The organism is Candidatus Spechtbacteria bacterium (assembly GCA_016188605.1).
Lineage (GTDB): Bacteria > Patescibacteriota > Minisyncoccia > Spechtbacterales > JACPHP01 > JACPHP01.
The window spans coordinates 1-57,671 of sequence record JACPHP010000003.1 but is presented as its reverse complement, the minus strand read 5'-3'; the positions used below and the strand labels follow the sequence as shown (position 1 = coordinate 57,671).

39 protein-coding genes, 8 tRNA genes and 2 pseudogenes (1 of these 49 running past the window's edge) are annotated in these 57,671 nt (G+C 44.5%); 26 read left to right on the top strand and 23 right to left on the bottom strand.

From position 1 onward, the window contains the following. The 10 genes and pseudogenes from HYV65_00645 to HYV65_00600 form a co-directional block, all read right to left on the bottom strand. Nucleotides 1-41 (bottom strand) — tRNA-Val (locus HYV65_00645) (it extends 33 nt beyond the left edge of the window). A gap of 94 nt (nt 42-135) precedes the next feature. Next, nucleotides 136-222: transfer RNA gene (locus HYV65_00640), tRNA-Leu, on the bottom strand. Nucleotides 223-594: 372 nt separating this feature from the next. Further along, nucleotides 595-864, bottom strand: a pseudogene (locus HYV65_00635) (LAGLIDADG family homing endonuclease). Between the two features lie 75 nt (nt 865-939). After that, on the bottom strand, nt 940-1,431 hold the full coding sequence (gene rplS / locus HYV65_00630; GenBank protein MBI2462736.1) for a 50S ribosomal protein L19: 492 nt from the start codon (nt 1,429-1,431) through the stop codon (nt 940-942). A 124-nt stretch (nt 1,432-1,555) separates the two neighbouring features. Further along, a complete protein-coding gene (locus HYV65_00625; protein ID MBI2462735.1) occupies nt 1,556-2,287 on the bottom strand; it encodes an RluA family pseudouridine synthase in 732 nt (243 codons plus the stop codon). A gap of 295 nt (nt 2,288-2,582) precedes the next feature. Then, nucleotides 2,583-2,654 (bottom strand) — tRNA-Val (locus HYV65_00620). A 361-nt stretch (nt 2,655-3,015) separates the two neighbouring features. Further along, nucleotides 3,016-3,089 (bottom strand) — tRNA-Ile (locus HYV65_00615). Between the two features lie 172 nt (nt 3,090-3,261). Beyond that, entirely contained in the window at nt 3,262-5,082 is a 1,821-nt protein-coding gene (locus HYV65_00610) for an ATP-dependent metallopeptidase FtsH/Yme1/Tma family protein (protein MBI2462734.1), read from the bottom strand. Nucleotides 5,083-5,297: 215 nt separating this feature from the next. Continuing rightward, the gene (locus tag HYV65_00605) at nt 5,298-6,101 is read right to left on the bottom strand and encodes a hypothetical protein (protein MBI2462733.1); all 804 of its coding nucleotides are present in this window, start codon (nt 6,099-6,101) and stop codon (nt 5,298-5,300) included. Nucleotides 6,102-6,376: 275 nt separating this feature from the next. Beyond that, nucleotides 6,377-7,468, bottom strand: a complete 1,092-nt coding sequence (locus tag HYV65_00600; GenBank protein ID MBI2462732.1) for a S1 RNA-binding domain-containing protein — start codon at nt 7,466-7,468, stop codon at nt 6,377-6,379. A 250-nt stretch (nt 7,469-7,718) separates the two neighbouring features. On the opposite strand from HYV65_00600, the gene HYV65_00595 reads away from it, so the two are divergent. The 8 genes from HYV65_00595 (at nt 7,719) to HYV65_00560 (ending at nt 16,541) form a co-directional block, all read left to right on the top strand. Then, nucleotides 7,719-8,354, top strand: coding sequence for an MBL fold metallo-hydrolase (locus HYV65_00595; protein ID MBI2462731.1), 636 nt, complete (start codon nt 7,719-7,721; stop codon nt 8,352-8,354). A gap of 191 nt (nt 8,355-8,545) precedes the next feature. Then, nucleotides 8,546-8,761 (top strand): hypothetical protein, encoded by a 216-nt coding sequence (locus HYV65_00590; GenBank protein ID MBI2462730.1) that lies wholly within the window; start codon nt 8,546-8,548, stop codon nt 8,759-8,761. 71 nt (nt 8,762-8,832) lie between these two features. After that, nucleotides 8,833-12,630, top strand: a complete 3,798-nt coding sequence (locus tag HYV65_00585; protein ID MBI2462729.1) for a DNA gyrase subunit A — start codon at nt 8,833-8,835, stop codon at nt 12,628-12,630. A gap of 157 nt (nt 12,631-12,787) precedes the next feature. Further along, on the top strand, nt 12,788-13,363 hold the full coding sequence (locus HYV65_00580) for a class I SAM-dependent methyltransferase (GenBank protein ID MBI2462728.1): 576 nt from the start codon (nt 12,788-12,790) through the stop codon (nt 13,361-13,363). Nucleotides 13,364-13,509: 146 nt separating this feature from the next. After that, nucleotides 13,510-14,889 carry an extracellular solute-binding protein gene (locus tag HYV65_00575; GenBank protein MBI2462727.1) on the top strand — a complete coding sequence of 460 codons (1,380 nt, stop codon included), beginning with the start codon at nt 13,510-13,512 and terminating at the stop codon, nt 14,887-14,889. A gap of 141 nt (nt 14,890-15,030) precedes the next feature. Then, nucleotides 15,031-15,390: a hypothetical protein gene (locus HYV65_00570; GenBank protein MBI2462726.1), complete on the top strand. Its 360-nt coding sequence runs from the start codon at nt 15,031-15,033 to the stop codon at nt 15,388-15,390. 63 nt (nt 15,391-15,453) lie between these two features. Then, nucleotides 15,454-15,945 carry a hypothetical protein gene (locus HYV65_00565; GenBank protein ID MBI2462725.1) on the top strand — a complete coding sequence of 164 codons (492 nt, stop codon included), beginning with the start codon at nt 15,454-15,456 and terminating at the stop codon, nt 15,943-15,945. Between the two features lie 38 nt (nt 15,946-15,983). Continuing rightward, nucleotides 15,984-16,541 (top strand): hypothetical protein, encoded by a 558-nt coding sequence (locus tag HYV65_00560; GenBank protein ID MBI2462724.1) that lies wholly within the window; start codon nt 15,984-15,986, stop codon nt 16,539-16,541. An 80-nt stretch (nt 16,542-16,621) separates the two neighbouring features. Here the strand turns inward: HYV65_00560 and HYV65_00555 are convergent, their stop codons facing one another. Further along, nucleotides 16,622-17,932: a hypothetical protein gene (locus HYV65_00555; GenBank protein ID MBI2462723.1), complete on the bottom strand. Its 1,311-nt coding sequence runs from the start codon at nt 17,930-17,932 to the stop codon at nt 16,622-16,624. Nucleotides 17,933-18,142: 210 nt separating this feature from the next. Here HYV65_00555 and HYV65_00550 point away from each other — a divergent pair. Continuing rightward, a tRNA-Leu gene (locus HYV65_00550) sits at nt 18,143-18,226 on the top strand. A gap of 258 nt (nt 18,227-18,484) precedes the next feature. Here HYV65_00550 and HYV65_00545 read toward each other — a convergent pair. The 4 genes from HYV65_00545 to HYV65_00530 form a co-directional block, all read right to left on the bottom strand. Beyond that, nucleotides 18,485-20,188, bottom strand: a complete 1,704-nt coding sequence (locus HYV65_00545; GenBank protein MBI2462722.1) for a VanW family protein — start codon at nt 20,186-20,188, stop codon at nt 18,485-18,487. Between the two features lie 134 nt (nt 20,189-20,322). Further along, nucleotides 20,323-21,096 (bottom strand): Hsp20/alpha crystallin family protein, encoded by a 774-nt coding sequence (locus HYV65_00540; protein ID MBI2462721.1) that lies wholly within the window; start codon nt 21,094-21,096, stop codon nt 20,323-20,325. A gap of 29 nt (nt 21,097-21,125) precedes the next feature. Further along, nucleotides 21,126-21,869 carry a PrsW family intramembrane metalloprotease gene (locus HYV65_00535; protein MBI2462720.1) on the bottom strand — a complete coding sequence of 248 codons (744 nt, stop codon included), beginning with the start codon at nt 21,867-21,869 and terminating at the stop codon, nt 21,126-21,128. A gap of 101 nt (nt 21,870-21,970) precedes the next feature. Further along, a complete protein-coding gene (locus HYV65_00530) occupies nt 21,971-24,175 on the bottom strand; it encodes a valine--tRNA ligase (protein ID MBI2462719.1) in 2,205 nt (734 codons plus the stop codon). A gap of 216 nt (nt 24,176-24,391) precedes the next feature. Between HYV65_00530 and HYV65_00525 the strand changes: the two genes are divergently transcribed. Continuing rightward, nucleotides 24,392-25,225 carry a hypothetical protein gene (locus tag HYV65_00525; GenBank protein MBI2462718.1) on the top strand — a complete coding sequence of 278 codons (834 nt, stop codon included), beginning with the start codon at nt 24,392-24,394 and terminating at the stop codon, nt 25,223-25,225. 40 nt (nt 25,226-25,265) lie between these two features. On the opposite strand, the gene tsaD is transcribed toward HYV65_00525, so the two are convergent. Next, a complete protein-coding gene (tsaD, locus tag HYV65_00520; protein MBI2462717.1) occupies nt 25,266-26,495 on the bottom strand; it encodes a tRNA (adenosine(37)-N6)-threonylcarbamoyltransferase complex transferase subunit TsaD in 1,230 nt (409 codons plus the stop codon). 238 nt (nt 26,496-26,733) lie between these two features. On the opposite strand from tsaD, the gene HYV65_00515 reads away from it, so the two are divergent. Beyond that, nucleotides 26,734-26,805, top strand: a tRNA-Glu gene (locus HYV65_00515). A 65-nt stretch (nt 26,806-26,870) separates the two neighbouring features. Continuing rightward, on the top strand, nt 26,871-27,152 hold the full coding sequence (locus HYV65_00510) for a hypothetical protein (GenBank protein ID MBI2462716.1): 282 nt from the start codon (nt 26,871-26,873) through the stop codon (nt 27,150-27,152). A 132-nt stretch (nt 27,153-27,284) separates the two neighbouring features. Here HYV65_00510 and HYV65_00505 read toward each other — a convergent pair whose 3' ends face one another. Beyond that, the gene (locus HYV65_00505) at nt 27,285-29,747 is read right to left on the bottom strand and encodes an AAA family ATPase (GenBank protein MBI2462715.1); all 2,463 of its coding nucleotides are present in this window, start codon (nt 29,745-29,747) and stop codon (nt 27,285-27,287) included. Between the two features lie 158 nt (nt 29,748-29,905). Continuing rightward, on the bottom strand, nt 29,906-32,422 hold the full coding sequence (locus HYV65_00500; protein ID MBI2462714.1) for an AAA family ATPase: 2,517 nt from the start codon (nt 32,420-32,422) through the stop codon (nt 29,906-29,908). A 254-nt stretch (nt 32,423-32,676) separates the two neighbouring features. Between HYV65_00500 and HYV65_00495 the strand changes: the two genes are divergently transcribed. From HYV65_00495 to HYV65_00460, 8 genes are all read left to right on the top strand, one after another. Continuing rightward, complete coding sequence (locus tag HYV65_00495) at nt 32,677-34,578, top strand: hypothetical protein (protein MBI2462713.1); 1,902 nt, start codon at nt 32,677-32,679, stop codon at nt 34,576-34,578. Between the two features lie 116 nt (nt 34,579-34,694). Next, nucleotides 34,695-36,206 carry a DUF444 family protein gene (locus HYV65_00490; GenBank protein ID MBI2462712.1) on the top strand — a complete coding sequence of 504 codons (1,512 nt, stop codon included), beginning with the start codon at nt 34,695-34,697 and terminating at the stop codon, nt 36,204-36,206. Then, a complete protein-coding gene (locus HYV65_00485; GenBank protein ID MBI2462711.1) occupies nt 36,196-37,467 on the top strand; it encodes a SpoVR family protein in 1,272 nt (423 codons plus the stop codon). The genes HYV65_00490 and HYV65_00485 overlap by 11 nt, the downstream gene beginning before the upstream one ends. A gap of 326 nt (nt 37,468-37,793) precedes the next feature. Continuing rightward, nucleotides 37,794-39,863: a serine protein kinase PrkA gene (locus tag HYV65_00480; protein ID MBI2462710.1), complete on the top strand. Its 2,070-nt coding sequence runs from the start codon at nt 37,794-37,796 to the stop codon at nt 39,861-39,863. Nucleotides 39,864-39,964: 101 nt separating this feature from the next. Further along, the gene (locus tag HYV65_00475) at nt 39,965-41,239 is read left to right on the top strand and encodes a DUF444 family protein (protein ID MBI2462709.1); all 1,275 of its coding nucleotides are present in this window, start codon (nt 39,965-39,967) and stop codon (nt 41,237-41,239) included. A gap of 29 nt (nt 41,240-41,268) precedes the next feature. Continuing rightward, nucleotides 41,269-42,990 (top strand): SpoVR family protein, encoded by a 1,722-nt coding sequence (locus tag HYV65_00470; GenBank protein MBI2462708.1) that lies wholly within the window; start codon nt 41,269-41,271, stop codon nt 42,988-42,990. A gap of 14 nt (nt 42,991-43,004) precedes the next feature. Then, nucleotides 43,005-45,173, top strand: coding sequence for a serine protein kinase PrkA (locus tag HYV65_00465; GenBank protein ID MBI2462707.1), 2,169 nt, complete (start codon nt 43,005-43,007; stop codon nt 45,171-45,173). Nucleotides 45,174-45,261: 88 nt separating this feature from the next. Further along, nucleotides 45,262-46,827, top strand: coding sequence for a glycosyltransferase family 2 protein (locus HYV65_00460; protein ID MBI2462706.1), 1,566 nt, complete (start codon nt 45,262-45,264; stop codon nt 46,825-46,827). Nucleotides 46,828-46,876: 49 nt separating this feature from the next. Here HYV65_00460 and recG read toward each other — a convergent pair whose 3' ends face one another. The 3 genes from recG to HYV65_00445 all read right to left on the bottom strand — a co-directional run bounded on the left by recG (nt 46,877) and on the right by HYV65_00445 (nt 49,880). After that, on the bottom strand, nt 46,877-49,030 hold the full coding sequence (recG, locus tag HYV65_00455) for an ATP-dependent DNA helicase RecG (GenBank protein MBI2462705.1): 2,154 nt from the start codon (nt 49,028-49,030) through the stop codon (nt 46,877-46,879). 81 nt (nt 49,031-49,111) lie between these two features. Further along, nucleotides 49,112-49,185, bottom strand: a tRNA-Arg gene (locus HYV65_00450). A 125-nt stretch (nt 49,186-49,310) separates the two neighbouring features. Next, entirely contained in the window at nt 49,311-49,880 is a 570-nt protein-coding gene (locus HYV65_00445; GenBank protein MBI2462704.1) for a hypothetical protein, read from the bottom strand. A gap of 235 nt (nt 49,881-50,115) precedes the next feature. Between HYV65_00445 and HYV65_00440 the strand changes: the two genes are divergently transcribed. Further along, a tRNA-Ser gene (locus HYV65_00440) sits at nt 50,116-50,205 on the top strand. A gap of 882 nt (nt 50,206-51,087) precedes the next feature. Here the strand turns inward: HYV65_00440 and HYV65_00435 are convergent. Next, nucleotides 51,088-51,555 (bottom strand): annotated as a pseudogene (locus tag HYV65_00435) (recombinase family protein). Beyond that, nucleotides 51,543-51,944, bottom strand: coding sequence for a hypothetical protein (locus tag HYV65_00430; protein MBI2462703.1), 402 nt, complete (start codon nt 51,942-51,944; stop codon nt 51,543-51,545). The pseudogene HYV65_00435 and the gene HYV65_00430 overlap by 13 nt, the downstream one beginning before the upstream one ends. A 113-nt stretch (nt 51,945-52,057) precedes the next feature. Between HYV65_00430 and HYV65_00425 the strand changes: the two genes are divergently transcribed. From HYV65_00425 to HYV65_00405, 5 genes are all read left to right on the top strand, one after another. Next, nucleotides 52,058-52,264 (top strand): helix-turn-helix transcriptional regulator, encoded by a 207-nt coding sequence (locus tag HYV65_00425; GenBank protein ID MBI2462702.1) that lies wholly within the window; start codon nt 52,058-52,060, stop codon nt 52,262-52,264. Nucleotides 52,265-52,266: 2 nt separating this feature from the next. Further along, the gene (locus HYV65_00420) at nt 52,267-53,961 is read left to right on the top strand and encodes a site-specific DNA-methyltransferase (protein MBI2462701.1); all 1,695 of its coding nucleotides are present in this window, start codon (nt 52,267-52,269) and stop codon (nt 53,959-53,961) included. A gap of 2 nt (nt 53,962-53,963) precedes the next feature. After that, nucleotides 53,964-56,255, top strand: a complete 2,292-nt coding sequence (locus HYV65_00415) for a DEAD/DEAH box helicase family protein (GenBank protein MBI2462700.1) — start codon at nt 53,964-53,966, stop codon at nt 56,253-56,255. After that, nucleotides 56,252-57,172: a hypothetical protein gene (locus HYV65_00410; protein MBI2462699.1), complete on the top strand. Its 921-nt coding sequence runs from the start codon at nt 56,252-56,254 to the stop codon at nt 57,170-57,172. The genes HYV65_00415 and HYV65_00410 overlap by 4 nt, the downstream gene beginning before the upstream one ends. Before the next feature lie 112 nt (nt 57,173-57,284). After that, nucleotides 57,285-57,671 (top strand): hypothetical protein (locus HYV65_00405; GenBank protein MBI2462698.1); only part of this gene is annotated, 387 nt, incomplete at its 3' end.

The window sequence follows — 57,671 nt, the reverse complement described above, 5'->3', positions numbered from 1 at the left end:
CAATGTCAATGTGACGCTCTAGCCAACTGAGCTAATCGCGCGTTAACCGTAGAATACAGAATAATGAATCAAGAATAATGAATACGGAAAATTAGCCATTCATGATTCTGTATTCATTATTCACAATTCAAAGTTTGGTGCGGACGAGAGGACTTGAACCTCCACGGGATTGCTCCCACAGGCCCCTCGAGCCTGCGTGTCTACCGATTCCACCACGTCCGCATGTCTATTGATGATTAAAATTTTCTCTATTTTCTCTATTTTTCTTCTAAGACAAGGAAGATTTGATCTGTAAAACATTTTATTAAAAAGAATTTCCGCTTCCTTTTTGGCATATTTTAGTTGGAAAATTCTCGCACCTTTATTTATGTGACCATTTACATTTGCATGTTTTTTAATAGTTGTACGAAGCCAATTCGTGTATTCAATACTCGCAGAACAAAAGCTGAAATAAAACATAAAGCTGCTTCGCCATCTTTTGTCCCAATATGAATAAACGCTACCGTCCCCATCAAAGCAACCACGTAGGAAATCAAAGAAAAATGCTGCCGGTATCTTTAAAGAAGAAAGGGTCTTAGATTTGTGCGGAGATAGACCTATAGACTGCAGAAATTCGTAAAAGTTTATATCTCCAAACTGGACATCGTAGTATTTTTTTTCCAATTGAGACCCTCTGCCTTTTCTCCCTATTTTATTTTCTATTTGCAAGCATTTTTTAAATGTAATGATGAGTTCTTTGTCTTTAGAGGTGAAACTAATATGGCGTCCATCTTTTGATAGATTGCCATCTGTTGTAATAAGCCCGATTGCGTATGCGAAATCAGCCGACCATTCTATATGTACTTTTGATTTACGAATGCCCATAATCTCAAACTAAAAGCGTATACCAATATTATAGCACAAATTTACAAAAAACTTTTAAACTAGAATTTATCAGGCTTATTCTATATTTGTAGAAGCATCACCTGCTTTTTCTTGGGCTTTTACTTCTGGTATTTCTACATTTTCTTCAACTTCTGCCGCTACTTCCTCTGGCTCCGCCACTTCTTCTTTCGTCGCTTCCATGGCAAACATCTGCTCAATTGGAGTTGCTTTTCGGCGCTTCACTTTCTTGCCGATAAGGTCTCGTACATAATACAGTTTTGAACGGCGGACGGTTTCGTGCCGTACGATTTCAATTTTTTCAATACGAGGAGAATGTATTGGAAAAGTACGCTCCACGCCAATATTGCCGCGCGCGATTTTGCGGACGGTAAATGTGCCGGTGATGCCGTTGCCGTGTTTACGGGCGATAATTAGTCCTTCAAATACCTGGATACGCTCTTTACCTCCTTCTACGATACGCTCGTGCACACGCACAACATCACCAGATCGCATTGGCGGAACCTGGGCGCGCATGTATGGTTTTAGATATTCTTGTACTTTGTTCATGGTTGGTTAGTAATTAGTAGTGAGTAGTTGGTAGACTTGTCGTCCCACAACCGCGGGGGTAAATCTACTCACTACCACAACTACTTACTACTATCTTATTTAATACCATTGTATTTAAGCATATTTAAGAGATTTTTTCAATGGCTTCTTGCAGTTCTGGCGGTATGTCGGCTGAAAATTCCATTTTGCGGTTTCCGGGCAGGGAAAAGCGCAGGCGGGAGGCGTGTAGGAAGAAGCGGGAAAGACCGGCAGGGCATAGGATATTTTTGCCTCCGTAAAAAAAGTCGCAGGCAATTGGTAGCCCTATGGATGATAGATGGACGCGGATTTGATGAGTGCGGCCGGTCTTAGGAGTTACTGAGAGCAGAGTAAATCCTTCATAGCGCTTAGATACCTGCCAGTCGGTGCGAGCTTCGCGCCATTTTCGCGCCTTGCCGCCTCGCATGTGCCTGGTGGTTTTTTTAACACCCAGAGAGCCGATAGGAAGCTCAATAGTGCCGCGGTCCTGTTTAGGGTTGCCTACTACAAGCGCAAAGTATTGCTTTTCAATCAGGCGGTCCTTGAATTGCTTGGTTAGCCATTCAAATGTTTCTTGGTTGTGTGCTACTACCATTACGCCGGAAGTGTATTTGTCTAAGCGATGCACAATTCCAGGGCGTACCGACATGCGGGGTATCCGATACCCCGCATGAAGAGAATCAACGCCAACATCGGCAATTTCGGGAAATTGTTTTAGCAAAATATCAACGAGCGTTTCTTGGGGGTCGCTCGGCGATTTTTTATGCACCGCAAGACCAGCAGGTTTATTGACGACGATAATATCTTTATCTTGATAAAGTATTTGTAGGGGATTCATAAAACAAACGCGCCAATATACTGGACGCGTCAATCTAATACTTGTGCTTGTACCGCGTAGCCCCTAATATTTAGCTAGGGGATAAAGTGTAATAATTTTTAGGCTGTGCCATTTGTAGCGCAGCTAATGCCAAAGGCAGAATACGTAGATTTGTCTATGCCCTTCTTCGTTGCCTGCTCCGCCGAAGTAGCTTTGGCTACGAAGGTCGGGAAAGCTACGAAGGGCATTCTCCGCTGCGCGAAGAATGGTGGGCGTTGGAGGGATTGAGCCTCCGGCCCCGTTAGATTTTTTAATGTGGACGGTGCAGGGATTGAGCCTGCGACCTTCTCGGTGTAAACGAGACGCTCTACCACTGAGCTAACCGTCCTTACTTGAATTATCTTGCTAATTATCCTCACTTCGCTACGCTGCGCTCGGTGTAAGCAATAAAGGTGCACTGGAAAGTTTAAACGGTTTGCCGCCCCGCTGCGGCGGGGATGCCAAACCTAAACTTTCCGTTGAAAGCAAAGCAGTTTGCTTTCAACCTCTACCACTGAGCTAAACGCCCGCATATTTTGTTTGCGAGGAACGAGCAAGTACAAAATATAGCGTGCCTTGCGGTTTTTCCGCAAGGCCTACCTTATAAGTACTTTGCTAAATATCCTTGCTGTGGGCGCGCCTGGACTCGAACCAGGAAACCGCCAAGGCATATTGAAAACATAAACTCTACTTTGGGGTTTTAGTCCCTGTCCGCCCTCCTGGACTCGAACCAGGAACCGTCGAGGTATAAGCTCGATGCTCTAACCAGTTGAGCTAAGGGCGGAATTATACTATAACTGCGTGCAATTGCACGCAGTTATAGTATATCATAAATCCTAAATCGTAAACCTATTACCGACGGGATTGCCAGCCCGCCAAAGCTACGCTTAAGGCGTTGCTGGCGGGCCACTCCGCCCAGGGCGGCGGATCACAATGACGATATTAGGGATTAAATCCTACGCTCCCGCCACCAACTCCGCAAACTCCTGTTTCTCAATCGTCTCTTGGGTGATAAGTGTTTGTGCTATTTTATCAAGCGTCGCGCTTCGTTTCTTAATAATATTTTGTGCTGTCTTTAAGGCCGCTCTGATAAACGTGGCGACTTCCTCGTCAATCTTCATCGCAATGTCCTGTGACACGTTGTTTTGCGCGGCAAATTCTCTTCCGAGGAATATAGTTTCGTCTTTTTCTTGGAATACTTGCGGGCCGAACTTTTTACTCATGCCGTATTTGGTAACCATGCTTCGCGCAAGCTCTGAAGCTTTTTTAAGGTCATCGGAGGCGCCTGTAGTAATTTCGTTGAAGTGAAATATTTCCGCTGAATAGCCGCCGAGCATTACCGCTAATTCCGCTACAAAATGTTTTCTGCCGTAGAAATGTCTGTCTTCAATGGGAAGTTTAAGCGTGTATCCGCCGGCAGGGCCGCGCGGGATAATAGAAATTTTATGCACCGGGTCTGCTTCGGGAAGCGAAGCTGAAACAAGCGCGTGGCCGGCTTCATGGTACGCGGCAATTTCTTTTTCTAGCTTTGAGTAAACTTGGCTTTTCTTTTCCGGGCCAAGCATAACTTTTTCTATGGAATTTAGAATATCTATTTGTAAAATTGTTTTTTGATTTTTTTGCGCCGCAAGTATTGCCGCTTCATTCATCAAGTTTGCAAGATCGGCTCCGGAAAATCCTGGCGTGCGCTGGGCGACAATGTTTAAATCCACATCTTTGGCAAGCGGTTTTTCTTTGCCGTGAATTATAAGAATCTGTTGGCGCGCGGCGAGGTCGGGATTACTCACGAATACATGGCGGTCAAAGCGGCCTGGGCGCAGCAGCGCCGGGTCAAGCACGTCAGCGCGGTTTGTCGCGGCAATAACAATAACATTAGTGTCGCGCTCAAAACCGTCCATTTCAGAAAGTATCTGGTTTAGAGTTTGCTCTCGTTCATCGTTTCCGCCGCCCATGCCGGCTCCGCGCAAGCGGCCAACCGCGTCAATCTCATCAATGAACACAATCGCCGGCGCTGCTTTTTGCGCGCTTTGGAAAAGATCGCGCACGCGCGAAGCGCCAACGCCGACAAACATTTCTACGAATTCAGAACCTGATGTAGCAAAGAAGGGAACGCCAGCCTCGCCAGAGATTGCGCGGGCAAGCAAGGTTTTGCCTGTTCCCGGAGGGCCAACAAGCAACACGCCCCTCGGAATGCGCGCGCCCATTTTCAAGAATTTCTGTGGCAAGCGCAGGAATTCCACAACTTCTTTAAGCTCGTCTTTGGCTTCTGTCATGTCGGCGACATCTTTGAAAGTAACGTTTTGTTTTTTGCCTTGCGGGCCGAACATGCGGGCGCTGGTTTTCCCAAACATCATGGCTTGGTTAGAGCCGCGCTGTGCCTGGCGCATCATGTACCATAAGAAGAATCCGACGATAAAGAATGGAAGGACGAATGGAATGAGAATACCGAGCCAATAAGCCCAGCCGGATTCATTTTGATATTGGATGTCTACGCCGCGCAGATTGTCGCTTGATACGCCATAATTGATTAACGACTGGGTGAGTGACGCATCGGTTTCTTTCTGTGATTTTTCTTTGGTACTGTCCTTTAGCGTAATTGAAAGTTCATTGCCATTAACAGTGATTGACTGCACCTTGCCTTCATTTATTTCAGTGACGAGATTGCTAAGCGTGATATCTTTTGTTTTCTGAAGAGGTGAGTACCAAAGCGTAAAAATTCCTGTAATAAACAGAAAGACGATGATGACCAGGATGATATTTTTTAAGAGAGAAGACATGAGGGTTAAATTTATAATTTTAGTTTAAGGTATAGAAAAAGTTTGTCATCTCGAGCGTAGCGCGAGAGATCTCTCGTCCTGCCACTGCGGGACTTCGAGATGACAACTAAAAGCCTGTCTAGATTATATCATTAATTTTTGAAATGAAAAAGGGCCTTCTGACTTGGTGTCAGAAGGCCCTTTCCTTCCGCCCGCCTTGGGCTAGGGCGGAAGGTCTAGGCCGGGGTGGTGTCCTCGGCGGTCGGGTCGGCCGGCGCGGTGGCGGTTGCCTCCGTCACGGCGTCGACCGACGGGGCGGCGGTGATGAAGGCCATGGCTGCGACGAAGCGACGCTCCTGTTGCCTCATCGCCTCATAGTTGGTCTGGCTCCCGGGCACGCTGTTGCGCGCCCGGGTGACGATCCGCTGGAACAGGTCCTTGTCCGGGACCCGTTTTCCGCCAGTCAGGCGCTGGACCTCCGCGTCCACCAGAGCGCGGGTCGCGGCGTGGGCATCCTGCGCCGTGGCGAGGTCGGCACGGATCGCAGCCATATCGATCTGACTGCGGACCCAAGCCTCTTCCGTGGCCGGGAACAGGTTGGTCTTTCGCGCCTCCGCCTCGGCTTCGGGGTAGGCCATGAAGGCCTTCCCGCCGAACATCAACGCCTCGATTGCCGAGGCGTTGGCCGCCACGTTCGCTGACCGTGCCGAAAGGTATTCAACGTGGCAGCGGTAACATTGCAAGAAGGACGCATCCTTCTTGCCGCTGCCGCATCGCGGACAGTCCACTACCTCGTCGGTGTGGGCGTTGCCGCCGATGCCGTTGGCCTTGAGGGCCTCGAGCTGATCCGCCGTTGTCGCCGGACTTGTCATTTTGAACCTTTCTTCCTCGCGACCTTGGTCGCGACTATTGCCGTTGCTACGCTGGCCACGGCTTTTCCGTCCATCGCGGAGCGCCCGCTCCGCCGTACGATCTTCTCCACCCTCTTCCTCGTCGTCGCTGAAATCGCGACGACGAGGTCCTTTCTTATCGCCAGCCAAACCGACCCTCCTTCCTCCTTTTGAAAAAACTTTTTCTGGCCGAGTGCCAGATTTTTACTGTTTTTGCAGGTTACACCATATCGAAAATCTTGTCAAGCCCCGTTAGAGATTTATGCCTTTAAATAAATTAAATATTGCATGTGGGTTATTAAAACTAATATCTTTGAACCATTTACCGCAGGTATCTTTAACGGGGTCAAGGGTTTTTAGGGTAATTAACAAGAAGAGAGGTTTCGCCGCGGCGAAACCTCTCTTCTTGTTAAAACTATCAAATGTTAGGCTTTTAGCTTCAGCGCTATGCGATGCTCTTTGGAATCTATGGATAGCACTTCAAAGTCACGCGTTTCTCCCTCGTGAATTGCCTTGCGCATGGCTTCTTCGTCGCCGAATTCAGATACATGCAGGAGTCCTTGGATATTTTCATCTAGGCGTACGAGCGCGCCGTAGCTATGAACTCGCTTAATCTCTCCGCTGACATTGTCACCCTTCTTAAAGCGGCTTTCCATACCTGTCCACGGGTCTTGCTTAAGGGCTTTAAGGGATAGAGATACGCGGCCTTCGGCTGAAATATCAACGATTTTTGCCTGTACTTTATCTCCGACTGACACCACGTCTCGAGGATTTTCAATTAATTGCCAGTCCAGCTCGGAAATGTGAATAAGACCTTCTATTAATGGATCGAATTTAATAAATGCGCCGAAATCAACCACGCCCGTGATTGTGCCTTCCACCACGTCGCCAACCTTGTATTTGGCGAGGGACACTTGAATCGCGTCGTTTTCCGCTGCCTTTTCCGACACGATAAGCTTGTTTTCCTTGGCGATTGAATCTAGTACGCGCACGTGGAAGATCTGACCAATGAATTTTTTGAGCTCTTCAAGGATTTTCTCCTTGTCGCCGCCCTCTACTCTTGGGTAGTGAGCCGGGGTGAGCTGGGAAACTGGCAAAAAGCCAACCATGCCCTCTACTTCTGTCATAAGACCGCCGCGGTTGGCATCAGTGATTCTGACGTCAATAAGCTCGCCGGTTTGCTGTTTTTGCTTCAATACATTCCACGACATCTCCTCGCCAGCTTCCTTTAGAGAGAGCTCGCGATAGCCATCCTCGTTTTCCAGCAAAACAATTTTAGCTGATATCTTTTCTCCCACTTTTACTTTCTTTAGAAGGTCTTGAGCTTGATAATACTCTTTACCAAATATGACGCCCGTGCCATGAGCCCCGAGGTCAATATATAAAGCGCCAGACTCGCGGCCGATAATATTGCCTTCAACCAAGTCGCCTTCTTTAGGCAATTGAAAAAGCGACTTGTCTTGCCGCAAGGCCTCCTTTACTACATTTTTTTGTTGAGTTTGTACTGCTGTATTCATATTATTTGAATATACAGCGGGTTGGCTTCTTTTGCAAGAGGTTGGTTATGAAGGAGGGGAAAGCAGAATGTCAAAGTCCAAATTACAAATGTCAAATGAATGTCAAAGCCCAAAGCCCAAAGTCAAAAGGTTTGGCATTTGGGCATTTGATATTTGGATTTCATTTGTAATTTGACATTTGGACTTTGAAATTTTTGGGCACAAGCATTTGTAGCTTGAGTTACAAGTAATATTTTGTTATCATGCAGTCATGGTAATCAACTGGTACGGTCAAGCGTGTTTTCGTTTGCAAAGCGGCAAAGTCACTATTTTTGTCGATCCTTTTGATAAATCCATAGGTTTGCAGCCGCCTAGGGGTGAGGCCGATATTGTCATGGTTACTCATGATCATCCAGACCATAACAATGTATCTACAATCGGCGGCAAATATTTTCTGGTGGATGGTCCGGGCGAATACGAAGTGAAAGGTGTAAAGATTTTTGGGATCAATTCTTTCCACGATGATAAGCAGGGCGCGGAAAAAGGATTAAATACAATGTATAGTTTTGAAGTGGAAGATCTGCGCATAGCGCATCTCGGTGACTTGGGGCAAAAAAAGTTGACAGACGAACAGATAGAACAACTTGGCGAGGTTGATATTTTAATGATTCCAGTTGGCGGTGTGAATACCATTGATGGTGAGATGGCGGCGGGAATCGTGCACCAAGTGGAGCCAAAGTTGGTTACTCCCATGCACTACAAAATTGCCGGCTCTAAATCGCTTATCAATGATGCCTCGCAGTTTTTGAAGGATCTAGGACATGAAGGTGAGGCTGTAGATAAATTAACAATCAAGAAAAAAGATTTATCGGAGGATAAAATGCAGATTGTGGAGATGAAGATATAAATTAAAATACCAAAGTTCAAATTATCATCGCTACGCGAGATCCCGTCGTGGCTTCGCCACGATCTAGGATAGCTATGACAAAGCGGGACAAATATCAAATGAATGTCAAAATCTAAAGTCCAAAGTTTGGGCATTGGCATTTGAAATTTGAATTTCATTTGTAATTTGACATTTGGACTTTGAAATTCAGCATGTGGCCCTTTAACGCAACATACTCAACACGCATTGCCGTATTCTTTTTTGTAATGGCGATGGTAGGGCTTGGTCTAATTTTTGGACTAGGGCGTTCTATTAAGGCTAGGGTAGGTGATGTTGATATATCAAAAATGCCGCAATTTCATATAGACGACACTGCAAAGAGCGAGATTGATAAGATGATGCAGCCGACAACTATGAATCATGAATAGTGAATCATGAATCATGCTTCGGTCAGTCATTCACAATTCAGCATTCACAATTCAGTATTCAAGTTTTTATCATGCCTGACCCAGAAAATCCAATTGGAAATATTCAAAAAAGAGAAATTACTGACGAAGTTCAGGAGTCGTATTTGGATTACGCCATGTCCGTTATCGTGGCGCGCGCCTTGCCTGATGTCCGCGATGGTTTAAAGCCGGTGCATCGCCGTATTTTATATACCATGCACGAAATGGGCTTGACTTCGGGCGCGCGGTATCGCAAATCAGCGGCGGTGGTTGGAGATGTGCTGGGAAAGTATCATCCTCACGGCGATATGGCGGTGTATGACTCTATGGTGCGCTTGGCGCAGGATTTTAGCATGCGTTACACGCTGGTTGATGGGCAAGGAAACTTTGGGTCCATAGATGGCGATAGCGCGGCTGCTATGCGTTATTGCGTGACAGGCGACACATTAGTAGTTACTTCTAATGGCCTTATTCCCATTAAAGATGTTTCTTCAGATGGAAGGGAAGCCGTTGATATTTCAGTCCTTTCTAAAGACCACACAGTAAATACTGTAAAAAAATGGTTTGATAGTGGAGAGCATCCCATTTTATCTATTACTACACAGAGAGGAACGTCAATTAGAGGTTCCTACAATCATCCTATTCTTACGTGGACGAAAAATGTTCTTACTGGGATACCAGAATTTAGCTGGAAACTTTTGCAAGATATTCGCGTGGGTGACATTGCCGTGATAGACCGTACGGCGGATGTATTATGGCCTGTGAAAAATATTTCACTTGTTCCATATTGGCCGAAACAAATCAACGCGCGCATTCAGAAAAAAAAGTTGCCCAAAGCGCTTGATGAAGATCTTGCTTTTATTCTCGGTTCATTCCTTGCCGAAGGTACATTGAAAGAGAAAGAATTAGAGTTTTGCAATACGGACGATGAATGGATGGCTGAATTTTCAGAGCGTTGGAGGAGGGTTTTTCCTGACTGCCGGTTGCATGCCTTCGAGCGCCGCCCCAATTCATACGGCACGAAGCCATATAAAACTTTTGAAGTGCATTCACAGCATGTAATTGCTTTTTTACGCAATATAGGGCTAGTTACCGCAAAATCTGGCGCTAGAACAATACCCCATATTATTTTCCGTTCGTCAAAAGCAGTTGCGTCTTCTTTTATACGCGCATATTTCGAGGGCGATGGTACTATTACCTTTAGCGCTACAATGACTGAATTAAGCGCGATATCAAAAAGTGAACAATTGCTTAGCCAATTACAAATTTTACTCTTGCGATTTGGCATTGCGGCAACCAAGCGTTTTGACAAATATCGCGCGACACACAAACTTTATTTGCGAGGGCTGAGTAATTATTCTGTTTTTGCAAAAGAAATTGGATTTATTTCGGAGCGCAAAAAAAGTAAACTAACCGTAGCCATCGAGCGACTCTTCAAAGAACAAACCGCGAGCGACACAGTACCGTTTTTATCTGACTATGTTCGTGCTAATTTAAGCAATTCAGTTTTGTACAATGTGCGTGAATTTGCATTGAAACATAATTTCGATCGTTACACGGAAATGGGAAGAAATTATGAGCGCGTTGTGACAGCGGTTGAGCATCGCGTGGAAACGAGCATTGTCAATCTTTTTTCGCAACTTTTGGATAATCATTATCTTTTTGATCCTATAGTAAAAATTGAGGACGGCGGTATAGAGAAGGTTTATTCTATAAAAGTAGAAAGTGATTGCCATTCATTCGTGGCAAATGGTTTTATCAATCACAACACCGAAGCGCGTATGAGCAAGATTGCCGTAGAAATGCTGCGCGATATTGATAAAGACACAGTTGACTGGATGGATAACTACGACGGCACTCGCAAGGAGCCGAAAGTTTTGCCCTCCGCAATTCCCCAGCTCTTGCTTAACGGCACAATGGGTATTGCAGTTGGTATGGCGACGAACATTCCGCCGCATAATCTTAATGAAGTGGTGGACGCGCTTATTCATCTTATCAATCATCCTAAAGCGACGCTGGAGGATATTTTTCAGTTTATTCAGGGTCCTGATTTCCCAACCGGAAGCACTATATATGGAAAGAAGGCGATTATGGAGGCATATGGCCAAGGCAAGGGGCCGATTTTAATGCGCGGCGAGGCGCAGATTTTTGATGAAAACGAACGCGATGACGTAAAAGGTTCTTATATTGAAATTACAGAGCTTCCGTACCAAGTAAACAAGGCAACTCTCATTGAAACAATGGCAAACCTTGTGCAGGACGGCCGCATCGAAGGTATTCGTGATATTCGCGATGAATCAGACCAGCGCGGTATGAGCGTTATTATTGAGCTGAAGCGCGACGCGCATCCGCAAAAAATTCTAAACAGCTTATACAAATTCACTGAACTGCAAAGGACATTCCACCTCAACATGCTGGCGCTTGTTAATGGTATCGAGCCGAGAGTGCTTTCGTTGAAAGAGGTTCTCGAGCATTATCTTGCGCATAAGCATGAAGTTGTGCGCAGGCGCACGGAATTTGATATCGCGCGCGCTAAAGAGAGGGCGCATATCTTGGAGGGCTTGAAAAAAGCGCTTGACCACATTGACGAGGTTATTAAAACTATCCGCGCGTCGCAAGACCGCGCCGACGCGCATAACAATTTGAAAAAGAAATTTGATTTTACCGACATTCAGGCCGGCGCGATTTTGGATATGCGTTTGCAGAACCTGGCTAATCTTGAGCGCAAAAAGATTGAAGAAGAATTGAAGGAGAAAAAGCGCTTTATCGCGGAATGGACGTTGCTTCTCGACGAGCCAAAGCGCATGTGGGTAAAAATCAAAGAAGAGCTTAGTGATCTTAAAACGCTTTACGGCGGGACGCGCAAAACGAAAGTCCATGCCGCGGCTCTTGGAGAATTCAAAGAAGAGGATTTAATTCCAAAAGAGGAAACTATTATCACCATCACTAAAGACGGCTACATTAAGCGCGTACAGCCAACGGTTTATAAGCAGCAGCATCGCGGCGGCAAGGGTATTCTTGGCATTGAACGTAAGGGCGAAGATTTAGTGGAGCATTTCTTGTCCGCGTCAACGCACGACAGGATTTTGTTTTTCACTTCCACGGGTCGCGTATTCCAAACGCTGGCATATGAAATACCGCGATCCACGCGCATTGCGCGAGGCAAAGCGCTAGTTAACTTTTTGGATTTGACTGCCAACGAAACCGTAACTGCCGTTATCCCACTTGACCGTAATCCTAAAGAAGCAAAATTTTTGGTTATGGTTACGCGTGGTGGTATAATCAAAAAGACAGAGATCGAAGATTTCCAGAATGTTCGTCGCAACGGACTCATTGCCTTGCATTTGAAGGGTAATGATATCTTGCAGTGGGTGGCAATCTCCACAGGCAAAGACGATATTATGCTGGTAACAAAACAGGGTCAGAGTATTCGTTTTAAAGAATCTGATATTCGTTCGATGGGTCGCGCCGCGGGGGGAGTACATGGTTTGCACGTAAAGCAAAACGACGAAATAATAGGCATGGGCATGATTGGCGCGAGCGATAAGAAGCAAGACATTCTTGTTATCATGGAGAATGGATACGGCAAGCGAACTGCTATTGGTTCATTTAAGGTTCAGCATAGAGGCGGGTTTGGCATTAAAGCGGCAAATATTACTGCAAAAACAGGCGCGCTTGTTAGCGCGCAAATACTTAAGGAAGAAGAGGACGAATTAATAGTTGTTTCCGAGCGCGGCAATGTCATTCGTGTTGGTCTGAAGAATATTCCACATCTCGGTCGTGTTACGCAAGGCGTGCGCATTATGAGGCTTGAAAGTGGGGATAAGGTGGCATCTGCGCTGGTAGTGTAAGAAGTAGAGCCATATGTGTCATCTCGAGCGCAGCGCGAGAGATCTCTGGTAATTAATCTTACAACAATGAATCATGAATAGTGAATCACGAATCATGCACTTTAGTAACCAGTCATTCTCTATTCACAATTCATGATTCACTATTCAAAGTTAGTGTATGTCTCTCGAACCTAAGGCAAAAATACATACTGAAATAACGGCTGGAAACATGAACTTTCTCGATCCTCAATCCCTGCTAGATAAGCTAGGCATAAAAGAGGGTATGGCGGTTGCGGACTTTGGGTGTGGCGCTGGGCATTTTGCGATTTTAATCGCGCGTAAGGTTGGGGCGCAAGGAGCTGTGTATGCCATAGATATTCAAAAGGGTCCTATAGAATCCGTGCGCAGTCGGGCCAAACTATATGGTTTAACTCAAGTACAAGCAATTCGCGGCGATCTTGAGCGCGAGAAAGGGTCAACTTTGCCGGAGAAATTGGTTGATATTGTTTTTTGCACCAGCGTGCTTTTTCAGGTTAAAGACAAGGGTGCAATTATTCGTGAAGCAAAGCGTGTATTAAAAAAGAAAGGTAAACTTGTTATAATAGAATGGAGAGCGGAAGCGCCCTGGGGTCCGCAAACCAAGGCCAGGTTATCTCGTGAAGATTTTGTGACTCTAGCAGAGAAGGAAGGTTTTGTGTTGGAAAAAGAATTTGCCGCCGGAAGCCACCACTATGGGTTGGTATTTGGTATATAATATTTGTGTCATCTCGAGCGTAGCGCGAGAGATCTCTGGTAATTAATCTTACAACAATGAATCATGAATAGTGAATCACGAATCATGCACTTTAGTAACCAGTCATTCTCTATTCACAATTCATGATTCACTATTCAAAGTAGTCTATGGAGCCTTATCAGCGCAACCAACTCATCATAGGCGCAGTAGTTATTCTCACCATCGCGCTTGGCGCGGGGCTTTGGTTTTGCTTTATTCCCGGACTAAGTAAATGCGTGGCGCCACCGGTTCAGCAAGAAGTGGTGAATCTGGACTTCTGGAATGTATTTGAAGATAGTGATGTATACGCTTCTTTGATTGCAAAGTTCAATCAGCAATATCCTAATATTAGCGTTGCCTATCGCAAGAAAGAATATGACACATATCGTGCCGATTTAAAGCAAGCGTTTATGCAGGGGAACGGGCCGGACATTTTTGCAATACACAATACATGGCTGCCGCTTGAGCAAAAAAATATTGAGCCGGCGCCGTCTTCACAGCTTTCGTTTGACGATTTTCAAAACCGCTATCCCGATGTTGTGCGCTATGACTTTGCCGCGCAAACTGGCGCAAACCAAATCTCCCCTCCGCGGGTATATGCCATTCCGCTTTTTGTTGATACGCTCGCGCTTTATTATAACCGCACGTATTTCCATAACAACACTTTAATAGACCCGCCCAAAACATGGGATGATTTTGTAACGTACGTAAAGAAACTTACCAAGTACAACGCTTCTGGCAACGTTGATTTAGCTGGTGTAGTCATGGGTACTGGTAAAAATATAAATCGTTCAACCGATATACTTGCAATGTTGATGCTTCAGACCGGTACGCGCATGACTGATGACGCGCAAACCAAACCAACTTTTGCCGACCCCGTGTACGACGCGCAGGGTAAGCGTTTTGATCCGGGTTTGCAAGCGCTTGAGTTCTATACTTCTTTTGCGGATAAAAAAAGCGAGGTTTATTCATGGAGCCCGGATATGCATTATTCAGTGGACGCTTTTGTAGCCGGAGACGCGGCAATGATGATTAATTATTCCTATATGATACCGACGATTCAACAGAAGAATCGCTATCTTGATTTTGCCGTAGCGCCCATTCCACAGCCGAGCGATCAGCGTCAGAAGGCGGCATTCGCAAATTATTGGGGGCTTACTGTTTCCAAAAATTCAAAGCACAGCGACGCCGCGTGGCAGTTTATATTGTTCCTAGCGCGGGAGGAGAATGAGAAAGAATATTTGACGAAAGTACAACGTCCGACGGCGTTGAAATCGTTAATTGCTTGGCAGGATAAAAATGCCTCTGATTTACTAAAGCCCTTTGTTGACCAAACCCTCATAGCGCGTTCGTGGTACATGGGCGATAATGTTTCAACGGAGAATGCGTTGATAACAATGATTGATTCCGTGGCATCCGGCGCGACAGCGCCAGCAGATGCGTTGGGCAAGGCGCAAAATGATATATCAGCAATTTTTCAGAAAGTGCGGAGAGGGGTGGTGCAGTGATTACTTTGAATTATGAATCATGAATTGTGAATAATGAATAGGAATAGTAGGCAATGCGCAACTCATGATTCACAATTCATTATTCATTATTGTTATATAATTTCGCCTCGATACTTAATAGTAAAATGTAAGAATCACATCATGCAACGTAATATCTTATCCACAATGTTCTTTTTTTTGGCTAGTGCTATACTGGTAACAGGGTTTGTTCCTTTTGCGTTGGCAGCTGATCCCGGACCGATTCAAATTCAAAACCCGATTGATTCGGATACGTTTACAGCTTTGTTGGACAGAGTACTTGATACTATTATAGTTTTTGCCGGTCCCGTATTGCTTATCATTATTGTGTACGCAGCATTTCTATTTATGATTTCTGGCGGGAACGCCACTCAACTAAGAACAGCAAAGGAAGTATTAAAATGGGCGCTCATTGGGTTTACTGTAATCGTATTGGCGAAAATAATAGTATCAATTTTAAGATACGCCATTGCCGGTATTTAGTCTATTTATTAAAAAAAGGTCACTGTTATAATTATTACTAAAATTTATTATTTAATTTATTTTATGCAAAAAATAATTAAAAAGAGCCTTGTATATATTGCGTCATTATTTATCGTATTGACGTTTTTAGCGCCTCTGGCATATGCGGCCAATCCTATTGTACAGGCAAATGAATGCGTTGTACGGTCAGAGATTTCAGCAGTAGATGTTAATACGCTAGTAGGAGGAGGGGGCGCTCTTATTGCCCCGGGGACGGTTTTGCCGAGTGGTATTGCCGCGGGAAACGTTGTTAATGATGCGATAAGATCTGGATTTGGCGTTCTCTGCACCTTTGCTTTGGTGCAACAAATATTTAACATCCTATTTCTTGTTGTCGGCACACTCTCTGTTGTTATAATTCTGTACGCCGCATTTTTGTTCCTTACAGCAGGTCAGACTCCTACTAACCTCGTGACAGCAAAGAACCTACTTCTTTACGCGGTGGTTGGAATTATTCTTGCGGTTGTCGCGAGACTTCTTCCGAGCTTGATAATTGGATTTTTGGGTACGAAATAAGGTGTAAAATTTACGTCAGGTAGGTAGCATTTCTAGTTATGAGAAGAAAATTTATTCAAAGAAACATTGTAACCCTTATATTGATGATTACAGTAGGGGTGATACCTACTACATTCATTTATGCTGCAAATCCAATTTCATCGGCATCAAAATGTACGGTCCGCGCGGATCTAGATGCGGCAGACGTTAATACTCTGATTGGGTCTAAGTTTCAGGATCCTGTAAGCACAAACCAAGCGTTATTGCCAGCGGACACCGTTCTTCCAGCAGAATCTACCGATGCGATAAATTCGCAACTTGATAATAACGATTTATTAACTCCTAAAACATCTAGGGGATTAGTAATGTCTGGGTTTGGTGTTCTTTGCACCTTCTCTTTAATAAGGCAGATTTTTAACATCCTATTTCTTATTATAGGCACACTCTCCGTTGTTATAATTCTGTACGCCGCATTTTTGTTCCTTACAGCAGGTCAGCAACCCAACAACATTACTAGGGCAAAGAATCTACTTCTTTACGCGGTGTTTGGAATTGTTCTTGCGGTTGTCGCAAGACTTCTTCCGAGTTTGATAATTGGATTTTTGGGTACGAAATAATATTCTCTAGCTAAGAGAGAAAGAACAATTCTGAGAAAGTAAAATCCCCTGTTCCGCGGTTGCGGGACAGGGGATTTAAATTATTGCAATTTCCTTATTTCAAATATTTGAGACGTCTTGCCTTGGTCTTGCCATCCGTTTTTCCATACCACCACAGGCCTTCCAAGGCAAGACGCTAGCTCTTGCGACGGAAAGAACACGCCGTCTTTCTGGTCTAGCCAGTAGTATGTCGCGGAATGATAATACAGCGAGAGCGACCGAGCGATGTTGGCGCTATTCTGTACCGACATTATGTATTTATTATCTGCAAATTGTGCAACCGTCTCGTTCGTAGAACCGATTCCAAGGACAACAAGAGTGGCGTTCGGCTTGATGCCCTCAACCTTTGAATAGCGGAAGTTGCTAGACCAGTCAACGCTTGGGCATTTGGGACTGGCGTTTTTGTAAACGTATCCGTCTAGTATGCCATGCAGAGATTCCTCGTTATATTTTTTTGTTACGGGATCAAATGAGCTTATATTACCGCCATTCTTTTTTAACCGCACCTCATACTTCTCTCCTGGCTGTACCATTGCCGCTTGAAGGCCCTGTTCTTCAGTGCCATTGAGGTAGACTGTAGTAATATCTCCGTCATTCTCAACACCAGAAAATCCGGGCTGATATTTTGATAACGATGCGTTCGGCGCAGTTGCCGGAGGGCTGTACGCAGGACGGACAGGTGGCGAAGCAGTAGCTACTGTAACGCGCGGTTGTTCCTTGCCTAGCTGGCTTACCCAGCTTGATACCGATTCGGGAATCAGCGGAGGCGCTTTTTCGGGCGTTGGTATGAATTGCCATAGCACCGAGACGAGCGCGACTGCGATGACTGCAAATAGCCAGCCCCTTGCGTGCATTTTCCACACTGGCGAAAATGCGCTAGCGATCCAATGCGCGGAGATCATCAGTCCTGCAGAAATCAGAGCGATTACCGCCAGCCGCAGGAGCGGAGTATTGCTAAGCGAGGGCACCCATTCCCAAAAGAACGGCACTGCCGCTGTCCATACAATCAGAGCAAGCATAGCCCTGACAGATATTTTTTCAAATGTCGGAGATACTTCCGTGCCGCGCAAAAAAATTCCCAGAATAATTAGTGAAACAATAGCGGCTATAATTATGCCGCCGATATTCCACCAAGAGTTGAGAATGCGCCACGCAGCATCGTTGGAGGTTGGGTTGCCTCCAATTATATGAACGAAGGCATAGATTAGCATCGGCCATACTAGAAATACTGCCGCATATTCGGCGCTTTTAAAAAATTTATTATCTAGTAAATTCGTGATTCGACTTTTGACATTCGCACGATAGGAATCGCGCGAATGTCCGCTATCACGCTCTTCGTGGAAATAATTCATGGGATACCTCCTTGCATTAGATAGTTGTCGCGCAAATTTTAAAGCTGTGCCGAACGCTGCTAGAATAGCAGCGTATACCAGTACCACCACTCGCTTCACAGAATTTCCCCCCTTGCTATTTAGTTGGCAATGTGCGTTAGTAAATAATACATTGATTTACGGTATTGTCAATGGCGACGTGATATGTCATATTGTATAGAATGTATCTATGCCGAGGTGGTGAAATTGGCAGACACGCTAGCTTTAGGAGCTAGTGCTCGCAAGGGCTTGGGGGTTCAACTCCCCCCCTCGGCACATATACAATTTGGATAATTTATTAGTGTGCCGAGGGAGCACGCAAACTGCTTTGCGTGCGTCGGGAGTTGAAGGCCGCAGCGATGCGCTAGTTTCCGCTTAGAGCGGAAGGCTAGCGCCGCGAGGAGCGGCCCGCGAAAAATTTCCGTTAGGAAATTTATTTGTGGGCAACTCCCCCCCTCGGCACAAATATTGAAAACCCCGCCAATTGGCGGGGTTTTCAAGTTTAGAGCGCATAAAATTTAAACTTCAAACTAACTATTCGTATGGATTTCTATTTACGGGGTACAGTTCCGGTGATTTGTAGTTTGAGTAGAATTTTTTAGTGAACATTATTTTTCCATCTTTATCGACGACAGTTTGTGTTAACAATGTTTTCATAGAATCATCTTCTTCGTTTTTCGACAGAATAACGGGACCGTCTACCTTTGTTTTTCGGCCATCATCCATGCCATATATATCAAAAGTTATTTTTGTCTTTTCAATGTTTTGCTGTATAAGAACATATCCCGGCGTATTATTTTTGAAGCGCAAATCTGGGTGTGGCGGATAAATGGTGGCGTCAAATCCAGGGGTGCCGTAATATTTTACTGGGTAAGCGTGGCTGTATCGTTCGGTTATTTCAAATCCGGCGTATACGGCCGCGCGAAAAAGGGTGGTGGATATTTGGCATATTCCACCGCCGTATTCAGGAACGGTTTTATCCTTTTTAATAACAAGTTCTGGTAAATAGCTGGTATCAGCATCGACTTCGCCAAGTATGGTATTAAAAGAGAATTCCTCTCCGGGAGCGACTAGCGTTCCTTGGAATCTAGCGGCGCCGGTTTGAATATTATGAACGCGATTTTTGGGAGAGCCGGCAAAATCAGTGGTGCCAGAGGAAATTAACGATGTAATGCGCAAGTCATTTATCTTTTCGCTCGTAATATTGGCATCTTTAGAATCAACAACAAGAGTGACCGGTAATGTAGAATTATGAATAATTTCTTCCGCAATCTTTTGCGCGCTTTTTTCAACATTTAGTTCGCGCCCTTGCGTGGAAAGCTTAAATTCTTTAACGCGGTCATTTTCTTCGGTGAAAACGGCGTCAACTGGCGTAATGTTAATTCCAGGCGCAAGCTGAATGAGATATTCGCTGACTTTCTGCTGGTCTACTGTTATCTCAAGAGTTTTGGGGTCTATGGGGTTTGGCATGAAAGCGAGCCATGAAGCGAGGTCATCTGCTTGTACGTTCCATTCCCCGTCTTCATAGGATAGGCGGAGGGGATTGCGTGAAATGATATTGATTGCTTGTTCTTTGGCGTTTTGCGCCGAAGGTTGTAATATCATCGGCTTATCCACGCGCATAAAAGTAGCAATTGGTGAAGCAGAAAGCGTCGCCATGCGACGGGAAAGGTCGGTCATTAACATAGTGGTATTTATTACATTTCCAGCTGCTTCGCCTTGAACGACAAATGAATGCGAGAGATCGTCATAGTAAATTGTGGCATCCCGCGCCGGTTTGTAGAATTGCGAGACATGATTGTATAAATAATTTTTCATTACCGCTTCATCAATAGTTCCTTGATATTTAACATCAGTTCCGATTATAAACAAACGAAATTGTTGCGAGATATCACCAAGAAAAGACGTAGTGCGTCCGGCGGAAAAAACCGCGGCTTGTGTTGCGTCCGCGTCTATTCTCACACCCAGCAGCAAGGGAGTCGCGTCTTTGTAGTGCGTACCGTCAGGAAGAATAAGCACGACAGGCGTGTTTTCAAAAGTATATACATTGGCACGAATTTTTTGCGATAAAGCCGTGTATGAAAGATTACCGACCGACTCGCTCGCTAGGCGCACGCCTCGTACAACCACATTAGAATTCATTGCAACTAAGCCAACCGAAAACACTGCCCCAATTAGGAGCAGTGTTGGAGTAAAAATTTTTACGTGATGGAAATTAATTTTTTTTGGCGCGCTCATATTCGGAGATTTTATTTTTGTCATCGCGAGACTCGTAGTAGCGGGGCATAGCAATCTCGTATGTAGTATATAGAGTAGACGGGATTGCTTTGCTGCTACTTGCAATGACGAAAAAAAGGAAGGTTTATGATTTTCTATCTCTTCGTCACGCGGATTTTTTTTAATTTATTCTTTGCAACTTTTGGTAAGCGAATGGTGAGAATACCATTTTGAAATCCTGCCTCTGCTTTGTCCCCATCTACTTCAACCGGCAATACTATAGAACGAGAGAAGCTACCCCAGTAGCATTCTTGGTAGTAATAGCTCTCATTGGAAATCTCATGATCTTTTTTTCTTTCGCCGTGAATGGTTACAGTGTCACCCGCGATGTTTATATCCAAATCTTCCGGATCAACGCCTGCGATTGTGGACTTGATGATAATATCATCTTCTGTGTGGTACACATCAATTGCAAGTTGTCCTTCCATATCTTCATCCATCATATCCTCTGTTTCTTGTACGCGGGGCAATGTGATATGTTTGTGCGCAACGCGACGATGGCGTGTTGTAGTTTTTGATCGTGCGGCCGCAAGTTGTGTTTCGTATTTCTTTGGTTCTTGCGTAACGGCGGTATACGAACCCTCCAGGTCGTTCTCTTCCTCGTCCTCTCCTCCTTCGTTTTCTTCGTCGTCCGTCATCTCTTCCTTGGCCCTATCATCCTCTTCTTCGCCGGGATAAGGCACAGTTTCCGGTTCTGTACCCGTTTCTTCAGACCCGGGATTTGTTTCCGAATCGGTCATTTCTTCCATAGGTATTTCCGCATTTTCTTCCGCTGCGGTAACCTGTTCTTCGTCGTATTGCGCCGTTTCTTCTTTAGCTTCTTCCATCCTGAGGGAGCTCGCAAGTTTTTCAAAAAAAGATTTAGTCATATTTATATTCACCAAGCGGTGAAAAAAAATTATTGATAAGAAAATGTACGTAAATGCCAATAAAGAAATAGGAGAAATACGCTACTTGTAAGAAGGAGAGCCACGGGCATAACAGGAATAACAGATAATATCATATATCCTCCTGTCTGAATTATAAAATAGTTGTACAAACCATGCAACACTGTGGAAAACATTAGACCTGTTAGCAATATCGCAAGAGAATTTTTTTCTTGTTCAAGAAAATATATTCGCGCAAGAAAGTAGCCAAGGATTCCGGAGCTGACAACATGAAGCAGTGTTGATGTGATAAATCTTCCCGCAAGTGAAGCCATAGATGCGGAAAAACCGAGATTGTACGCGCTGAACGCGTAAAAGAAATTTTCAATTGCCGCAAAGCCTAGCGCGACAGTAATCATATAAATTATGGCATCTTGCGGCTCGTCAAAAACGCGCAGTGGCACGGCCTTATAGCGCACGGTGAGATATTTTGCCGTTTCTTCAATTAATGCAATTCCTAGAAAACCGTATAGCCACGCGGTACCAGTTGCCGTAAATAGGGGGTATGCATAATATTGCAGCATATTTTCAATGACAATAACTGGAATTGCAATAAGGAAACCCCATAAAAAAACGCGCAGAATAATACGTTTCGGCTCCGGGTTTTTATCTTGTACCCAAAAAAAAGCTAGCCAAATTAGGCTTGGTATAAACGATAGAGCGAAAATTCCCAAACATCCGGGAGAGCAGGCGAAAATTTGAATGTCTGCGAGCATGACGTAAATTGAATAATGAATCACGAATCATGAATAGTGGATTGCAGTAGTGAATCAATCATAGTATTCATGATTCATTATTCACAATTCATGATTCAAAGTTACTCCGGCCATTTTTCCACCATTAGCAATCCGTGTTTTTTAAGCGGCAGGGAACCGTAGAGTTCTTCGGTGATAAATGGCATGAACGGGTGCAAGAGTTTTAATGTGTCAGCTAGGGTCGTGATCAAAACATGCTGGCGCGCTGCGCGTTTTTTTGCGTCAGCACTTTCCTGTAGTAATGGCTTTGATGCTTCTATGATTTTATCAGCAAACGCGTGCCATGAATAATGGTACAGCATTTCCGCTGCATGCGAAAACTTCAGCGCGTCCATATTCTTGGTTACTTTAACGCGCACGCGGTCAAACTCTTTTATGATTTTTTTGTCAGCTGGAGTGAGTGTAATTTTTTTAGCAGGCGAATAATCTTGGCAGTTCATTAAAATAAATCGCGTGATATTCCACAGTTTTGTAGAGAAATTGCGGTAGCCGCGGATTTTGTCTTCAGAAATTATTGGATCACGTCCGGGCAGATTGCCTACTATTAGTGCCATACGTAGCGCATCGGCGCCATAGATTTCTACAATTCCAAGCGGGTCAATAACATTGCCTTTGGACTTAGACATTTTTTGGCGATCTTTATCGCGTACAAGGCCGTGCAAATATACAGTCTTAAACGGAACTTTGCCAGTGCGATATATGCCAAGCATTATCATGCGCGCCACCCAGAAAAACAAAATATCATAGCCCGTCTCCATTATAGATGTTGGATAGAATGTTTTGAAATCCTTGCCATTCGGATAACCCAAAGTGGCATACGGCCATTGGCCGGAAGAAAACCATGTATCAAACACATCAGGATCGCGCGCAAGATCGGTTAATTTTTTACACTGCAGGCATGCTTTTGGCTCTTTGCCGTTAGTAACAGTCCAAACTTCCTTTTCTGGCGTTGAACAAGCGGTGCACTTCCATGCGGGTATTGCAATGCCCCACCAATTTTGGCGAGAGATGTTCCAGTCTTTTATATTGCGCAGCCAATGCAGGTAAATTTTTCCTTGATTAGCCGGCACAAAAACCACTTCTTTTTTTTGCGCGGCTTTTATGGCTGGTTGCGCTAGTGTTTGCATGCGCACAAACCATTGCTTCATTAGCATTGGCTCAAGCACGGTATTGCATTTGTAGCACAAGCTCACGGTATGCTCGTATGTATCGTCAATTTTTTCTAGCAGTCCCGCTTGTTGCATATCTTCTACAACTTTTTGGCGCGCTTCCTCAACTTTCATTCCGGCGTATGGGCCCGCAACTTCAGTTAGCTTGCCGTCTTGTCCTATAACTTTAATAGGGCCGGGGATTTCGTCTTTGTGCCTCTGCCAAATTTCAAAGTCGGTTTGGTCGTGCGCCGGCGTTACTTTTACAGCACCCGTTCCAAATTCCGAGTCAACTACTTCGTCGGCAATAATCTTAATCATTTTTTTGCCGAGCAATGTCTCAATTTCAATCTTCTTTCCTATATATTGTTGGTAGCGTTTGTCTTTTGGATGCACAGCAATAGCAGTGTCGCCGAATTTTGTTTCAGGGCGTACGGTGGCAAGGGTGATCGGACCGTATTTAATATAGTAGAGAGGGTCTTTGCGCTCCTCGTGCACAATTTCAAGTTCGGAAAAAGCCGTGCGGTGTTTGGTGCAATAGTTCACCAATCTTTCTGCGCGATAAATTAAACCCTCATCAGTCATTTTTTTAAAGGTATCGTATACTGTTTGTATTACATTTTTATCTAGCGTAAATGTTTCGCGAGACCAATCGCAAGAGGCGCCAAGTTTTTTTATCTGTCCGCGGATAGTTTCGCTATTTTTTTGTGTGTAATCCCAAACTTCTTGGTAAAATTGTTCGCGCGTCATATCAAAGCGCGAGCGGCCAAGCTTTGCAAGTTTCTTTTCATAAACAACCTGCGTTTCAAATCCCGCGTGATCCATGCCTGGCAGCCACAAAGTTTTTTTGCCCTGCATGCGGTTGTAGCGAATCATAATATCCTGTGTAGTCATACCCATAGCATGTCCAATGTGTAGAGGGTCGTTGGCATTCGTCGGCGGCATGATGATAGAAAATGTTTCATTTTTTCCGTATTTTTTTGAGGGACTTGCCCCGCGAAGCCGAGTGTAGCGAGGCGAAGTGGGGTCAAAAAAGCCGCTCTTTTCCCAAAGAGCATAGATTTTCGGCTCACTTATTAGATGTTCATAACTTTTAGGTAATTCTTTTTTGGTTTTCATAATGTCTGTATTATGGCAGAGAAAAAAGAATCGGTGAAGCTTGACCCCGTTAGAGATTTATGGCTAAAACAATCTAAAATATTGAATATAGTTGATTTTTATTCTCATCAATCAACCCAGTGCTACATTTATCTCTAACGGGGTGTTGACAGAATGTTTCTGTTATGGAAATCTAGGGAAAGAGGAAAGTTTTTTAACAAGGAAAGGAGCGTTAAGATGGATAAGTTGAATAAGCTTCGCGCGCTTTGGGTCGTTGCTATGTTAGTAGCTCTGGGTACGGCGATGTGGATGAATAGTATCTCGGTGCAAGAAAGTTGGTTCTGGTGGACCGTAGTATGGACCGTCAGAGTATTCTTCTGTTTGCCTTTATTCGTTGGATCTTCAGTGCAACTTGCCAATACGTTTTTTGCAAGAGACGACAATTTATGGACAACTGGATTATACCGATACATGAATGTTCTTCTGGGATATTCTTACGGAGGCTATAGGGAAGACCATAGAAAGATTTCTATCTGCCCGGCGACATGGAAGGTGGGATTTGTAGCGACATTGTGGATTTTTATGTTTCTGATTTGGGGCTCTCTAGTTTATGTCGCTGTTATTTTCTTCATCGACCCTACGCTCTGGGGTAATATTTTTGAGAATGATAACAGCGGCAATGTCACGCTCGCAATAATGTGGTTGGTTATACTGGCAATATTACAGTCTTACATTATCGGAAATGCTCGTGAAATTATGCCGCGATTTGCGAAAGCCGTATTGTTTTTACACCTTGCTACCTGGGCAATCTTTGCGATTATTGTATTGGTGCTCGAGCCGATTCGCCTTGTAGGTATCTGGCAGTATTTTGATTTTATCGGAGGAGCCATTTTGGTAGGCGCTGCTATCGCGGCAGCTGTCGCGACTTTAATAGGTTGCACTTGGCTAGCATTCAAAGCGCCATCCTTTGTTATAGAGCACACGCCCCTCAGCGCGCTAAAGGATGGCGTGAATAATCCATTTTGCCCGACGATTGAGGAAGATACGGGAAGCAAAAAGACTAGTAGATAATAAGTATCATGTATTTAGACCTGTCATCCCGACAGGTCTTTTAATTATCCGTAATTAGCCGAGCCGGCTCGGCTTCAATAGGGCGGACGTCAAAATCTTTTTGCGCAAGGCCTGCCTTCGCATAAAGCTTCTGCGTGGCGAGGCGAATGTATGCCGCAGCGCCGATCATTGCGCCGTTGTCGGTGCATAGATTAGTATTTGGTATTTTATATATCGTATTCGGGAGATTTTGTTCTATTGCTTGGCGTAGTTTATTTCTGAGTTCTTGATTCGCGGCAACGCCTCCGGCTAGCATAATTGTTTTTGCGTTATATTCTTTGGCGGCGCTGATAGTTTTCTTTACAAGCACGTCAACGATAGCTTGCTGGAAGGATGCCGCGATATCCTGTTTTATTTCTGGTGTAATTTTTTCAATTTTTTTCAAAGTGTAAAGCACAGCAGTTTTAAGTCCGGAAAAACTAAAGAGGTAATTTTTCATGCTAAGCATCGGGCGGGGAAATGGAAATGCTTTAGGATTTCCATTTTTTGCGAGCTTGCTGATTTCCGGTCCGCCAGGATAGGAAAGCTCCAGCATGCGCGCGACTTTATCAAAAGCTTCACCAGCGGCATCATCAACAGTTTCGCCGAGCAATTCAAACTGAGCCCAGTCGCGCGCGAGCACTAGTTGAGTGTGTCCACCGGAAACAGTTAAACAAAGAATAGGGAAGGAGGTTTTGGAAATTGGAAATTGGAAATTGGAAATTCCGCTAATTTCATTTATGAAATTAGCGGAGAGATGTCCCTCCATGTGGTCAATTCCAAGAAGCGGCTTATGCCAAAGCAGCGCAAGCGCTTTTGCAAAATTTATGCCCGTCCAAAGTGCTGGCGACAATCCCGGACCCTTTGTTACGGCAATATAGTCAATTTGTGGTATGGGCTCGCTGACAATGGTAGATAAAAATTTTTTTGCCAGTTCTGGTTCCCGAGCGAGAATTGCTTCCGCGGCCCGTACATTTCTAATTTTGAATTGTAGTTTTGCATTTTGCGTTTTGATTTTTGAATTTAGCAATTTAGCTTCCCGTAATGCTTTGTGCAATGCGGGAATTAAATTGCGCTGGTGTTCGCGCGCGGCAAGATGCGGCACGACCCCGCCGTACTTTTTGTGAATTGCAATTTGGGAAGCAATAACATCCGCGAGGACTTTAATAACGGGCTTGGTTCTACCCGAGCCCTGAACGACGGCTATTCCAGTTTCATCGCAGGATGTTTCTATGGCCAGAATAATTTTCATAATGTAGTCGGCAGCATTATACCGCAAAGCTTGTCATTTTTCAATTTTTTTGGCATGATAGTTAGTGTCTGCGCAATTTAGGTCGCAGAGATTTTATAATAAATGATACTCACTCAACGCTAAGGTACCGTCAAATGCCTTGTACTACTCGCCATAGGCTCGGACAAAAAACTGTTGGCATTTGACTACCCCGCCTGCTTTTTGCAGGCCCAAAAAAGCTGTGAGCCCTCGCTTTTTTGGCCCTATCGTCTAGTGGTTAGGACGTCAGGTTTTCATCCTGGCAACAGGAGTTCGATTCTCCTTAGGGCTACTTTGTTTCGTAAGTTAAGCGGTTCTTTACTAATAATAAGCATATAGATTAGGGAGGCAAGAACCATGAAGTGCGAGGATGCAAGATCTTTAGTCAAGAAAATACATACATTCGAGAAAAAGAGCGTAGATTCTATTAATCAAAACGACAGGCAAAATGCTACTGATCATATCAAATCGTGCGAAGAATGTTGGCAATGGTTTTATATAGATATGTGTTTTGCGGCATCGCAACGCCTAGACGATGAAGATATCGAAGAAGCTTTTCAGGATTACGTTGTGAAAACTCACATGAAGGTTCACGAAGAGTTGGGGGATAACGATTATTGCAGAATCATTGCATGCTAAATTTTCTCTACGCAAAAAATCAATCGAAAGAATGAGCGTATGAAAAAATAAGCCCTCGTCCCGAACCGTATCCTTCAAAGTAGACACTGAAAGTGTCCACTTTGGGGTCAGTTCAGGGCGGGGGCTTTTACATTATTTATCAGTAGTTATTTTTCTGGCAGTTTTCTTTTTCTTTTTCTTTGCTTCAGAGCGTTGTTCGCGGCGTTTTGCCTTAGAGATTTCGGCCCTGACGCGCTGGTCAACCTCCGCCATAGAAAGGCCCGTTATGAATTCCATTGCCTCGCGCCACGTTGAGTAAGAATAGACGTTGAAAGCGCCTTTTTCACACGCCAGAACGACATCTTTACGGACCATTAGATCTCTTACATTATGTTCGGGAATGAGAACGGTTTGGCCGGCTAGCGCGCCTAACGCGACGCAGGTGTCAAAAAAACCTTCAATTTTTTGGTTGACTACGCCAATTGCTTGGGTTTCGCTTAACTGGTTTGCGGAGCCCGTAATTGCAACGTCTTGCCGCAGCGGGATATTGCCAATGGCGGAAAGAGCAGTGCAAATTAAAATGGTAGACGCGCTGTCGCCGTCAATTTCGTCATAGGTTTGTTCAAATGATATTGTGATATCAAAAAGAATTTCACTGCTAGCGCCGTAATAGTTTTTAATGATGCTTGTGATAATACCGCCCGATTTCTTAAACACCTTACCCGTCTGGCCAGCATCAGCGTCTAAAATTGAGATTGCGAATGCTTCGCTGGGGTGGCGCAGAGCAGTGATTGTTACTGGCAAACCAAATTCTTCGCCAGCTTCTTCAAATACCGCCAGAGCATTTCCTCTGCCTATTTCATTGCCCTTCACGCGAATAATAATTTGGCCTTGAACAATATTTTCAAGTCCACGATCTTGAATAAGAGATACTCGTTCGCGCTGAATGGAAATCGCGCGTTCCACATGGCTCGCAGTTACTTCTCGCGCGTTGGTATCTTGAGCCACAGTACTAGCTTCAATAACAAGCGCCTTAACAGGGCTCATGTTTAAAAAAAGTTTTTCTTTATCTTCCGCAAGGCGTGATCCGTATTCAATAATCCTTGCAATAGCACTCGGCGTAAACGCGAGAAGCCCTTCCGATTGCTGGCAACATGTAACAAATTGCGCGTATTTATATTCATTCATCTTTGTTCTCGGAGCGGTCGAAGAAAACCAAGCAGATATACAAAATAGAGAATGCACATCAGACGGAAATATATGAAGCAATAGTTCGTATATCGCGGGGCTTATCAGTAGGACAACTTTTCCTTCAAAGGGAATTGGCTGAGGGCGAAGCTTGTGCGGAAGAGGAATACCATCTTCATCCGCCAGTTCTTTGAGCTCAATCATGCGCGTTTTTAGCGTATGGCGCAGAGCATCCCACATTTGCTGTCCGTTTTGGCTTGTGAAAAATTGGTTGCCGTCAATAAACAGCACGCCGCCGTTTGCTACGGCAATCGCTCCGGCAGAAAGCTTGGAGTGGTCAGTGTAATACGTGCCAAGGCGGCTATCACGGTCAAGTTCGCCGAATATATCGGCGTAAGTCATGTGCGACGCTTCGACAATAAGTGGCATTTTGCTGTCCGGATTGTTCTCGACGTAAACGTTTACGTAAAATGCAATTTTCGCTTCATCTTCCTCATCATCACCCTCTTCTTTGCCATCATGCTCGTGATCGCCTTGATCGTTTGCAGACGCCTGTCCGCTAAAGAAAGGCAGTTTACTAAGAGCAAATTGCCCGAGTTTTTCTATAAACATCGTGGCTTGCGGATACGAAACGATTAGAGGATCAACGCATTTGTTGATTGTGTTTACGGCAATAATTTTTGTCATTTCCGCAGCGTCATTTTTCAGAGCAAGAGAAATCTCTTGCGCCTCTTTGGCTGCCCGGAAAATAGATGATTGCCATTTTGCGCGCGCGCCGCGGCGTTTTTGAAGTTCTTCATCGCTAATGCTATTAGTGACATCATTTATCCAAAGTTCCGCCGGCATCAGCTGCATTTCATCAGAATTTTTGCGCCTTGCAAAATTAAACAGATGAAGGCCGTCGCCAACGTCATGCATAATAAGGCGATCGCCGTCCATTTCTCTATTGAGAATTGCCCAAATTTTTTGAACGCGCGCTTCTGCATCCTCCGCCATTAGCTGCAGTTGCATGTGATAGTCGCCAGCCGCCAGGGCTTCCTGAATTTTGATCTGCAATGTTTCGTAAAGTTTCAAAATATCAGCACGGAATTGCTGGCCTGTACCGGCGCGAAAGGTGAGCAATGTTGGCGCTAGAGGATCGTCAAAATTGTGCACGTAACAATAATCTTTTTGCGATATTGTGACGGAATAATCGTTGATTATTTGCGCAATTACCTCTTTGATTACCGACTGTAGCCCTATGCCCGGATCTATGGCAATGATGTTATAGCCGTTGGCGGGTTGAGTTAGCCCATCAATTAAAGCTCGATACGCTTTTTCTTGACCGATAAATCCTATCAGCGGGTCAGACGTATATTTTTTGTTTGCAAATTTTTTAGGATTACATTTGGCGATTAGGTCATCGGCTGAAAGTTTCTTTAGCGTCATATCACGCCCCCTTTCCAAAATGAATTGTTAAAGAGCCTGTATCATTCCATGATGCTTATCAGCCATCAATACTGACTTTATATATCGTAGGGAGTGTGATGTCCACACTATTTAGTAGAATGAAAAGGGGCTCTTCTTACGAAGAGCCCTTAGATATTCTATTGTTCTGTTTTTTCATCCTTAGCAGTAGTGCCCGCTTTCTCTTTCTGTTCTTTGGCGCGGGCGATTGCTTGCTCAATCGCGTCGTTGCTCATCTTATCGACTTCTTCCATCGAGATGCCACTGGCAAACTCCATCACCTGTTCCGGAGTGCTGTAGGCCATCACGTGGAATTTACCCAGCGCGCATGCCTCAACTACATCATGACGAAGAGCTAGGTTCCGAACATTGTGTTCTGGAATTAGCACCACCTGGCCATTTAGTCCTCTGCTTGAGCAGACATCGAAGAATCCTTCAATTTTTTCATTGACACCACCAATGGGCTGTACTTGGCCGTGTTGGCCCAGAGAGCCGGTGATGGCAATATCCTGTCGTAGGGGAATGTTGCCGATAGCGGAAACCGCAACCAGCCACTCGATAACCGAAGCGCTGTCGCCATCAATACCGCCATAGTTCTGCTCAAATGAGATACTTACGGCGATAGGAAAGTTTCGATACTCTCCGTAGCGGGCCTTAAGCAGGGTTTCGATTGTGCCGGCAGCCTTTTCGAAAGATTTGCCCGTAGCTTTTGCTTGGCTATCTAGGAACAGCACACTAAAGCCGGAACCATAGAATTTACGTGATGTTACGGTCATAGGCAATCCAAACTGATCATTAATGGTGTTGAACACAGCAAGGCCATTGCCTCGTCCAACTTCTTTGCCTTCGGTGTGAATGATTATCATATCTCGCTCGATAAGCTGAAACATCTTATTTCGTACAAGTGATGTCCTTTTACGCTTTCTCTGAGCGCCTTGCTGGACATGCTCCCTGGTAACAATGCTTGCCTTGGCATCAAGTGCCACGCGATTTGCTTCAAGACAGATTGCTTTCACTTCGCGCATATCAAGCGCAAGATCTTCCTTATCGCCAGACATTCGCGAGCTGTACTGGACAATTTGCGCTATGGCCGTTGCGTCAAACGGCAACAGCCCCGCGGCTTTCTGGCAGTCATCGATAAACGCCTTGTACTTCATTTCATTATCGTCTGTTCGAGGCGCTGTGTCAGATAGTTCTGCCTGCACACGGAAGCAGTCATCTAATTGATCGGCCACATTTTTTACGAGCACATCGTAGTATATGCGGCGATCAACAAGAAAGACAACTTTTATTTGTAGCGGGATTAGCTGTGGGCGGAAGTTAGTGCTGCTGGATATTCCCAGCAGTTCATTGGCGCCAGCCGTATCATCTTCAGGTTCAATTGTTTTATTATGCAGCGTTTTAATTAACCACCGCCACAGCACAGCGCCCCTTGAGCTTTTAAGCAGCGCATCATCTATAATGAGTACGCAGCCATTTGCTCGCGCCACATCGCCGGCAGTCATTTTAGTATGGTCCATGTGAGGCATGCCATTCGGCATACGTCCTGTGTTGAATGTGCCAATAAATTTTGCCGGGGTAAAATCGCTTGGCTTAATTATAGGCGTCTGCGTTTGCGCAGGATCATTTTCCACATAGACATTTACGACGAAAGGAATCGGAATCACTTGGCTAGAAGAATCTTCCTCCCCATCATCTTTTCCCTGGCTCATAAACTCATTGATATGAGCAAAAATATATCGTCGCAATGCTGTAAGATATTCCCTTGCTTCCGGATAATTTTCGCGCAGCGATCGCAAGGACGATGATTCTGTCGAGTTTTCCGCTATATTGTTAATCAGTTGTTTGTGATGGCGATCAATCTTTTTTCTCGTCTGTTGTTTTAGAGAAGAAATTAGACGTGACAATTCCTGAAATCGCGCACCCCAAAGAGTGGCCGTTTGGTGGCGCCAAGAGCGTTGGTCGTCACTAAGATTTCTATTCCACACCCAATCAAGCAGTTTGACGCGAACAAACTGTGGTCTCCCATCTTGAGTCATAACAGGCTCAAAGGTTTCCGGATTTATTGCAGGTTCAATGCCTACTAGCTCAATTATTCCATGACCATCTTGAGGATTGGTGCGTTGATATACTGTCAGTCCGGATTGTTCGGCTATCATACTGAACGCTGCTATTCGATTAGTGATTTGCCCCTCGCATTCGTCTTGTATCGCCTGCGTGCTTTGAATTGTGACAAAGCTAGACATAACTTCGGGGATTTGCCGCGAAAGCATTTGGAATAATCCCAATACGTCTCTGTGGAAGGTCTTGCCTCGCCCCGCGGGCAGTATGACTAGAGATGGGCGCTCCGGAGTTGCAAAATTGTGCACGTAGCAATAATCATGCAGTTCATAAGGCAAGGAGTGGGTGTTCAAAATTTCTCGCACAACTTCGCGCAACACCGAACGCCGACTTCCGCTGTTGGGATTAATAACCATGATATTGTAGCCATCCGTAAGCTCTGTGAGTCCGAACTCTAACGACGCACATGCGTTTTCTTGACCAATGAATCCGACAGGAGGACCTTTGGCGCTAGAGTTATCTGCAAATTTTGCAGGATCGCATCGGCCGTAAAGTTCCTCTGGAGCTAGAATCCTAGGTCCACTACGTAGACGCACTACATTTTCCTCCTTGCTATTGTGTTGGATGTCTGTTGTTAAGAAACGTAACTTTTGCAGTTATATAACGCCTTGATTTATTTGTCTAGATACATGTGCATGCCTTACGCGTAAGCTTGAAAAAATATATAGCCATTGCATAATTATCGTTTCTATCTATAATGTAGCCAGTCACGTACTTTTACAACTTGTGCTTTAGTGCGCTTGTAGCAAGAAATGCTAAGGCATGATTTGTGGAAAAGATGGGAGGATAAATGGGCGCCATTATTCAGTCGCTTAAAAAGCTTATTGATGAAGACCGCAAGGAGCGTGCGGCGGCAAAGTCGAGATGGGAGGATTGGAGGGGGTCAATATTAGGGTTTCTTGAGCTTGGCAGTAGCGAGCCATGGGTATTTGATAATGCGGCTCAAAGGATTTTTAGACGTGTGTGCGTTAATCCCCCGGGATTGCCCGAGGGCGTGCCAGCGCTTACTATCGTAAGTCACGAAACAAATCCGCGGCGCGCGCGAGCGCTCGGTCTTTCTAAAGAAGGACCGCTTTCCCAGTTGATTATTCCTACGTATTTGGCGCAATCTTTTTTCGATTTTGAGGAAGTGCTCAACGAATTTTATCTTTTTTTGAGTAACGCGGCGCAGGGTGGTATTACCTCCAGAAATATATTCTTTTTGAAGGGCGGAGTCGGGGTTGGCAAGTCGCGTTTTGTAGAAGCTGTTCAGCAGCTTATTGTTGATGACGCGATGTTTGTCATTCAATGGCCCGATAGTGAGCAGTGCCCCGTTAATCATTCCCCGCTCTGGGCAATTCCGCTTCATCTCCGCGGGAAAATTTCGCGCGAGATTGGTCACGCCATTCATCCTACAAAAGACGTATGCCCAGTGTGTAGCGAACATTTGTCGGGGCTTGGGAATAAATGGGAAGATACTCCGATTGTAACAAAAAGAATTTCCGCGCGGCGCGGTCAAGGACTTGTAAAGATTCCGCCATTTGACCCCAATACAATGGGTATCGAAATTCTTATTGGCAGTGAGAAAATTCGTTTAATGAGTCAATATGACGCAGGTTCAGCCAGGCTTATGAATTTTAGTGGCGCATTTAATAGAGGAACCGGCGGAGTCATTGAGTGGATTGAGATGTTTAAGGCTCCTCAAGAAGCTCTCCATCTTATGCTTATTGCCACGGAAGACGATCGGTACCCCTCCCCGGGATATCGTACCACTATGTCTTCAGATTTTGTAATTATCGCACACTCCAATTTGTCTGAGTTTGAAAGGCAAAGCCGCAATCCTGATCAGGAAGCGCTTTTCGATAGAATGGTTGTTCAGCCCGTGCGTTACGCAATGGCTGTCAGTGAAGATAGAAAAATTCACGATAAAATTTTACGCCAGCGTTCTGTTCGCGCGCATCGTGCTCCAGAAACAGAAGACTTCTTAGCATCAGTTGCGGTATACTCGCGCATTGAAGAAGAAGTAAAATCTGACAAAACTGTGCCAATGAAGCCTGATGAAGTATTCGCGCTGTTAAAACTTCTTGATGGTGATGGGGGAGAGGGTTCTGAAGAACGTGTTGCGGAGCGCAGGGCAAATCACCCCGACGAAGGGTTCCAAGGTTTTTCCACGCGATTCTTGCAGAGGGCGCTGGAGTCGTCATTCAGCCGCGTAGAAATGCCGGGTGTTCTGAGCGGCGAGGAGCAACAGGCAACTTGTGTTACACTTGATGACGCGCGCGCATCACTGACAAAGTCATTGACCAATCGACTTGTGCGCACAAAGGGCGACGAGCGTGTATGGCTTACTCGTATGCGCGATGCTGTTAATGGGTTTCTCGCGGTTGAATTTGAAAGGCGCGCGCGAGAATCTTTTATTAACCATCTAACAGAAACAGGCTTTATTCCTGAAATTTTTAAGGAAGTAAATCGTATGCGAAGCGCGCAAGACATAGCAGTTGAATTGCGTGAAGAGTTGGATAGACTCCCTCGCGTCAACGGAAATAACAGAACTAATATGAGCAGGGTGCTCGAGATCATGTCCTGGTTTTTTTCAAGTTCTTTAATTTCGCGCGAGCAGAAAAATACTTTGCGGGCACGAAAAGGATTAACAAAATATTGCCCGGTATGTTTTGCATGGAATCTTAAGAAGGCCTGCGAGCCGTTAGCATAAACTAAAATAAAAGGGTGCTCGGAGCACCCTTTTTTACTCACACGTATCTCGTCTACGGAAATGCAGAAAAAAGTAATATCCTAATTTTTTAGATCTAATTTTGAAGGAGGAACGAAATGGCTTTGCGCGTTATATCAATTGCGCAATCTCCAGACCCGTTAGCATATGAAAGAGAAGATCATCGAGCGCGTGCGTTGGTCGGTATATTCGCTAACGCATCAAGGCTTATGGAAATAAATGAAGTGGGGCTGACCAGGATTTTGACTGGCGGGATTATATCCCTCAAGGTTCCTGCGCTTCCTGAATCGCGCTTGTTGTTCGTGGATCATGCGGGCGACGAGTGGAGTTATGAAGCAGAAGAGTATAGTGATTTGGTTATGGAGTCTCAAGAGCAGGTACAAGGTAGCGGCGAATTTGCTGGCGGAAACGATGAACGAGGCGAGATGCCACAAAGTCCGAGCAGCAATAAAAAGAAGCCTTCACGTTTTGGCGAGCAGAGCTCTGGGGTGGGCCAGAGTAAGACGGCTCGTAGAGGAGAAGAACTCGGACGCGTGCCTATTACAGAAGCCGGTCAAGAATCAGAGAAAATGGATTTTCCGCACTGGCCCGATGATGAAATGGATCCAGAATTCACTGACGGGGCGCAGGGGGCGGGTGTAAATCCTGAAGGCGTTGCTTTTGAGGAAAATGTGCGGATTGAGCAACTGCTTGATGCGATAGCTGAGCAATTCCATCTTCCTCTTTTGCGCACAACAAATTTAGGCGCCTTGCGAGTTCGTACGAAAGGTCGTCCCTATGGCGTGAGAATGCGCGGTCCGCAAGCACAGCTGCACAAACGCAAGACATCTGAAAAAAGAATGGAGCGCATTGGCGATGGGGACGATGATTTTAGCGAAGAAGACCTGCGCTATATTCGTCATGAATCCAGAGAGGAATATAAAAGCAATGCCGTGGTGATTTTTGTGAGAGACGCTTCACATAGCACGAGAAAAGAAGAAATCTTAAATCTTATTCGCGTATTCTGCATGCATCTTCTTCGCGCAATTCGCATGGAACACGATCGCGTCGATTTGGTTTTTATTACGTTTGATAGAGAAGCCAAGCGCCATGCGGGCGAAAAAGCGGAATGGGAATTTTTCCATCGCTTTGCGAACGGCGGGACAATTATTTCCAGTGGCCTTAACATGGCATTAAATATTCTGGAAAAGGAATATTCCGGCATTGAATGGAATAAATTCGTGTTTATTTTAAGCGATGGCGAAAAACAAGAAGAGGAAGATAAGAATCCAGCCATTCTAAGCGAAGCAATTGCAAGACTGGCGTTAGTTACCGATATTATGGGATATTTTGAAGTGGGGCATATCGGCCCTAATTATTCGGACTACGATCCGTTTATGGGGCGAGCTGCCAGTTCGCTTGTATGCGTGGATGGTGATGGGACGATACGTGATCCAAAGACCAAATCGCCGACCGGTTCTTTCACCGCTATCAAAGAATTTCTAGATGTGGCTTCTCGGGGTCAAGGCAATATTGTCGCAGCGCGCTTTGGAGATCATGAGGGCGCGGGCAAAGCATTTACGCTATTGATTGAGTTTTGCGAAAAGAGGAGAAGTGGTAATGAGCAATAACATACTCGTAGATTATTACGAGCAGTTTAAGCAAGCTGCCATAGGTATGAATTTGAGCGTGCCGGCAAACGATCCTACTATATATATAGTAAATAAACGCCAGCAAGAAGCCGTAGCAGCAATGAACGGCGGGCCGCGCAAATATAGCCATTGGTCGTTTGGCAAAAATGCAGATTTTTTCCATCACGGAAAGAGAATTTATTTTTGTGACTTGATGGCGATGGGCATAGAGCCTCGCGCGTTTATGCCGTATGATTTTTCTCTCGGGGGCCAGCTGTTTTTTTTGGCATACTTTCTTGCGCTGAACGATTTTGTAAGCCATAATCGTGCTTGGTTCAATGTGCCAGACGATGTATGGGATAGGTCGCGGACAAACTCAGAACGTATTAGCCAATATAGAAATGACGACGCTATAGGATATGAGAAAGTGGAGCATGTTTTGACAGCAGCGCATGCAATGCGCTATCAATGCTCGCATTCCGCGCTTTGGGGGGACAAGACGTGCGATTTGCTTGAAGAGACAATTTTTGCAAGTACGGTCCTGGAGAATTGGCAGAAAGATATTTTGCGCATTGTGCACGATGAATGGAAATGGTTATTGCCGCGAATAGAAACAAAGTTAATGATGGCAGGATACGCTTCTTTTTTTGCGACGCGCATCGTGGAGGCGGCGGGTGTATCAGACGATCTTTTCGCGCAATGCAGGCAGGCGCATGAAGAGACTGTCGCATTTCCCAAACCAGGAAGTTTGAATTTACAGCAAATAGGGTCCGTGCTTTTTGAGGCGATTGACAGCAATTACGGCAGGGAAGCATTATTTCATGCGCGCGATACTATGCACGATGTGACATTTGTTGCGCGGTTCCTCGATCAAAAAATTGCGCAAGAGAACAGTCTTTTTTCTTGGAGTCCCGCGCCGGGTGACGAACACGAAGAAATTTATTTAGTTGCAGAGCGGATTCGCATCACTGATATTTCCGATGAAAGAGGATGGAAAAAAGTCAGCGATAGATTCATTGAATGTTTAGGATACGCGCCCAATCTTCCAGTTCGTATTGTAAAAACACCTGATACTGAAGGACGGCTTGTGCTACTCCACACTTATCAGGGCAAGGTCTTTGAGCCAAAAATGCTCAGGGGCGCTCTGGAGCTAATGTACAGTCTTTGGAAAATTCCGATTGAAGTAATCATTGCCACGAAGAAAGGGGTGATTCGACATACATATGACAGAAAAAATGGATTTAGAATAAGAGATTTTTAAAACACAATCCCCGCATAACCGCGGGGGTTTTACTTTGTAATAATTTAAACATGATTTATTTCCAATGGGAAGTTGACACAATTTTATGGCACACGTTACACTGTAATTAGTCAGAGCAAATAGCTTTGATATTCCTGGAAAGGAAAGGGCAAGCTGAGACGTTCTCTCGGTGTCGACTCTATCCCTAAGGAGATTCTTTCAATGAGGAGGGGTCTCTAAAGAGGAGGGTTAACATTTGCAGAGGCAATGTTCTCATAATGCCCTTTTTTATTTCCAGTAATTGCGATCTTTTATAATTTCATATCCAAGCAAGGAGGAGACCAGTCATGTCGCAGAAACTTCTAGTGCCAGATAATAAGACTTTAAACTTCCATGCTCAAGAATTTTTGGCTGGAAATAGAAGGTTTGAAACAGCAGCTCAAAGTGTTAATAGGATGATCCAGGAAAAAGGATTTATTAAGCTTTCTCGTGGTGGAAGAACAGTATATGATTTTTTGTTTTTTCGGCAAGGGTCGAGGCACATTATTGGCTGGTACGACGAAATTAATGAGTGCGTTCATTTCATTAAAGATGCTGCCGAAGGCGGATCGGCCAAAGAGATGGCATTGGTTCTAATTGGTGAGCCTGGAAACGGTAAAACCGCTTTCGTGGATTATATATGTTCTTACTATCGTCAGTTTCTGTCAGTACTTGGAAACCGCAAATATACTTTTAAGTTCGTAGGCCTGGATGATGCTCTTGGTTATGATCCAAGAGCTGCAGATCTGCACTCTTTAAACTTTGAAGATCCTATGATCTTGGCAATGAACCTTTTGGGTAATAAGGATGAAAGCGCGGAATTTATTGCTCGCATGGGTTTTAGCGACAGGGCTATTGATAGTCTTTACACGTACAGACGGCCACTGGGCGCTTCAACAGAATATCTGTGGAGCGCGCTACTCGAGCATTATGACGGCAATGTGGAGCAAGCGCTCCGGCACATTTGCGTTGTTCCCGTGCCAATGAGCGAGAGCCAAGGTACTGTTACCGGGAAATATTCGGCCAAAGACAAAATTACTTCTTCGTCGGTTGACCTGTTGGGAGAGGAATCTCTTCAGCACCTTTTGCTTTTGAAATTGGGTGATCCAAATAAGTTTGACTTGCAACGAGGAGCTTTGGCTCGAGTTGCTGGCAGCGGTATTCATTTTTCCGATGAGCTTTTCAGGAATAAAAAAGACCTGGTTCAGATCTACTTGCAGGTTATCCAAAGCAGGAACATCGAAGTAGACGGTTTCATATGGCCTATCGATGCTTTGATTATTGCCACTAGCAACAACGAGGCATATAACAGGTTCGTATCAGAAAAAGATGAATCGCCAATCAAAGATCGTTGCCGAATTGTTTATGTATCGCACAACACCGACTACAAATTACAGCAGGAATTGACCGGGTATTCTCTAGGTGGTGGCGTTAGGACTACGATTCTAGGCGAGCCGATGCATCAGGATCCTAACCTTATTTATGCTGCTTCTGTTGGCGTTGTTCTAACACGGCTTCTGCACTCTACGAAGTTGACCCCTATTGAGACAATGAAGCTTGAAGCTGGCGAGATTGCCGGTGATAAAAGCGTAGGAGCATTGGCTGAGGTCAGAGAAGTTGCTAACGCGAGCCCCGATGTTACCAAGCGTTGGGGGCAGAAGGGTTTAGGACATCGTGACCTTGGCAGGTCGTTGCAGATTCTTGGCGCCATGACAACTACCGACGAAGGCCAGTGCATGTTTGCCAAGGATGTATTTACGGCCTTGAAACGCATTATTCTTGATTACGTTTCAGAAGCGACTGATCGTGAAAAGTATATGAAGGATCTTGATACTGCTCGGCGTTTATATCGTGAGCAGGTAAAAACCGCAATCTTTAATGCCTATCGCGACGACCCTGATGCAGTTCGCAAGGATGTTCTGGCATATGTGAATATGGTCATCGGTATGGACTCGGCGAGTCTTGGTCCGGAAAAAATGTGGCGATATCGCGACCCACAGACTGGCGAAGTTAAGTCAATTAAGATCGATCAGACGTTCGTTGATTCTGTTGAGGCGCGGCTTGGCCTTACAACTAAAGAGCGCAAAGAGTCGTATCAAAACACGATTCGCAAGATTTACGGCCAGAAAATTGGAGTCGATCCAAATTATGACTTCATGGACAGCCAGGATTTAGTTAAGGCCGTAACCGACGTGCGTTTGCTATCTGATGTTGCGGGAGCTGGTAGCTTGGTTGGCGCATTAGCTAATCCGACCAATGAAGAAAATGCTAAGATTCGCAATAGGATGATTGGAACCATGCTAGATAAGTTGAATTACTGTTCGACTTGCGCTCAGAAGACTATTGAATACTTCTGCACCAAGGAAGATGAGGCATAAAATAAAAACCCAAGAATGAGCCGGGCATAGGTCCGGCTCATTTTATCTATTTGTAAGTTTATTGCGATGTCGTGCGTAGCGCTACGAAGGAGGCAGGTGCAATGAAAAATGATTTTATGACAGAATCTGATATTGATGGCATGAAGCGATCGGCAATATTACGGTATATGCACAAACTTGGCTTATACGCATCTTCCACCCCTAGCCCAGTAATGTCGCTAGTGTCGCTCGATGATCTTCTACAGATAGATGCGCAAAGAGAAAAAGACGGATTCCCCAAGAAGATTAAAATCCGTAGGACACTTGCAGGCCCAGGACGAATCATAATGGTGCCGTATGTGGAAGAAGAGCAATTAATTCATGGAGATTTTGAACCTAATGAAGAAGAAGATGATGATTTCCCTGATATAGTAGGACAGGGAGAGGGCGAAGTTGGAGATGTTATTGGCTACGCGACCCTTGGCGATGGCGAAGGTGATGGCGATGAAGAGGGAGATGATCCGCGAGCCGGCCAAGGTGACGGCAATCATGGTGTTGAGAGTGAGGCCTACGAGCTAGGCAAGAAACTTTCGGAAGAGTTCAAGCTGCCTAATCTCAAAGATAAAGGCAAGAAAGTTCCAACCGACGAATATATCTTTGATCTGACCGACAGGCATCCTGGCTCAGGTCAGCTTTTGGATAAAAAAGCTACGCTTCTACGTATTGTGCGCACAAACGTTGCGCTTGGCCGCGCGGATGTAGGCAATATCGATCCTGCTAAGCTTATAGTTGGACCTCAAGACAAAATTTATCGAGTTCTATCAAGAGAACGGGTATGGAAGTCTCAGGCAATTGTATTTTTCTTGAGAGATTATTCTGGCTCTATGATGGGCGAGCCGACCAAAGCCGTTGTTACACAGCATCTAATGATTTATGCCTGGCTTTTGTTCCAGTACGAGGGTCTGGTTATTCCCAGATTCATTGTTCATGATACGGGTGCAAAAGAAGTTTCAGCTCTGGGGTATTTTCGGCAAAGCGCGGGCGGTGGAACTTTAATTGCCTCGGGATACAAAAAGATTAATGAAATTGTTGAGGGTGAAGGACTGGCCAGAGACTATAACATTTATGTTTTTCAGGGCACTGACGGCGATGACTTTGATGATGGCACACAAGCAATTCCGGAAATTAAAAAGATTCTTGGTTATGTTAACCGTATGGGGGTTTCTGTAATGAAAGGTCCTTGGGCTAGGGATATAGATACTCGATTTGAAGAATATGTGAAAAGAGCAAATTTCATTGAGCAGAAAGATGTTTTTAGGATTCATAAAATGTCTAGTCGAGACGTAACTGATGAAGAAAACATTGAAGCTATCAAAGTACTGATTGCCCAAGATTAAGAAAAAGCAGGGTTTCCAAGGAGGCAAAAATGTATCTCATTGACAAAAAAGCAAAGCAAATTATGGAAGAATGCAAAGCAAGGGCGAGAGCCGCTGGACTCATTATTCACGGAGAAACATTGGAATATATCGTTACTAATCAAGACATGATCGAACTGTCTCCCAAGATTATGATTCCTACGCTTTATGATTATTGGGTTCATGACGTGGAAGTTCTCAGAGATAAATGGTTATACGATGTATATCCTCACAATCCATTCGAGACAACCATTAACACGAGACCCGGTATATCGTTCTATAACGACAATAACCCCGACTGGCTCAACGCAATGATTTTCTATCATGTTCTAGGCCATCTAGACATGGATATGAATAACATTTTTTTTAGGGCTACGTGGAAGGATGATTTTTGCGGTCAGGCCTTGGCAGACAAGCGATTAATCAACAGAATCCGCGAAGAATTGGGATCGGAGAAAAGATGGGTTGACTATGTGATTGAGTTTGCTAGAGCCGCGGACAATCTTGTCGGCTATTACGCGGAGCTAGAAGAAGCCGATGCCCTAGAGATGCAGCGTGCTTCTGGAACTTTTTCCGAGAAATCAAGTTTTTATTTTGGCGAATTTTTGCGGCGCAAGCACGATGACAACAGTATTGCATTGAGAGTCTATTACGAGGAAGTAGAACGTTACAGCGAGTGCATTAGGCGGCTTGGAGAAAAGCTCGGCGAGGCTGTTTTCTTTAGTGATGAGAAGACTAGAAGCAAATTTCCAGAATTTGACAGTACGTTTAAAAAACGTGAAACGCAAAAAAGGAAGAGGGTTCCAACAGGCGATATTTTGCTTTATCTTATGGAAAATTCCGAGTTTTTAGACAGAGAAGAAAATTTGTGGATGAAAGATGTGATTGCGGTAGTGCGTAGAACGTCTCTCTATTTCCAGCCCCAAATTAGAACAAAGATTTGCCATGAGGGATGGGCGAGTTTGTGGCATGAGCGATTGTTCATGACCGACGAGCGATTGAACGGTCACGAGATTAATTTTAGCGTAGTCAATTCAGGCGTGATGCTTCATCCAAGAGTTGGCAGCAACCCTTACATCATCGGCAAGCTTTTGTTTGAGTTTATTGAAGAACTGGCGCGTAAAGGAAAATTGTCTTACGCCTATCAATTGATCCAAGACGCCGAAACTAGGAATCATTACGATCAAGCTCTGGGCGAAGAATATGGGAAAAAGGTGCTATTTGAGGCACGAAGAAACCTTAATGATCATATGCTGATCAACTTTCTTTCCGATGATGATTTTCAGGACTTTGTTAACAGGCATAATCTTTTTGTTGCCGGGATGCGCCTTACTCTCGAGAGCATCGCGCATGGCAGCGCTGAAGTTTATGTTAAGTCAAAGAGCGGCAGGGATTATAGAGCACAACTGAATCGGTTGCTATACCATCCTCCCTATGTAGTGATTGACGAGAGCAAGGCAACGAAACCCGGCGGGATCTATCTAAATCATGTTTACGAAGGCAGGTCGCTTGTTACAAGGTATATTGCCCCGGTTTTAATTGGGCTTTCGTATTTTACTGGCGGGAAAGCAGTAAAGCTTGAGACTACGGAATTTGAAATTGATCGCGGCGACCATTATGTTTATCAAGCGCCAGTTGCTAGCGGTCAGCCAAACTCGACAGTTAAAAAAGACCGCGTTCTTTACACTTGCGAAGGAAAGAAAATCACCAGAACCGTTCTTTCCAAAGGATAAGGGAGGGAATAACTATGGACGGGACGAAAAATGCCCTTGCATTATTAGCAGCAGAAATGTCGCGCAGAGGAAGAAGGACCCCGCTGAGCTTTGAGGAGTTCTTGGAGTTAACAAGGGAAAATCCCCAGAAAGTCCTGCGTAGCATTTTTCAGCTTTTCGAAGATATGGTTGCAAGTTTTGTCGGTGAAGGAGTGGATGAGTATCCCGGCGATCCAGAGTCAATTAGCTTAATCAAATATGATTGTTCAAAACTTTTAGCTGAAGGATGCGACAATCCTTTTTTTGCGGATAGACTTTTTGCGAACAGGTTTGTTCGGCTCGTGAGGTCATTTACATCTGGCGCGCAGCAGAATAGGGTTTATATCTTTGAAGGGCCTCCGGGATGTGGCAAAAGCACATTTCTCAATAATCTTTTAGAAAAGTTTGAGGCGTATACTGACGCGGAAGAGGGCCAAAGCTTTGAAGTCGTGTGGAACATAAAAGGAGACAAAGATGCGCCAGTAGATGTGCGCGCGGCGGTTGAAGTCCCTTGCCCAAGTCACGACCATCCAATATTGGTTATTCCCAAGCAATATCGCGCGGAATTTTTGCGAGAGCTTCTTGTCGAAAGTCCACCCGACGTAGTAAATAGGATCTTTGCTGGGAAAGAATACGATTGGGCATTCAAAGAAGAAGCTTGCACGATATGCAAATCTATATTCTGGGCTTTGTTTGACAAATTGGGTTCGTTTGAAGAAGTTATGAAAATGGTACGTGTGCGGCCTTATCGTTTTGACAGGCGTTTGAGTCAGGGCATCAGTGTATTTAATCCCGGCGATAGGCCTGTTAAGGACATAGCTTTAAAGGAAGATCGTATCCAACAGCAGCTCGATAAAATTTTAGGCGTTAATGTTGTCAAGTATGTGTTCTCGTCGAGTGCCATGACAAATAACGGCATTTATGTCTTGATGGATATTAAGGGCGATAATTACGAAAGGCTCCTGGAGCTTCACAATGTTATTAGCGAAGGCGTTCACAAGGTTGGCGAAGTAGAAGAACGGGTGAGTTCAATTTTTTTTGCCTTGATGAACCCCGAGGATAAAGAGAGATTAGAGAAAGAGAAATTAGAATCTTTTCAGGCCAGAATTCAATACACCACGGTTCCATATATTTTGGAAGTTGGTATTGAAGTGGCGGTTTATCAGAGCATTTTTGGAGCTGGCATTGGTTCTTTTTTTCTTCCGAATGTACTTGGAAATTTCGCGAGAGTGGTAATATCTTCGCGAATGAATAAAGAGTCTGCCGCGCTTAAGGAATGGATCAAGGACCTAACAAAATATCAAAAGTACTGTGATTCCGAAGGCCTTCTGTTGCGCATAGCAATTTATATGGGCATAATTCCACCCTGGCTATCTGAAGAAGATAAGAAAACCCTTACGCCTCAGATTAGACGAAAAATGATTGCCGAAGCCGAGCGCGAAGGAATTAAAGGATTTTCTGGTAGAGATTCTATTCGTTTGTTGAGCGAATTTATGAGTCGCTATCGATCCAGAACTAAGTTGATTACCATGAATCAGGTGGCTGAATTCTTCAAGCGAAAAACAGGAAAGGATGTTCAGCTTTTTGCGCAAACTTTTATCGTCTCGCTCGTGGGTTGGTATGACTATGAAGTCGTAAGCCAAATTAAGGAAGCGCTTTATTTTGAGAACAGAAAGCAGATTTCTGATGATGTTTTGAATTATCTGTGGGCTATCAATTATGACGTTGGCGTAAGAACAACGTGTCAGTTTACTGGAAAAGACATGATTGTTACTCTTGAGTTTCTGAAACTTGTGGGCAGTTATATCACCGGCACGCAAATGGGTGACGCCGGGGCTGTAAATTTTGCGAAAGAAACTCAGAAACGTTATATTGAGGTTGTTGCACAGGACCATCGACGCGCTATAACCAACTCCGATTTATATAAGGAGCTATTGAACTCTTATGCAAGGAATATAAAAGAGAAAGTACTTCAGCCATTTGTAAAAAATGAAAATTTTAAAGAGGCTGTCAGGGCATTCGGCAGCGCTAGATTTAAGACTTTTGATACCCGAATACAAGAACACGTTACGTACATGATTGGAAATCTAATGAGAAAATTTGGATACACCGAGCAAGGGGCAAAAGAGATTTGCCTCTATGTTCTTGAAAAGAACTTGTCGTAAAAAAGAATTATTTATTTAATTCAAAACCCCGCAACTGCGGGGTTTTTCTTGTCCAAATAGTGTTTTAAGTGTATGAAATAGTAAAGGAATGAGCAATCAATATCCGTATTATTTATCTATCGGCAGAGCCGACGACTTGCGCGATCCGCGCGAACGGACGGTCTACCGCATATTAGAGATAATCCCCGGCGCGCTTGTTTGGGGAACTTTTGTTTTGGCTTTTTTATTGTCTTGGCTTGAGCCGCTCTGGGTATCGGTGTTTATCCTTGCCTTTGCTCTGTATTGGATATTTAAAGTTGTTTATTTCTCTTTTCATACACGTTCTGCCTACGCGCGAATGCAGGACTACCAGATGCGCAACTGGACCTTGGAGTTAGATAGTCTTAGCCCTGCTAACTTTCATGTTGATGTAAAGGATTGGCGCGATTTGTGGCAGCTCATTATTCTACCTATATATAAGGAGCCATACGAGGTGGTTTTTCCTGCGGTTGAGGCGCTGGCAAAAAATACATGGCCCAGAGAGAAAATGATCGTTGTGCTTGCTATGGAAGAGGCGGGGGGCGAGGAAAGCATGGCCGTTGCCGAGCGCTTAAGAAAAGAATTTGAGCATAAGTTCGGCCATTTGATGATAACAATTCATCAGCGTGGTTTGGAGGGCGAGATTCCTGGCAAGGGTTCAAACGAACGCTGGGCGGGCGAGCGCGCTAAAGAATTTATTGATGAGAAGAGTATTTCTTATCAGAACGTGATAGTTTCATCTTTAGATTCAGACACGGTAGTATATGAGGACTATTTTTCTTGTGTCGCGTATCATTATTTGACAGTAGAGAAACCATTGCGCACAAGTTATCAGCCGGTGCCATTTTTCATAAATAACATCTGGGAGGCTCCGCCCATTTCGCGCGTTATCGCCTTTTCTTCAACTTTTTGGCACACCATGAATCAAGAGCGGCCGGAGAAGCATCTGACTTTCTCGTCGCACTCCATGTCTTTTCAGACATTGGTTGATATTGGATTCTGGCAGCCGAATGTGGTGTCAGAGGATTCGCGCGTTTTTTGGCAGGCATTTTTGTTTTATAACGGTGACTATCGCGTAAAATCTCTTTTTTATCCTGTTAAAATGGACGCAAACGTCGCCCGTTCTTTTTGGCGTACTTTGCGCAATATCTATCTTCAACAGCGCCGCTGGGCGTATGGCGTGGCAGACGTGCCATATTTTATATTTGGGTACTGGAAAAAGCGCAAAGAGATTCCCTTCAGTGCTTTTTGGCAGTATGCCTTTCCCGTAATTGAGGGTTTTTACTCTTGGGCAACACATGCCATGCTTCTTTTCGCGCTTGGTTGGCTGCCGTTATTTTTTGGCGGAGATGAGTTCAACCGTTCGTTATTTTCGTATAGTTTGCCGCGCGTACTGCGCGTACTGCTGACAATTGCGATGATAGGCATTATATCCTCTGCATATTTGAGCATACAGATTCTTCCTCCTCGTCCGCCGCAGTATGGAAAATGGAAATACGTGATGATGATTCTGCAATGGTTTTTTATTCCCGTTACGTTGATATTCTTTGGTGTGTTGCCGGCAATTGAAGCGCACACTCGGCTGATGCTGGGGCGATACTTGGGATTTTGGGTGACAGAGAAACACAGAAAATAAACCTAACCTCACCCTACGTGGGGTATCCGATACCCCACGTAAGCATCAATTATTCAAAGTGTATCTCTCGTCTAAAATTTTCGTATCTTTCGCGAAGCAGGTGATTATTCTTTAGTTCTGGATCACTCGTTAATACGCTTTCTACTTCTTTGCGTACTTCTTTTACAAATTCAAAGTCAGTTAGCGAAGCCATCGCAAGGTCGGGTATGCCAGATTGACGCGAACCAATAAAGTCGCCAGGTCCGCGTATTTCCAAATCTTTTTCCGCGAGCTCAAAACTGTTTTTTGCCGTAAGTAAGGCTTTAAGGCGTTGGCTTGTAGTTTTGGCGGATGAGTCTGTAAAAAGGAAGCAGTACGACTGGTGCTCTCCGCGACCAACCCTGCCGCGAAATTGGTATAGTTGCGCGAGTCCGAATCGGTCCGCCCCTTCAATAATCATTACCGACGCGTTCGGCACATCAATGCCAACTTCAACCACTGACGTTGCCACCAAAATATCAGCTTCTTTTTCCTTGAAGCTTTGCATAATTTTCTCTTTTTCCTTGCCTTTCATTTTGCCGTGAATAAGAGCGATTTTTAGATGCGGGAAAATCTCTTTTTGCAATTTTTCAAATTCTTTGGTAGCGGCTTTAGCATCTAGCTTATCCGACTCATCAATCAGCGGGCAGATGACAAACGCCTGCCTGCCTTCGTGGATTTGAGATTCAATAAATCTATATGCTTCATATCTGTCCGCTGGTGGAATTAACTTACTAATTATTTGCTTTCTGCCTTTTGGGAATTGCTTAATCAGCGAAAGATCTAAGTCTCCGAATATTGTGAGTGAAAGCGTGCGGGGAATTGGGGTTGCGGTCATTGAGAGAAGATGCGGAATAATCTTTGCAGGACGGACCGACCCTCCGCGGTTTTCGCGGAGGGTCGGTCCGTCCTTTTGCCGCGCTAGCGCGGCGCGCTGTTCCACGCCAAAGCGGTGTTGTTCATCAATAATAATCAGCCCTAGGTTTTTAAATTTAACTGTTTCTTGAATTAGTGCATGTGTACCCACGACAATATCTATGTCTCCCGCGAGCGTTTCTTTTCCGACTCGTTCCTTGGAAATTACAAAAGGCGCGTAAGAGATTTTACGCGAAGTTTTTTTATGGCTGGAGCTCGTCAGCGCCGCTATTGAGGGCTGGGCAAAGGTTTTTTTATTGCAAAGCAAAGCGGTGAGCGCTCGAAAATGTTGTTCAGCTAAAATTTCCGTGGGCACCATGAAAGCAACTTGATATCCCGCGTTTATTGCCTGCATTGCGGCAAATGCCGCCACGACAGTTTTGCCGGAGCCGACATCGCCTTCAAGCAATCTGTTCATTGGATATGGCTTTTCCATGTCCTGTAATATTTCCCAAGTGGTGGCGCGTTGTGAATCAGTAAGAGCATAGGGAAGCGAGGCGACGAATTTCTTGGCAAGCTCAACATCGGTAGTAATCTGTGGGGCGTGTTCTTGGCGCAGGCGGTATTTTTCTTTTAGAGCTACAGTTTGGATAAGGAAAAGTTCGCCAAAGGCCAAGCGTTTTTTAGCGCGTTCAGCGTCATTTAATGAATGTGGAAAGTGCACGGTTTTTAATGCACGGGCAAGTTCGGGAATATCTTGCCGCCTAAGAATTTCATCTGGCAGATAGTCCGGAATATTGTCTGCGATTGGAAGAAGCGAGTGTATCACATAGCGCAGCCAGCGCGAAGAAAGACCGGCTGTTTCAGGATAAATTGGCACCAAGCGGCCAGTGTGCAAAGTGTCGTTTTTTGTAATTTCGCCGTCTCCCAATATTTCATACACTGGGCTTGAAAGGCATAGCGAATCTTTTGTTAAAGTTACTTTTCCTGATAGTAAAACATACATTTCTTCTTTAAGATTTTGTGATAGATAAGGCTGGTTAAACCACACCGCTTTTATTGCGCTCGTTTCGTCTTGGATAATGGCTTCGGTGAGATGCAGATGCTTTTTCCACGTGCGGCTTGCCTCAATGGAAAGAATTTTACCCTGCACCGTAACAATGTCGTTGAGAGTGGCGTCGCGAATCGGGGTAATTTGAGAATAATCTTGGTAGCGGTGGGGAATATGGAAAAGCAGATTGCCTATAGTTTTGATGCCAAGCTTGTGCAAGCGTGCCCGGTAAATCGGCCCGATTCGTTCTAGTTGTTCAATTGGAGTGTCAAGTCGCATAGTTAAAGGATAGCATAAATTAGATGGCGGTAAAAAGAAAAGAGCTGCCTCACAATTGCGAGGCAGCTCTTTTCTAGTATGTGTCCCAGAGAGGATTCGAACCTCTGGCCTTCAGCTCCGCAAGCTGACGCTCTATCCAGCTGAGCTACTGGGACACAAAATGCAGAAATTATTAAAAAAGAAAAACGTGTAAAGTAACAGAGCTTTTAAGCTTACCGATCCACGAATGCCCAGCAGACAATTACGGGACTGACGATGCCATATGCATAACGTTACCTCGTTAAATCTTAAAGAAATTATGCAAAAAGTCAAGGAGCGTTGGATCGTATTCAATTTCTTCAAGACGAGGCGCGAGCATGCTACGGATGTCGTCTCGTTCGTCCGGTTCTATGGGAATTTGAATGTTGCTTTCATCTTGTTTGGGAAATAGAATTAATCTATCAAATGTAAGGGCAAAATTTTGCAGAGAAGAAAAAGGATATTTATCTTTTTGAAAAATTACGCTTTCCGGATATAGCTCGCACGAAATAATTGGAGGGCGGCGGGAAACAAATAACGCGGCGAGAGCGCCGGCAATCAAAAGTGTTGTGGCGCCAGTATAATTTTTTTGAAGAATAAAAATACCGGCAAGTATTAAAACAGCGATGCCTATAATAGCTAGTCTGCCCCATAAAATTTCCTTATTTGGTTCGTGCGCGTAAACTCTCCACCGCATAAGTGGAGCTGGTTTGGAGGGAGAAATTTGCTCTGGTACAGACGAAGAGAGTGAAAGAGTTGGGTTTGGCAGTGATGGCGTTGGCGGCATCAGCAATTTTTTGTCAGATAAATTTTTCATTGGTTTATTGTCCATGTATTTATTATACAATATTAGGAAAACATCTCAATCGTTCGGGTTGCCATTTGACTGGGATTAAGCTATGATTTAGCAATCAATACCACGATTTTTAATGACGAATATATATTATAGATACCAGTCGTTTTGAAAATTAAGTTATTCTAAATTGATTAGAAATTTCCGCCCGAGGCGCCTGCCCGCCTCTGGCGGAGGATCAGCCTATGGCTGAAAAAATTGAAAATTTTAGTACGGAGAGGTGGCTGAGTGGCTGAAAGCAGCAACCTGCTAAGTTGTTGAGGGCGCAAGCCTTCCGAGGGTTCGAATCCCTCCCTCTCCGCCAATTTTCACTTTTTGTGAAATCGTAAGAAACAGCCTCGGCGCAAAGCGCCTCAGCATGGTATTTTTCCGCTATTTTGAAGGCATTTTTGAAATCGCACGCCAGCGTGCGGTCGGCAATGCGAAAGTTCGAACCAATCTTTTTGAGAAAATCCCGAATCCGTTCGGGATTTTCTTGTTGAGCGTATTTTTCGGCTTGGTTGGTGTCTTTTAGAAAGGCAATGGCAAGTTCGAACCGATTATTGCTCTTTCGCCCAAAAGCCGATATTTTTTCTTCCAAATCTTTTTTAGCGAGAATGAGCTTGTGTTTTTTGGCGGTATATTCCGCTTGCGACAAATTGCCGTCCAGTTGTAAATCAAGCAGGCGATCAAGTTTTGTTTCTATTTCTACAAGCTCATCTCTCGCTTTTTGGGCGAAAGAGCTTTCCGCTTGGGCAAGTTTCATTTTCTCGTTTTCAAAATAATTGATTGAAGCATTTGCCCAAGCGGAAGACAAAGAAACTTTTTTGATTTCTTCTTTTATTTGAGAAGTGATGGTGTCTTCTCTTGCGTATCTTTGTGAGCAAGGATTATTCCGTTTGGTGCATCGCAAATAGTTATGTCCCTTTTGCGTTTCGGTAGTGATAAAACAACTACACTCTCCGCAACGGAAAAATCCTCTATACACATAAGGTTTCAGTTGATAATTTGAGACGGAAAGCATTTTGCCTTTCTTGCCAACCAAGCCCAAGGAATTGATAATCTTTCGGATTTGAGCGAGGGGGTATTCGCCAGTTGAGTACATTTCAAAAGCCCGCTTGATATACTTTGCCTTTTCTTTATCCATAGCGATACAGCGGGCGTTCTTGTCGTTCACATAGCCAAGTGGCGCCCAAGCGGGCCATATTCCATTTCGGAGTTTCTGGCGAATACCCCTCTTTATATTTTCCGAAAGATTATCCACATAGTATTTTGATTGCCCAAAAGCGATGGACAACATAAATTTTCCTTGTGGTGTCGGATCAAACCAAAAAGTAGGAAATTTTAACGTGGTAATTTTTCCAGTATCTACGAGGTAGATAATTCGTCCGCCGTCTATGCTATTTCTCGCCAATCTATCGGGGTGCCACGCTAAAATTCCCTCGGCTTCATTTTTCTCTATGCTTGCCACCATATCGTTAAAAATCTCTCTGCCAGGCTCTTTGGCGGTTTTGCTTTCCACGAATTCACGGACGATATTCAGTCCTTCTTTTTTCGCATATTCCCGCAATTCAAACATTTGCGCCTCAATACTCAAAACCTGTCTTTCGGGTTCGTCAGTGGATTTACGAGCATAGAGAAAAATCTTTTTGGTTTGTAAATTTATGTTGTCCATATTGGTTTTAAATTATTTTTTGGGCAATCAAGAAAAAATACGCTCAACCTTTCGCTGAAAGCGAAAGAAAAAAGATTGGTTTGCAAAATTTCATTTTGCCAGAGCTTCGCACTGCGAACTTCCGCATTGCCGACCGCACGCTGGCGTGCGATTTCAAAAATGCCTTTAAAATTGCGGAAAAATACCATGCAGAGGCGCTTTGCGCCGAGGCTGTTTCTTACGATTTCACAAAAAGTGAAAATTGGATTTCGGACAAAATCCGCAGGATTTTGACGAATGACACTTGCGCCTCGGCCGCGCTCGACAAGCTCGCGCGGGGCAAAACCCAAAAATTTCCTATCATTTTTATTTGCGGCTCCCCCCACACCCCCCGCCGCGAAGCGGAACATTTGAAAGGAAGGAAATTTTTGGGTTTGCTGCCGCCGCTTCAAATTCAACATACTTGTAATATATCACATTATTGTCATAGGACACAATATTTGGCTATAATACATCTGTGAATATGAAAACCCCAACTTCCAAACTTGGTAAAAACATCAAGCGCATACGCGAGGAAAAGAATATGACGCAAGGCGACATTTGCCGCGCGGTCGGGCTTGATCGTGCTCAAATGAGCAATATTGAAGCTGGCAAAGGCAATCCCACGCTTGCCACCATTGAAAAAATCGCCCAAGCATTGGGAGTAACAAGCGACGAGCTTTTGAAATAACTATGACGGACAATAATTTACAAAAGAAAGTGGCAGAGCTAGAAGCTCAAATCAGGAAACTCAAGAAAAACAATCTTGGGCTGCGTTTTGAGGACAAGCAGGAAGATGTCGTTGAGCAATGTCAAAAGCAAGTGCCGGTTTTAAAACAAGTCGTCAAAAATCGTATCAATATTGGTGACGGCTTTACAGACAACTTACTTATTGAGGGCGACAACTATCACTCACTTTCTGTCCTCAACTACACGCACAAAGGCAAGATTGATCTCATCTATATTGATCCGCCGTACAACACTGGCAATAATGATTTTATTTACAACGACCAATATATTGATACGGAGGACGCATATCGGCACAGTAAGTGGCTTTCGTTTATGCGCAATCGCCTCGTTCTTGCTCGTGATTTGCTCACACCAACAGGACTAATTTTTATCAGTATTGATGACAATGAACAAGCCCACTTGCGCATACTTTGCGATAAGGTTTTTGGCGAAGCAAACTATCGAGCAACAATCGTTGTAAAAGGTAATCCTCGTGGACGCGATTACGGTGGCATTGCACGGACGCACGATTATATCTTGGTCTATTCCAAAACACTAGAATCAAAAATTTTAAGCATAACGGAAGAAGGTAAGGAATTTCCCTACGAAGATAAGCGGGGTGGTTTTGAAATCAGAGAGTTGAGAAATCGTAATGTCGCATTCAACATACGAAACCGCCCAAATCTTTACTATTCCTTTTATATCAATCCCAAAAAGGAGCTTGATAATGGATTTTTTGAAATTTCATTAGAAAAACACAAGGGGTGGGTTGAGTTATTCCCAAAAGAATCTCAAGGTGAAAAAACTGTCTGGAGATGGGGAAAGCCAAAATCGCTTGCGAATCTCAACACTGAAATAGTCGCCAAAAAAATGAAAGACGGCGGTTACCAAATCGTTGAAAAATATCGAAAAAAAGAAAAAATGGCTCGTTCGATTTGGGATGACAAAGATGTAAACACAGAAAAAGGAACCTTGCTAGTAAAGGAAATGTTAGGCGAAAAAATCTTTGCTTATCCGAAACCTGTTGAAATGATAATGCGTATCGTTGAGATGGCTTCTGTATCGGACGATATAACAATTTTGGATTTTTTCGCCGGTTCGGGAACAACTGGCCACGCCGTTCTTAATCTTAATGCCGAAGACGGCGGAAGCCGTAAGTTTATCATTTGCACCAATAATGAGGATAACAATGGAACGGGTAAAAAAATTGCGACGGACATTTGCTATCCGCGTATCAAAAAAGCGATAAAAGGATATGACGATGTTGAGGGTATCCCGAGCAATCTTTTCTACTATCAAACTGATTTAATTGATATTGAAAACATCCACAAAGTGCCGGATGACGCAAAAATCCGCATTACCTATGAAGCAGGCGAAATGATAGCCGTCCGTGAGGACGCGCTCAACGAAGTGGAGAAAAATGACTGGTGGCAAATTTTTGAGGGAAAAGGAAAACTCGTGGCGATTTATTTCAAGGAAGATAAGGCAAAACTCGCCGAGCTTATAGCAAAACTGGAAAAGAAAAATCTGCCGACGGCTTTATATATTTTCAGTTGGGGCAAGAACGAATACAAAGGCGAGTATTCCAGCACGAATATCAGGGTCGAGGATATTCCAGAGCCGATCATTGAAGTTTACAAAGAACTAAACCGGATATAACTATGTTTGCGCTAAAACCATTCCAAGAAACGGCAATATCACAGCTCAAAGACGAATTTTTGAGCTTGTGGAAATTGCCGAATCAAAATATCCCGCTCGTTCTCAAGTCGCCGACCGGGAGCGGCAAGACGATAATGCTGGCGCAATTTTTGCGCGACATCGTGAGTGATCCGCGTTTTGCGGGCAACGATGTGGCGTTTGTGTGGTTCTCGTTCAGCGAGGACTCATACGAGCAGAGCAAGAAAAAACTTTTTGATTACTATGGCGGCGCGAGCGAGCTTGATTTAATTGACCTCAATGACCTATCGCGCGAGAAGCTACGCCAAAACGATGTCTTTTTTATAAACTGGCAGAAAATTAAAGGCAAAAGCAAAGATAGCCGAAAATTGCGCCGCGAAAACGAGCAAGGACTGACTTTTGATAACTTCATCAACGAAACGCACGAAGCGGGGCGCAAGATTGTGGTAATTATTGATGAGGAACATATCGGAAGCGACACCGACCTTGCACTGGAAGTCGTTGAGGGTCTTATCAAACCAAAAATTACGCTCCGCGTGTCGGCCACGCCGAAATACATCCCTACTCGCGCCGACACCGCCGGATATGTTGAAGTTAAGCGAAACGATGTTGTTGAGGCGGGACTGATTAAAGAAAAAATTATATTTCAAACAGAGGAAGATTTGAAGCAAAAAGCGGTCAAGAAACTCGACCAAGACGAAATGCTTTTGGAGCTTGCTTATAACAAACGACTAGAGTTGATTGAGCTGTACAAGAAACTAGGTATTGAAGTCAATCCGCTTGTTTTGATTCAGCTCCCGAATGACGACCAAGCGACAAAGGAAACCGGTGATACAACCAAACAAACGATTGTGTTGGAGTATCTAAAACGCAAAGGCGTAAAGAGCGACGAGATTGCCGTTTGGCTATCCAAAGAAAAAGAAAATCTAGAGGACTTGGAGAAAAGCAATTCGCCGGTGTCGTTCCTTTTGTTCAAGCAAGCCGCCGCGACGGGTTGGGATTGTCCGCGCGCAGGTGTCTTGGTGATGTTCCGCGAAATTAAGAATCCGACTTTTGCGATACAGACCGTCGGGCGCATTTTGCGTATGCCATTCGGAATGCATTTTGCCCATCCCGAACTCAATCTTGGTTATCTCTACACCAACTACAAGCGCAATGAAGTTTTGGCGGAATATGCTAAATCCAAAACCGAAAATCGTCCGGCGATCAATGGCAGTTATCGCAAAAAGAATGTTGAGCCGCTAAAGCTGGAATCTGTCTTTATGACACGCGCGGACTATAACGACTTGGGCGATTCTTTCCAGATGACATTCAAGCAAGTGGCGGACAAAAAATTTGACACCAAGAATCTCAATCTAAAGCCGAAAGTAACAAACGGCTTGATTGTCGGCGTGGAAATTGATGATTACGACAATTTCACCAAAGAGCTGTTTGAGGAGGGCGGAAGTTATGACGAGGAAATGTCCCGCCACGACCTTGAACGGCTGTATAACTTGTTGTGCTTCAAAATTGTCGCCAAGCAAACCGACGAAAACCGTAAATTCGCGCCGGAGCGTTCGTGGGGAAAACTCAAGACCGCGCTGAATATTTACCTGATGGAGAAACTCAAAATTTCTCGCGCTGACGCTTACAAAATTATCGTGAACGACTTGGTAAGCGAGGCAGGTGCACTTGCGCCAGTCATTGGCGACGCGCTTTTGGCATATCGTCCACTCCGCGAGCAGGAAGTAAATAAAAAGGCGGCACGCGCGAAGCGCGTGGAGCATATTGTAATACCGCGCGAGGCGTTATTCTTCACCGACCAATATGAGGAGCTGAATGTTAAGAAGTCCGCAATGGAGCCGTTTTGGTTTGAAAAAATCCCTGCTGGATTATTTGGAGGTACAAACAATGAGAGAAAATTTATTGATTTCCTCGAATCTCCCAAAAACAAAAGTGTTATTTGGTGGCATAAAAACGGCGACACCGGAAGCGAACACTTTTCAATTTCCTTTTACAATCCCGACGAGAACAAGGAAAAACTCTTTTATCCTGACTGGATCGTAAAGACGAAAAACGGCGTTTTGATTGTTGATACAAAGGCCGGAATTACTGCCGAGAGCAATGACACGAAATACAAGGCGGAAGCCCTGCAAGCGTGGCTAAAAGGCAGAAAGGGCTTTGACGGCGGCATTGCCGTTCAAGACGGACCAAACGGCTGGAAAATTAACCGCAACGCTAAATATTCGTACGATTCATCCCTCAAGGGCTGGGATGTTTTTGATTTAAGCAAATGACTTTATATTCAAAGTTCAGGCATATACGGCGACGTATTACGCTTTTCTTTAATCGTATTCGCGCAAGATACCAAATTAGAAAAGACGGCAAATCTTTTCGCATTGTCATACCAAATCATCAGCGCAAAAAGGTGCGATTTTTGAAATATATTTTTACTGTCGTAGGTTTACTGTCGGCCTTTATCGTGTTTGGGTCGGTATGGGTAGCTTTTTTGTTTGGACTCGCTATATACCTAATTACCTTAGTCATTGAGAAAACTGTTTTCATGCACCCTATGGTGTTTATTCATGCGTTACCTGATTTTGAAATTGATAATAACAAATGGCTTGGCATTGGTTTCGGTTATGCATCTCCGCCAAACCGAGAGTATGATATCCCCTTGGTTTCTATGATGATCTCTGACCTTGATTATGCCAAAAAAATCGCGAGCTTGTTTCTACAATGGACAAACAATTCTTACAAAGATGAAGATAAGAATGTGCAGATTAGAATTGTGGCAACTAAGTCAGACGAATATATATTCCTTTGTTATCCAAACCCGAAAAGACCAATGGCAAGAGGTTTCTTTGACAAAGCAAAACAAGAACTTCGACAAACTTCTCTCGAAGACGAGGTTGCCGAAGAGCACGTTACTTTTGTTCTCGGCAAAAGGTGTGCGGTGGGACCGACATCGTACTTTCCAGAGTTTCGGCGACGTTATAGGGATGGGGTGCCTGTTGCTTTTGAATTTATTTTGCCACCATTTGAGAACCCGCAAGCCACTCATGAAATCCCGACTTTTGTGTTTTTTGATTTTGGAATCAAAGATAAAACCGAACTCACACGCAAAGATTTTGCTTACGGGGCAATATATTCATTTGAACATGGTGGAGAATGGCAGGGTCCAGAACATCTTGATCCTAGAAAAAAGAAGTGAGGGAGCTAAATTTTGCGTTTACAATTTCTCCCAAAACGCAAAATTTAGTTTGTGCGCGCACTGGGAGGGTGGGGCAAGCACAAAGAGTTACTACGGACACCGCCGAAGTCACATGCGAACACGAAGCAACGCCGAGCAGGCATCGCGAACGAATGTGAGCGGCCAGTGCGAGGTGCTTGCGAAGTGTGAGCGGACTATCGAGTTACCACAAAACGCGGAGACGGGAGCGCCTCGGGCCGACGCAAACGACGGAGAAAAGGCGGGCGTAAAACTGGCAGAAATGCTAAACTACACTTATAGCCTTTTTGGAGGAGTGAAGCGGCGGCAGCAAAACCAAAAATTTCCTTCCTTTCAAAATTTCCGCTTCGCGGCGGGGGGTGTGGGGGGAGCCGCAAATAAAAATGATAGGAAATTTTTGGGTTTTGCCCCGCGCGAGCTTGTCGAGCGCGGCCGAGGCGCAAGTGTCATTCGTCAAAATCCTGCGGATTTTGTCCGAAAT

Coding starts and splice junctions, on each gene's coding strand:
- HYV65_00485 (MBI2462711.1), top strand. CDS start 36,196: ATGAGCAATAACATACTCGTAGATTATTACGAGCAGTTTAAGCAAGCT.
- HYV65_00610 (MBI2462734.1), bottom strand. CDS start 5,082: ATGTCTTCTCTCTTAAAAAATATCATCCTGGTCATCATCGTCTTTCTG.
- HYV65_00465 (MBI2462707.1), top strand. CDS start 43,005: ATGGACGGGACGAAAAATGCCCTTGCATTATTAGCAGCAGAAATGTCG.
- HYV65_00625 (MBI2462735.1), bottom strand. CDS start 2,287: ATGAATCCCCTACAAATACTTTATCAAGATAAAGATATTATCGTCGTC.
- HYV65_00495 (MBI2462713.1), top strand. CDS start 32,677: ATGGGCGCCATTATTCAGTCGCTTAAAAAGCTTATTGATGAAGACCGC.
- HYV65_00410 (MBI2462699.1), top strand. CDS start 56,252: ATGACTTTATATTCAAAGTTCAGGCATATACGGCGACGTATTACGCTT.
- tsaD (MBI2462717.1), bottom strand. CDS start 26,495: ATGAAAATTATTCTGGCCATAGAAACATCCTGCGATGAAACTGGAATA.
- HYV65_00490 (MBI2462712.1), top strand. CDS start 34,695: ATGGCTTTGCGCGTTATATCAATTGCGCAATCTCCAGACCCGTTAGCA.
- HYV65_00600 (MBI2462732.1), bottom strand. CDS start 7,468: ATGAATACAGCAGTACAAACTCAACAAAAAAATGTAGTAAAGGAGGCC.
- HYV65_00505 (MBI2462715.1), bottom strand. CDS start 29,747: ATGACGCTAAAGAAACTTTCAGCCGATGACCTAATCGCCAAATGTAAT.
- HYV65_00590 (MBI2462730.1), top strand. CDS start 8,546: ATGTGGCCCTTTAACGCAACATACTCAACACGCATTGCCGTATTCTTT.
- HYV65_00585 (MBI2462729.1), top strand. CDS start 8,833: ATGCCTGACCCAGAAAATCCAATTGGAAATATTCAAAAAAGAGAAATT.
- HYV65_00575 (MBI2462727.1), top strand. CDS start 13,510: ATGGAGCCTTATCAGCGCAACCAACTCATCATAGGCGCAGTAGTTATT.
- HYV65_00425 (MBI2462702.1), top strand. CDS start 52,058: ATGAAAACCCCAACTTCCAAACTTGGTAAAAACATCAAGCGCATACGC.
- HYV65_00580 (MBI2462728.1), top strand. CDS start 12,788: ATGTCTCTCGAACCTAAGGCAAAAATACATACTGAAATAACGGCTGGA.
- HYV65_00420 (MBI2462701.1), top strand. CDS start 52,267: ATGACGGACAATAATTTACAAAAGAAAGTGGCAGAGCTAGAAGCTCAA.
- HYV65_00540 (MBI2462721.1), bottom strand. CDS start 21,096: ATGACTAAATCTTTTTTTGAAAAACTTGCGAGCTCCCTCAGGATGGAA.
- HYV65_00445 (MBI2462704.1), bottom strand. CDS start 49,880: ATGGACAATAAACCAATGAAAAATTTATCTGACAAAAAATTGCTGATG.
- HYV65_00595 (MBI2462731.1), top strand. CDS start 7,719: ATGGTAATCAACTGGTACGGTCAAGCGTGTTTTCGTTTGCAAAGCGGC.
- HYV65_00535 (MBI2462720.1), bottom strand. CDS start 21,869: ATGCTCGCAGACATTCAAATTTTCGCCTGCTCTCCCGGATGTTTGGGA.
- HYV65_00570 (MBI2462726.1), top strand. CDS start 15,031: ATGCAACGTAATATCTTATCCACAATGTTCTTTTTTTTGGCTAGTGCT.
- HYV65_00525 (MBI2462718.1), top strand. CDS start 24,392: ATGGATAAGTTGAATAAGCTTCGCGCGCTTTGGGTCGTTGCTATGTTA.
- HYV65_00470 (MBI2462708.1), top strand. CDS start 41,269: ATGTATCTCATTGACAAAAAAGCAAAGCAAATTATGGAAGAATGCAAA.
- HYV65_00510 (MBI2462716.1), top strand. CDS start 26,871: ATGAAGTGCGAGGATGCAAGATCTTTAGTCAAGAAAATACATACATTC.
- rplS (MBI2462736.1), bottom strand. CDS start 1,431: ATGAACAAAGTACAAGAATATCTAAAACCATACATGCGCGCCCAGGTT.
- HYV65_00415 (MBI2462700.1), top strand. CDS start 53,964: ATGTTTGCGCTAAAACCATTCCAAGAAACGGCAATATCACAGCTCAAA.
- HYV65_00565 (MBI2462725.1), top strand. CDS start 15,454: ATGCAAAAAATAATTAAAAAGAGCCTTGTATATATTGCGTCATTATTT.
- HYV65_00460 (MBI2462706.1), top strand. CDS start 45,262: ATGAGCAATCAATATCCGTATTATTTATCTATCGGCAGAGCCGACGAC.
- HYV65_00430 (MBI2462703.1), bottom strand. CDS start 51,944: ATGTTCCGCTTCGCGGCGGGGGGTGTGGGGGGAGCCGCAAATAAAAAT.
- HYV65_00530 (MBI2462719.1), bottom strand. CDS start 24,175: ATGAAAACCAAAAAAGAATTACCTAAAAGTTATGAACATCTAATAAGT.
- recG (MBI2462705.1), bottom strand. CDS start 49,030: ATGCGACTTGACACTCCAATTGAACAACTAGAACGAATCGGGCCGATT.
- HYV65_00560 (MBI2462724.1), top strand. CDS start 15,984: ATGAGAAGAAAATTTATTCAAAGAAACATTGTAACCCTTATATTGATG.
- HYV65_00480 (MBI2462710.1), top strand. CDS start 37,794: ATGTCGCAGAAACTTCTAGTGCCAGATAATAAGACTTTAAACTTCCAT.
- HYV65_00555 (MBI2462723.1), bottom strand. CDS start 17,932: ATGAATTATTTCCACGAAGAGCGTGATAGCGGACATTCGCGCGATTCC.
- HYV65_00545 (MBI2462722.1), bottom strand. CDS start 20,188: ATGAGCGCGCCAAAAAAAATTAATTTCCATCACGTAAAAATTTTTACT.
- HYV65_00475 (MBI2462709.1), top strand. CDS start 39,965: ATGAAAAATGATTTTATGACAGAATCTGATATTGATGGCATGAAGCGA.